General features: G+C 68.2%; 50 protein-coding genes and 1 pseudogene (1 of these 51 running past the window's edge). 29 read left to right on the plus strand and 22 right to left on the minus strand.

What is annotated here, in order from left to right; all coding sequences use genetic code 11:
- Positions 1 to 50 precede the first annotated feature (50 nt).
- The 6 genes from ACOMD9_RS16100 to ACOMD9_RS16125 all read left to right on the plus strand — a co-directional run bounded on the left by ACOMD9_RS16100 (position 51) and on the right by ACOMD9_RS16125 (position 5402).
- Entirely contained in the window at positions 51 to 1265 is a 1215-nt protein-coding gene (locus ACOMD9_RS16100) for an amino acid deaminase (protein ID WP_421416924.1), read from the plus strand.
- A 131-nt stretch (positions 1266 to 1396) separates the two neighbouring features.
- Positions 1397 to 2131, plus strand: a complete 735-nt coding sequence (locus tag ACOMD9_RS16105) for a GntR family transcriptional regulator (protein ID WP_421416927.1) — start codon at positions 1397 to 1399, stop codon at positions 2129 to 2131.
- Positions 2132 to 2256: 125 nt separating this feature from the next.
- Positions 2257 to 3060 (plus strand): molybdate ABC transporter substrate-binding protein, encoded by an 804-nt coding sequence (gene modA, locus ACOMD9_RS16110; protein WP_421416929.1) that lies wholly within the window; start codon positions 2257 to 2259, stop codon positions 3058 to 3060.
- A complete protein-coding gene (gene modB / locus ACOMD9_RS16115) occupies positions 3060 to 3728 on the plus strand; it encodes a molybdate ABC transporter permease subunit (protein ID WP_421416932.1) in 669 nt (222 codons plus the stop codon). Before modA ends, modB begins: the two co-directional genes overlap by 1 nt.
- Positions 3721 to 4872, plus strand: a complete 1152-nt coding sequence (locus ACOMD9_RS16120) for an ABC transporter ATP-binding protein (protein WP_421416935.1) — start codon at positions 3721 to 3723, stop codon at positions 4870 to 4872. The genes modB and ACOMD9_RS16120 overlap by 8 nt, the downstream gene beginning before the upstream one ends.
- A complete protein-coding gene (locus tag ACOMD9_RS16125) occupies positions 4869 to 5402 on the plus strand; it encodes a DUF192 domain-containing protein (RefSeq protein WP_421416937.1) in 534 nt (177 codons plus the stop codon). The genes ACOMD9_RS16120 and ACOMD9_RS16125 overlap by 4 nt, the downstream gene beginning before the upstream one ends.
- Positions 5403 to 5406: 4 nt before the next feature.
- On the opposite strand, the gene ACOMD9_RS16130 is transcribed toward ACOMD9_RS16125, so the two are convergent.
- A complete protein-coding gene (locus tag ACOMD9_RS16130; protein WP_421416939.1) occupies positions 5407 to 6267 on the minus strand; it encodes a DMT family transporter in 861 nt (286 codons plus the stop codon).
- A gap of 234 nt (positions 6268 to 6501) precedes the next feature.
- Between ACOMD9_RS16130 and ACOMD9_RS16135 the strand changes: the two genes are divergently transcribed.
- The 3 genes from ACOMD9_RS16135 to ACOMD9_RS16145 all read left to right on the plus strand — a co-directional run bounded on the left by ACOMD9_RS16135 (position 6502) and on the right by ACOMD9_RS16145 (position 9353).
- Positions 6502 to 7512: a DctP family TRAP transporter solute-binding subunit gene (locus ACOMD9_RS16135; RefSeq protein WP_421416941.1), complete on the plus strand. Its 1011-nt coding sequence runs from the start codon at positions 6502 to 6504 to the stop codon at positions 7510 to 7512.
- A gap of 64 nt (positions 7513 to 7576) precedes the next feature.
- Positions 7577 to 8056: a TRAP transporter small permease gene (locus ACOMD9_RS16140; RefSeq protein WP_421416942.1), complete on the plus strand. Its 480-nt coding sequence runs from the start codon at positions 7577 to 7579 to the stop codon at positions 8054 to 8056.
- The gene (locus ACOMD9_RS16145; RefSeq protein ID WP_421416943.1) at positions 8046 to 9353 is read left to right on the plus strand and encodes a TRAP transporter large permease; all 1308 of its coding nucleotides are present in this window, start codon (positions 8046 to 8048) and stop codon (positions 9351 to 9353) included. Before ACOMD9_RS16140 ends, ACOMD9_RS16145 begins: the two co-directional genes overlap by 11 nt.
- 66 nt (positions 9354 to 9419) lie before the next feature.
- Here ACOMD9_RS16145 and ACOMD9_RS16150 read toward each other — a convergent pair whose 3' ends face one another.
- On the minus strand, positions 9420 to 9947 hold the full coding sequence (locus ACOMD9_RS16150) for a macro domain-containing protein (RefSeq protein WP_421416945.1): 528 nt from the start codon (positions 9945 to 9947) through the stop codon (positions 9420 to 9422).
- 174 nt (positions 9948 to 10121) lie between these two features.
- On the opposite strand from ACOMD9_RS16150, the gene ACOMD9_RS16155 reads away from it, so the two are divergent.
- The 11 genes from ACOMD9_RS16155 (at position 10122) to ACOMD9_RS16205 (ending at position 23704) form a co-directional block, all read left to right on the plus strand.
- Positions 10122 to 10358: a DUF2798 domain-containing protein gene (locus ACOMD9_RS16155; RefSeq protein ID WP_421416947.1), complete on the plus strand. Its 237-nt coding sequence runs from the start codon at positions 10122 to 10124 to the stop codon at positions 10356 to 10358.
- 223 nt (positions 10359 to 10581) lie between these two features.
- A complete protein-coding gene (locus ACOMD9_RS16160; protein WP_421416948.1) occupies positions 10582 to 11970 on the plus strand; it encodes a KamA family radical SAM protein in 1389 nt (462 codons plus the stop codon).
- Positions 11971 to 12241: 271 nt separating this feature from the next.
- Positions 12242 to 13222 carry a TAXI family TRAP transporter solute-binding subunit gene (locus ACOMD9_RS16165; RefSeq protein ID WP_421416950.1) on the plus strand — a complete coding sequence of 327 codons (981 nt, stop codon included), beginning with the start codon at positions 12242 to 12244 and terminating at the stop codon, positions 13220 to 13222.
- A 147-nt stretch (positions 13223 to 13369) separates the two neighbouring features.
- Positions 13370 to 15967 carry a TRAP transporter permease gene (locus ACOMD9_RS16170; RefSeq protein WP_421416952.1) on the plus strand — a complete coding sequence of 866 codons (2598 nt, stop codon included), beginning with the start codon at positions 13370 to 13372 and terminating at the stop codon, positions 15965 to 15967.
- Between the two features lie 14 nt (positions 15968 to 15981).
- A complete protein-coding gene (locus ACOMD9_RS16175; protein WP_421416954.1) occupies positions 15982 to 16410 on the plus strand; it encodes a universal stress protein in 429 nt (142 codons plus the stop codon).
- A gap of 294 nt (positions 16411 to 16704) precedes the next feature.
- A complete protein-coding gene (locus ACOMD9_RS16180) occupies positions 16705 to 17532 on the plus strand; it encodes a DUF2189 domain-containing protein (protein WP_421416956.1) in 828 nt (275 codons plus the stop codon).
- A gap of 104 nt (positions 17533 to 17636) precedes the next feature.
- Positions 17637 to 18146 (plus strand): lysozyme inhibitor LprI family protein, encoded by a 510-nt coding sequence (locus ACOMD9_RS16185; RefSeq protein WP_421416958.1) that lies wholly within the window; start codon positions 17637 to 17639, stop codon positions 18144 to 18146.
- Positions 18147 to 18236: 90 nt separating this feature from the next.
- A complete protein-coding gene (locus tag ACOMD9_RS16190; RefSeq protein WP_421416960.1) occupies positions 18237 to 18755 on the plus strand; it encodes a putative pterin-binding protein in 519 nt (172 codons plus the stop codon).
- A 34-nt stretch (positions 18756 to 18789) separates the two neighbouring features.
- Positions 18790 to 20958, plus strand: a complete 2169-nt coding sequence (locus ACOMD9_RS16195; RefSeq protein WP_421416962.1) for an ATP-binding protein — start codon at positions 18790 to 18792, stop codon at positions 20956 to 20958.
- A gap of 216 nt (positions 20959 to 21174) precedes the next feature.
- Positions 21175 to 22371, plus strand: coding sequence for a nitric oxide-sensing protein NosP (gene nosP, locus ACOMD9_RS16200; protein ID WP_421416964.1), 1197 nt, complete (start codon positions 21175 to 21177; stop codon positions 22369 to 22371).
- The gene (locus ACOMD9_RS16205; RefSeq protein WP_421416966.1) at positions 22340 to 23704 is read left to right on the plus strand and encodes a hybrid sensor histidine kinase/response regulator; all 1365 of its coding nucleotides are present in this window, start codon (positions 22340 to 22342) and stop codon (positions 23702 to 23704) included. Before nosP ends, ACOMD9_RS16205 begins: the two co-directional genes overlap by 32 nt.
- On the opposite strand, the gene ACOMD9_RS16210 is transcribed toward ACOMD9_RS16205, so the two are convergent.
- A complete protein-coding gene (locus ACOMD9_RS16210; protein ID WP_421416968.1) occupies positions 23696 to 24379 on the minus strand; it encodes a response regulator in 684 nt (227 codons plus the stop codon). The genes ACOMD9_RS16205 and ACOMD9_RS16210 overlap by 9 nt on opposite strands.
- A 135-nt stretch (positions 24380 to 24514) precedes the next feature.
- On the opposite strand from ACOMD9_RS16210, the gene exaC reads away from it, so the two are divergent.
- A complete protein-coding gene (exaC, locus tag ACOMD9_RS16215; RefSeq protein ID WP_421416970.1) occupies positions 24515 to 26035 on the plus strand; it encodes an acetaldehyde dehydrogenase ExaC in 1521 nt (506 codons plus the stop codon).
- Positions 26036 to 26163: 128 nt separating this feature from the next.
- Entirely contained in the window at positions 26164 to 26793 is a 630-nt protein-coding gene (locus ACOMD9_RS16220; protein WP_421416971.1) for a methyltransferase, read from the plus strand.
- Between the two features lie 26 nt (positions 26794 to 26819).
- On the opposite strand, the gene ACOMD9_RS16225 is transcribed toward ACOMD9_RS16220, so the two are convergent.
- Genes ACOMD9_RS16225 through ACOMD9_RS16235 form a run of 3 tightly spaced genes read right to left on the minus strand, consistent with a single transcriptional unit; the run spans position 26820 to position 29028 of the window.
- A complete protein-coding gene (locus ACOMD9_RS16225) occupies positions 26820 to 28046 on the minus strand; it encodes a MerC family mercury resistance protein (RefSeq protein WP_421416972.1) in 1227 nt (408 codons plus the stop codon).
- A 29-nt stretch (positions 28047 to 28075) separates the two neighbouring features.
- Positions 28076 to 28321, minus strand: a complete 246-nt coding sequence (locus ACOMD9_RS16230; protein ID WP_421416974.1) for an anti-sigma factor family protein — start codon at positions 28319 to 28321, stop codon at positions 28076 to 28078.
- Positions 28318 to 29028, minus strand: a complete 711-nt coding sequence (locus tag ACOMD9_RS16235; protein WP_421416975.1) for an RNA polymerase sigma factor — start codon at positions 29026 to 29028, stop codon at positions 28318 to 28320. The genes ACOMD9_RS16230 and ACOMD9_RS16235 overlap by 4 nt, the downstream gene beginning before the upstream one ends.
- A 183-nt stretch (positions 29029 to 29211) precedes the next feature.
- Here ACOMD9_RS16235 and ACOMD9_RS16240 point away from each other — a divergent pair, with 183 nt between their 5' ends.
- The 3 genes and pseudogenes from ACOMD9_RS16240 (at position 29212) to ACOMD9_RS16250 (ending at position 31232) form a co-directional block, all read left to right on the plus strand.
- Positions 29212 to 30021 carry a methyltransferase domain-containing protein gene (locus ACOMD9_RS16240; protein WP_421416977.1) on the plus strand — a complete coding sequence of 270 codons (810 nt, stop codon included), beginning with the start codon at positions 29212 to 29214 and terminating at the stop codon, positions 30019 to 30021.
- A 37-nt stretch (positions 30022 to 30058) separates the two neighbouring features.
- Entirely contained in the window at positions 30059 to 30541 is a 483-nt protein-coding gene (locus tag ACOMD9_RS16245; protein ID WP_421416979.1) for a cupin domain-containing protein, read from the plus strand.
- Between the two features lie 270 nt (positions 30542 to 30811).
- A pseudogene (locus ACOMD9_RS16250) lies at positions 30812 to 31232 on the plus strand (secondary thiamine-phosphate synthase enzyme YjbQ).
- Positions 31233 to 31249: 17 nt separating this feature from the next.
- On the opposite strand, the gene dauA reads toward ACOMD9_RS16250, so the two are convergent.
- Positions 31250 to 32995, minus strand: a complete 1746-nt coding sequence (gene dauA / locus ACOMD9_RS16255; RefSeq protein WP_421416980.1) for a C4-dicarboxylic acid transporter DauA — start codon at positions 32993 to 32995, stop codon at positions 31250 to 31252.
- Between the two features lie 132 nt (positions 32996 to 33127).
- The gene (gene betT, locus ACOMD9_RS16260) at positions 33128 to 35176 is read right to left on the minus strand and encodes a choline BCCT transporter BetT (RefSeq protein WP_421416982.1); all 2049 of its coding nucleotides are present in this window, start codon (positions 35174 to 35176) and stop codon (positions 33128 to 33130) included.
- A 569-nt stretch (positions 35177 to 35745) separates the two neighbouring features.
- On the opposite strand from betT, the gene ACOMD9_RS16265 reads away from it, so the two are divergent.
- The 3 genes from ACOMD9_RS16265 to ACOMD9_RS16275 all read left to right on the plus strand — a co-directional run bounded on the left by ACOMD9_RS16265 (position 35746) and on the right by ACOMD9_RS16275 (position 38968).
- A complete protein-coding gene (locus ACOMD9_RS16265; RefSeq protein ID WP_421416984.1) occupies positions 35746 to 36939 on the plus strand; it encodes a TRAP transporter substrate-binding protein in 1194 nt (397 codons plus the stop codon).
- 116 nt (positions 36940 to 37055) lie between these two features.
- Positions 37056 to 37652, plus strand: coding sequence for a TRAP transporter small permease subunit (locus ACOMD9_RS16270; protein WP_421416985.1), 597 nt, complete (start codon positions 37056 to 37058; stop codon positions 37650 to 37652).
- Positions 37649 to 38968 (plus strand): TRAP transporter large permease, encoded by a 1320-nt coding sequence (locus ACOMD9_RS16275; protein WP_421416987.1) that lies wholly within the window; start codon positions 37649 to 37651, stop codon positions 38966 to 38968. Before ACOMD9_RS16270 ends, ACOMD9_RS16275 begins: the two co-directional genes overlap by 4 nt.
- A gap of 112 nt (positions 38969 to 39080) precedes the next feature.
- Here ACOMD9_RS16275 and ACOMD9_RS16280 read toward each other — a convergent pair whose 3' ends face one another.
- The 13 genes from ACOMD9_RS16280 to ACOMD9_RS16340 all read right to left on the minus strand — a co-directional run bounded on the left by ACOMD9_RS16280 (position 39081) and on the right by ACOMD9_RS16340 (position 54334).
- Complete coding sequence (locus ACOMD9_RS16280; RefSeq protein ID WP_421416989.1) at positions 39081 to 39752, minus strand: hypothetical protein; 672 nt, start codon at positions 39750 to 39752, stop codon at positions 39081 to 39083.
- A gap of 100 nt (positions 39753 to 39852) precedes the next feature.
- On the minus strand, positions 39853 to 40563 hold the full coding sequence (locus ACOMD9_RS16285; protein WP_421416990.1) for a response regulator: 711 nt from the start codon (positions 40561 to 40563) through the stop codon (positions 39853 to 39855).
- Positions 40560 to 42005 carry an ATP-binding protein gene (locus tag ACOMD9_RS16290; protein WP_421416991.1) on the minus strand — a complete coding sequence of 482 codons (1446 nt, stop codon included), beginning with the start codon at positions 42003 to 42005 and terminating at the stop codon, positions 40560 to 40562. The genes ACOMD9_RS16285 and ACOMD9_RS16290 overlap by 4 nt, the downstream gene beginning before the upstream one ends.
- Positions 42006 to 42119: 114 nt before the next feature.
- On the minus strand, positions 42120 to 43169 hold the full coding sequence (locus ACOMD9_RS16295; RefSeq protein ID WP_421416993.1) for a LacI family DNA-binding transcriptional regulator: 1050 nt from the start codon (positions 43167 to 43169) through the stop codon (positions 42120 to 42122).
- Positions 43170 to 43283: 114 nt separating this feature from the next.
- Positions 43284 to 44927, minus strand: a complete 1644-nt coding sequence (locus tag ACOMD9_RS16300) for an alpha-amylase family glycosyl hydrolase (protein ID WP_421416994.1) — start codon at positions 44925 to 44927, stop codon at positions 43284 to 43286.
- 73 nt (positions 44928 to 45000) lie between these two features.
- Positions 45001 to 46290 carry an ABC transporter substrate-binding protein gene (locus ACOMD9_RS16305; protein WP_421416996.1) on the minus strand — a complete coding sequence of 430 codons (1290 nt, stop codon included), beginning with the start codon at positions 46288 to 46290 and terminating at the stop codon, positions 45001 to 45003.
- 87 nt (positions 46291 to 46377) lie between these two features.
- Positions 46378 to 47484 (minus strand): ABC transporter ATP-binding protein, encoded by a 1107-nt coding sequence (locus ACOMD9_RS16310; RefSeq protein ID WP_421416997.1) that lies wholly within the window; start codon positions 47482 to 47484, stop codon positions 46378 to 46380.
- A gap of 83 nt (positions 47485 to 47567) precedes the next feature.
- The gene (locus tag ACOMD9_RS16315; RefSeq protein WP_421417073.1) at positions 47568 to 49187 is read right to left on the minus strand and encodes an alpha-glucosidase family protein; all 1620 of its coding nucleotides are present in this window, start codon (positions 49185 to 49187) and stop codon (positions 47568 to 47570) included.
- A 27-nt stretch (positions 49188 to 49214) separates the two neighbouring features.
- The gene (locus tag ACOMD9_RS16320; RefSeq protein WP_421416998.1) at positions 49215 to 50057 is read right to left on the minus strand and encodes a carbohydrate ABC transporter permease; all 843 of its coding nucleotides are present in this window, start codon (positions 50055 to 50057) and stop codon (positions 49215 to 49217) included.
- Complete coding sequence (locus ACOMD9_RS16325; protein ID WP_421416999.1) at positions 50054 to 51034, minus strand: carbohydrate ABC transporter permease; 981 nt, start codon at positions 51032 to 51034, stop codon at positions 50054 to 50056. The genes ACOMD9_RS16320 and ACOMD9_RS16325 overlap by 4 nt, the downstream gene beginning before the upstream one ends.
- Positions 51035 to 51049: 15 nt before the next feature.
- Positions 51050 to 52381: an ABC transporter substrate-binding protein gene (locus ACOMD9_RS16330; protein WP_421417002.1), complete on the minus strand. Its 1332-nt coding sequence runs from the start codon at positions 52379 to 52381 to the stop codon at positions 51050 to 51052.
- Positions 52382 to 52636: 255 nt separating this feature from the next.
- Complete coding sequence (locus ACOMD9_RS16335; RefSeq protein WP_421417004.1) at positions 52637 to 53563, minus strand: LysO family transporter; 927 nt, start codon at positions 53561 to 53563, stop codon at positions 52637 to 52639.
- Positions 53564 to 53668: 105 nt separating this feature from the next.
- Positions 53669 to 54334, minus strand: a complete 666-nt coding sequence (locus ACOMD9_RS16340; protein WP_421417006.1) for a hypothetical protein — start codon at positions 54332 to 54334, stop codon at positions 53669 to 53671.
- Positions 54335 to 54504: 170 nt separating this feature from the next.
- Between ACOMD9_RS16340 and ACOMD9_RS16345 the strand changes: the two genes are divergently transcribed.
- A complete protein-coding gene (locus ACOMD9_RS16345) occupies positions 54505 to 55062 on the plus strand; it encodes a DJ-1/PfpI family protein (RefSeq protein WP_421417007.1) in 558 nt (185 codons plus the stop codon).
- Positions 55063 to 55194: 132 nt separating this feature from the next.
- Here the strand turns inward: ACOMD9_RS16345 and ACOMD9_RS16350 are convergent, their stop codons facing one another.
- Positions 55195 to 55913 carry the 3' portion of a nicotinate phosphoribosyltransferase gene (locus ACOMD9_RS16350; protein WP_421417009.1) on the minus strand. 628 nt of this gene lie beyond the right edge of the window, so the window shows 719 of its 1347 coding nt (coding positions 629-1347); the start codon falls outside the window, past its right edge; the stop codon is at positions 55195 to 55197.

Here is a 55913-nt window from a genome sequence, read left to right on the forward strand (position 1 = left end):
TCTGAAGATCCTCGACATCAACGAGCATCACGTCGGCTGAGGGGGCAAATATGGACGTCATGCCATGCGACAAGGGCACCGTCGAGACGCTGCCCGACCTGCTCTCCGGGGTCAGCCTGCCGGCGGCGGTGGTGCTCGAGGCCCCCCTGGCGCACAACCTGGCGTGGATGCAGCGCTTCGCCGCCGAGCACGGGGCGCGGCTGGCGCCGCACGGCAAGACCACCATGACGCCGGCACTGTTCCGGCGCCAGCTGGAGGCCGGTGCCTGGGGGATCACACTGGCCACGGCGCCCCAGAGCCGGGCCGCCTTCGTGCATGGCGTGGAGCGCCTGCTGATGGCCAACCAGCTGGTCGGCGAGGCCAACATGGCGATCGTCGCCGACCTGATCGAGGCGGGAGCCGACTTCTATTGCGTCGTCGACAGTGCCGCCAATGTTCGCCAGCTGGGACGCTACTTCGCGGCCCGGGAGCTGCGCCTGCAGGTACTGATCGAGCTGGGCGTGGGCGGGGGGCGCTGCGGCTGCCGGGATCACGATCAGGTGATGGCGCTGGGCGAACTGGTCGATGCCGAGCCGGCGCTGGTCCTGGCCGGGCTGGAGGGCTACGAGGGCGTGGTGCATGGAGCAGACCCCGCGGCAGGCATTCGTGCCTACGCCTGGCAACTGGTCGAGGTGGCCCAGGCGCTTGACCACGATGGCCTGATCGAGGCCCGCGAGCCATTGATCACCGCCTCCGGTTCGGCCTGGTATGACCTGATTGCCGAAGTCTTCCACGAGGCGCGCCTCGGGGACCATTTCATCCCCGTCCTGCGCCCGGGCTGTTATGTGGTTCATGACCACGGGGTATACCGCCAGGCCCAGCGGGACGTGCTGCGCCGGCGACCCGACCTGGAGCGTGGCCTGGAGCCGGCGCTGGAGGTGTTCGCCCAGGTGCAGTCGCTGCCCGAACCCGGCCTGGCCATCGTCGCCCTGGGAAAACGCGACATCGGCTGCGACCAGCTGCCCGAACCGCTGCGTCGCTACCGAGAGGGAGGAAGCCCCGAAAGGCCGCTCTCCGTTGCGGGCTGGGAGGTCACCCGACTGATGGATCAGCACGCCTTCGTTCGCCTGCCGGAGGCGGTGGAACCGGGCGCAGGAGACGTGCGTGTGGGCGATATCGTCGCCTTCGGGACCTCGCATCCCTGCCTGACCTTCGACAAGTGGCGCCGCATCTGCCTGGCCGACGACCGCCTGGCAGTGACCGAGGAGATGGTCACCTGTTTCTGAGCCCGGCCGGATGATTCCCGCCGGGGGAACCGGGAATCGGCTTCTTGTATACAATGATCTGCCAGACTGTAGCCAGCCGGAAGGAAACGTGCGAAGGTGCTTTCGAGGGCAAGTCGAGAAATGAGGGCATCATGAGCAACGCCTGGCAGGAAGACGTGCAGGCCGCCATCAAGGCCGGCGTGCGTATCAGCGACCAGCATATCGTCGACAAGGTCCGCCGGGCGGTGCTGACCCAGCGTCTGCCGCCGGGCACTCGCCTGCCCGAGGTGACCCTGGGGGAGGTCTTCGGCGTGAGCCGTTCGGTGGTGCGCAAGGCACTGACCCGGCTCGCCGCCGACCATGTGGTCGACCAGCGCCCGAACCAGGTGGCCCGGGTGCGTGCCCCCAGCATCGAGGAAACCCGGGAGACCTTCGCCGCCCGGCGCCTGGTGGAGGGCGAAGTGGTGGCACTGCTCGCCGGCCAGGTGGATGCCGAGGCGCTGGAAGGGCTGGTCCGCGAGGCAGAGTGCGAGGCCGAGGCCCATGCCCGCGGGGACGAGCCGGCGCGCATCGAGCACTCCCTGGCGCTTCACCATCGCCTGGCCGAGCTGTCGCCGAATCGCGTGCTGGGTGTCATGCTCACCGACCTGATCCTGCGCACCTCCATCGTCATCGCCCTCTACAAGCGCCCCTCGCTGGCTTCCTGTTACCTGGAAGGTGACCATGGCCGGCTGCTGGCTCGACTGCGCGAGGACGACCCCGAGGCGGCGCGACAGGTGATCGACGACCACCTGCGGGGGCTGGAGAACCTGCTCGACCTCGGCCCCCGGGAGACCGAGGCCGACCTGATGGCGATCCTCGGCCGGGGCCTGCACGCCGAGGCCTGATGCCGGCCGCTTGACCGGGGTCAGGCGCGTCACCTGCGTTGGCGTTCCCGTCTTGTCCGTGCGCTCACCCTGGCCGACAATGCCGCAACGGCGGCGGTACCGCCGTCTTCGGACCAGGAGGCGTGATGAGATCAAGATTCCGACCCCTGCTGCTCGGGCTGCTGTCGCTGCTGCCGCTGGCGGTCAAGGCGGACGTGCCGACCGTGGCGGCGGCCTCGGATCTGCAGTTCGCCCTCAGCGAGGCGGCCGAGCGCTTCCGCGAAGCGAGCGGGCATGACTTGCGTCTCAACTTCGGCTCCTCGGGCAACTTCCGCCGCCAGATCGCCCAGGGCGCTCCCTTCGAGCTCTACCTCTCTGCCGACGAGGCCTATGTGCACGCCCTGCACGAGGAGGGGCGCACCGAGGACGCGGGCGTGGTCTACGCCATCGGTCGCCTCGCCTGGCTGCAGCGGGCCGGTCGTGACGACCTGCCGGAGGCTACTGCCCCCCTGGAGGGCGTGCGCGAGGCGATCGCCACCCACCGGGTCGGTGAGGGCCGGCCGCGCATCGCCCTGGCCAACCCGGAACATGCGCCCTACGGCGTGGCTGCCAGGCAGGCGCTGGAGCACGCCGGCCTGTGGGAGGACACGGCACCGCTGCGCATCCTCGGCGAGAACGTTTCCCAGGCCGCCCAGTTCGCACTCTCCGGCGATGCCCGTGGCGGCCTGGTGGCCTGGTCGCTGGCCCTGGCGCCGACGCTGGCCGAGCGCAGCGAGCATGTGCTGATTCCCGAGGCGTGGCACGCTCCGCTGGTGCAGCGCATGGCGCTGGTTGCCGGGGCCGGGGAGGTGGCTCGCTCCTTCTATGACTGGCTGCAGCAGGAGGAGGCTCGCGAGATCCTCGAGCGCTACGGTTTCCGGCTGCCCGACGGTGAGGGTGCATCTTCCTGATGGATTGGACGGCGCTCTCGGTCTCGCTGCAACTGGCGTTCGGCACCTGTCTGCTCCTGCTTCCCTTCGGCCTTTGGCTGGGGCGGGTCCTGGCCACCACCCGGGTTCGCGGCAAGCCGCTGTTCGAGGCCCTGGTTGCCTTGCCGCTGGTGATGCCGCCGACGGTGCTGGGCTTCTACCTGATGCAGTCGTTCGGTGCCGATGCCCCGTTCGGTGCCCTCTGGCAGCGGCTGTTCGGGCAGGGCCTCAACTTCACCTTCGGCGGCATCCTGCTCGCCTCGCTGGTGGCCAACCTGCCGTTCGCCGTGCAGCCGATCCAGCGCGCCTTCGAGACCATTCCCGCCAACCTGCGCGAGGCGGCCTGGTGCAGTGGCCTCTCGCCCTGGCAGACCTTCCGGCGCATCGAGCTGCCGCTGGTCTGGCCGGGCCTGGTCTCGGCGCTGGCACTGACCTTCGCGCATACCCTGGGCGAATTCGGCGTGATCCTGATGGTGGGCGGCTCCATCGACGGCGAGACCCGCACCCTGGCCATCGCCATCTACGACCGGGTACAGGCCTTCGACGAGGCCGGGGCCGGCATCATGTCGGCGATGCTGCTGCTGGTCTCCTTCCTGACCATCGGCGTGGTCTACGGCCTCGCCGGACGACGGAGGTGGCGCCGTGCCTGAGCCGTCACGCCCTCTGGACGAGGCGAGCCTGGAGGTCAGCCTGCACCAGGCCGGACCGATTCCCCTGGCCACGGACTTCCACTGTCGGCCCGGGGAGCTGCTGGCCCTGGTGGGGCCCTCCGGCAGCGGCAAGACCACCCTGCTGCGGGCCATCGCCGGGCTCTACCGGCCGGCGGGTGGGCGGGTACGCTGTGCCGGCGAGACCTGGTTCGATGCCGCCAACCGCCTCTCGCTGCGTCCCCAGCAGCGCCGGGTGGGGCTGGTCTTCCAGGACTATGCCCTCTTCCCGCACCTGAGTGCCCTGGCCAACGTCATGGTGGCGCTGGATCACCTCTCGGGTGCCGAGCGGCGCGAGCAGGCACTGGCCTGGCTCGCCAGGGTGCGTCTGGAGGGGCTGGCCGAGCGTCACCCCTCCGAGCTTTCCGGGGGGCAGCGCCAACGGGTCGCCCTGGCCCGGGCCCTGGCCAGGCAGCCCCGGGTGCTGCTGCTCGACGAGCCCTTCTCGGCGGTGGACCAGGTCACCCGGCGCCGCCTGCAGCGGGAGCTGGCTTTGCTGCGCGAGCAGATTCGCATTCCCATCGTGCTGGTCACCCATGACCTGGACGAGGCCTCCGCCCTGGCCGACCGGCTCTGCGTGCTGCATGCGGGACGCAGCCTGCAGGAGGATGTCCCGGAGGCACTGTTCCGTCGCCCGGCCAGTGCCGAGGTGGCCCGGTTGCTGGACCGCCACAACGTCTTCGATGGCGAGGTGGTGGAGGCCGGCGGCCAGCGCTGCCTGCAGTGGGGCCCCTGGCGCCTCGAGGTGGCCCGTGGCCTGGAGGGACTGTCAGCGGGACAGCGGGTCGCCTGGTACCTGCCGCACTCCGACGTGGTGATGCACCGCCGTGGTCGCCCCTCCCAGGGGGAGCGGGAGAACCCGGTATCCGGGCGGGTGGTCGAGATGGTGGTGCTGGGAGGCATCACCTCGGTATCGCTTGCCTTCGCGCACGGGCCCGAGACCCTGCGCTTCGAGATATCCACCCATGCCGCGCGCCGCAACGCCCTGGCACGCGGCGAGACCGTCCAGGTATCGTTGCTGGCGTCGGGAATCCACCTGATGCCCCGCGGCGACACCGTCGATGCCAATGCGAGGATGCCCACATGACCCCCACCCGCCGCCAACTGCTGCTGGGCCTCGCCGCCCTGCTGCCGGCCGCCGCCCTCTATCCGCGCTCCCTGCTGGCCGAGACCCGCGAGCGACTCGAGACCGTGACCCTGGCGCTGCACAGCGACCAGGGTCCTCACCGTCTGCGGGTCGAGGTCGCCCGTACCCTGCCCCAGCGTGGCCAGGGGCTGATGGACCGCGATCACCTTGCCGATGACGCCGGCATGCTGTTCCTCTATCGCAACGAGCAGTCGCCCCGCAACGGTTTCTGGATGTACCGCACGCGGATTCCCCTCGACATCGCCTTCATCGATGCGGACGGGAGAATCGTGGCGATCCGCCAGATGCAACCCTGCGCCTCGGAGCGTCCCGGGGAGTGCCCGGTCACCTACCCCGGGGTGCTCTATCGGGCGGCGCTGGAGGTCAACGCCGGCTACTTCGCCGAGAAGGGCGTCGAGGAGGGCGACTGCGTCAGCTGGCCGGGAAGCGGCAGCCAGTGCCTGGTCGACGTGACCGACGATTCCGCCTAGGGATTCACGCCTCGACGCGCCTCGGCCGGAAGCGCAGCAGGATCAGGGCGATGCCCGCCACCACCAGGCCGCCGCCGGCGAGCTTGTGGATGCCCAGGGTATCGTCCAGCAGCAGCACCCCCAGCAGCACCGCCAGCACCGGCACCAGCAGGGTCAAGGGGACCACCCGGTTGACCGGGTGGCGGCGCAGCAGGCCGTACCAGAGCCCGTAGGCGACGATCGATGACATCACCGCGGTGTAGCCCACCGCCCCCCACCCGGCCCAGCCGGCCCGGCGCATGGCCTCGAGGTGGTCACCCTCGAAGAACAGCGAGCCCAGGGCCACCTGGGGCACCGCGAACAGCGCCACCCAGCCGGCCAGCGCCATGGGGGTGATGTTCGGCCCGCGCTTGATCAGGAGCTGCGAGACCGCCCAGCCCAGTGCGCTGAGCAGCAGCAAGGCCAAGGGCAGCGGCGACGGCAGGGTGGGGCCGCCGGCCAGGACCACGACGCCCGCGAACGACAGCGCCAATCCGGCCAGGCGCCTGGGTCCCAGGCGTTCCCCGAGGAAGATCACCGCCAGCAGCGTGGCGAAGGGCGTGCCCATCTGTACCAGCAGCGCTCCCGTGCCGGCCTCGGCCTGGGCCAGGCCGATGAACAGCAGGGCGAAGTGCAGCGTGCCGAAGGTCGCCGAGAGCACCAGCAGGAACGGCAACTGGTGCCGGGCGACGGGGTGGAAGGGCACCAGCAGGGCAGCCACCAGCATGAAGCGCAGGGTGGTCATCAGCAGCGGCGGCATCTCCGCCACCCCCACCTTGATCACGATGATGTTGAGTGCCCAGATGGTGACGACGGCGAGGCCCAGCAACAGATCCCGGAGTGGCACGTTTCGTCCTTGAAGTTGGTTGGCGGCATTCGGGACATCAGGATATCAGTTCGGCGGGGTGGCTTCGCGAGGCATCGCCGGCCCGGGAGCCCGTTCGCGCCCACGGGGCGGACCCTGGCCTTCCCTTCAACGCTTATCGCTCTACAATGCGATGGGAATCCATCCGATTCTCCCGATACCAAGAATTAGCCGACTCCCCGCGGGGAAGTGCGGCAAACCACTCAAGGACACGCCATGAAGTCGTCACGCCATTTCGCCAAGTTCGCCGCGGCCCTGGCCGGCGCCGCCGTGCTCAGCGCCTCGCTCTCCGCCCAGGCCCGCGAGCTCTCCGTCTCCACCGTGCTCTCCGATGCCTTTCCCTGGGGCCAGGCGGCCGAGAAGTGGGCCGAGCTGGTGGAGGAGCGCACCGAGGGGCGCATCACCCTGCGCGTCTATCCCAATTCCCAGCTGGTGGCCGGCGATCAGACCCGCGAGTTCTCCGCCATGCGCTCCGGACTGATCGATGCCGCGGTGGGCTCCACCATCAACTGGTCGCCCCAGGTGCAGGAACTCAACCTCTTCTCGCTGCCCTTCTTCCTGCCCGACGAGGCGGCGGTGGACGCGGTGACCGGCGGCGAGGCCGGCGAGATGATCTTCGAGGCCATCGAGTCCCGCGACGTGGTTCCCCTGGCCTGGGGCGAGAACGGCTTCCGCCAGCTCTCCAACTCCCGCGGCCCGATCAGTGAGCCCGGCGACCTGGACGGCCTGAAGATCCGCGTGGTGGGCTCGCCGCTGTTCCAGGACACCTTCAACGCCCTGGGCGCCGACCCGACCCAGATGAGCTGGACCGACGCCCAGCCGGCACTGACCACCGGCGCGGTGGACGGCCAGGAGAACCCACTGTCGGTGTTCGACGTGGCGCGCATCGATCAGGTGGGCCAGCAGTACCTGACCCTGTGGAACTACATGAACGATCCGCTGATCTTCGCCGTGAACCGCCAGGTCTGGGACTCCCTGGAGGAGGGCGACCGCGAGATCCTGCGCGAGGCGGCCGTGGAGGCCGGCCAGTGGGAGATCGCCATGACCCGCGAGGAGGAGGGCGAGCGCCTGGCCGATATCCAGGAGCGCGGCGTCAACGTCACCGAGCTGACCGACGCACAGTACCAGGCCTTCGTCGAGGCCACCGCCGAGGTCCACGACAAGTGGGTGCCACGCATCGGCGAGGCACTGGTCGAAGCGGCCAGCGAGGCCGTCGAGGCGCGCTGATCCGGCCATCCCAGGCACCATGCGACCGGCCCCTGTGGGGCCGGTCTTCTTTCCCGAGGTCGTCATGAAACTCACCCCCGATGCCCGGCCGGAGCGCTGGCTCGCCTCCCTGGCGCTGGTGATCATCGCACTGATCAGTCTCGGCAACGTGGTCACCCGCTACATCACCGGCGGCTCGCTGGCCTTCACCGAGGAGTTCTCGGTCTTCCTGCTGGTGGTGTTGACCTTCGCCGGCGCCGCGGTGGCCCTGCGCCGCAACGGCCATATCCGTGTGGGCCTGCTGGAGCGGGCGCTGCCGTCGGCACCGCGCAAGGCCCTGATCCTTTTCCAGTGGGCCTGCGGGATGACCGTGCTTGGCCTGATCACCTGGTTCGGCGGCAGGCTGGCCTGGCAGGAGTACCAGTGGGAGTCGCTCTCGCCGGGGCTGGGCCTGCCCCAGTGGTGGTACATCGTCTGGCTGCCGCTGCTCTCGGCGGCGATGCTGGTCCGCCAGACCCAGCAGACCCGGGACCGGCTGCGCGGGAGGCTCGCCGATGAGCCCTGACCTGTGGATGCTGCTGGCCTTCGCGGGCCTGCTCATTGCCGGGGTGCCGGTGGCCTTCTCCCTGGGGCTGGCCGGCGCCGTGGGCATCCTGGCCGGGCTGCCGCCGGCGATGCTGGCCACGCTGGGCACCAACACCTACAACAGCATCGCCAAGTACCCGCTGATCGCCATCCCGCTGTTCATCCTCACCGGGCTGATCTTCGAGCGCTCCGGGGTGGCACTGCGCCTGGTGCGTTTCGCCCAGGCGCTGATCGGCCCGCGCCACGGCGGCCTGGCCCTGGTGGCGGTGCTGGTATGCATGATCATGGGCGGCATGAGCGGCTCGGGGCCGGCGGACGCCGCGGCGGTGGCCATGGTGATGCTGCCGAGCATGACGAAGGCGGGCTACCCCAGGCCCTTCTCGGCCACCCTGATCGCCGCCTCGGCCTCCACGGCGATCCTGATTCCCCCCTCGGTGGCGCTGATCCTGTACTCCATCGTGGTACCGGGGGTGGACCTGCGCGCGCTGTTCGCCGCCGGGCTCTTTCCCGGCATCCTCGCCGGCCTGGCACTGCTGGTGCCGGTGCTGATTGTCTCGAGGCGCTTCGGTTGGGAGGGCAGCTCGCCGGCAGCGGGCGCCGAGCGCCTGCGGGTGGGGGAGACCTTCAAGCAGGCGCTGCCGGCGCTCTTCGCCCCGGTGCTGATCCTCGGCGGGCTGCGCTCCGGGCTCTTCACCCCCACCGAGGCGGCGGTGGTGGCGGTGGCCTACGGGGTGGTGATCGGGCTCTTCGTGACCCGCGAGATCGGCCTCAAGGACCTCTGGGGCCTGTTCGGCGAGGCGGCGGTGATCTCGGGGGTGGTGATGCTGATCATCGCGCTCGCCGGCATCTTCGCCTGGGCCGGCACCATGCTCGGCACCTTCCGCGACATGGCCCAGTGGATCATCGCCCTGACCGACAACGGGGTGCTGCTGCTGATCCTGATCATGCTGGCGGTGCTGGCCGCGGGCATGCTGCTCGACGCGATCTCCATCTACCTGATCCTGATGCCGATCCTGATCCCGGTGATGCAGCACTTCGAGTGGAACCCGGTGTGGTTCGGCATCCTGCTGGCCATGAACATCGCCATCGGGCAGTTCACGCCGCCCGTGGCGGTCAACCTGATGGTGACCACCGAGGTGGCGAAGATTCGCCTGGAGCAGACCATCGGCTGGGCGCTGCTCTTCGTGGTGGCCATGGCCGGCGCCCTGGCGCTCGTCGCCGTGTTCCCGGAGATCGCGCTATGGCTGCCGCGCGTTCTCGGCTACAACGTCGGGTAGGGCGCTGGCCGCTCTCCCGTCGGACTCCGCGGTCGTGCGTGGATTGCCCGGCGGGGCGTCTGGCCCTCAACCCTGCTGCAGTGCCTCCAGGGTGCGCTGGTGGAGTTCGGCGCTGGCAGAGTCGAAAAGCACGAAGCGCACGAGTTCGATCCCGGGACAGTGGGGCAGGGTCCTGATCACCGTGGAGAGGGCGATGCGTGCGGCCTCCGCCGCCGGATAGCCGAAGGCGCCGGCGGAGATCGCCGGGAAGGCGATCGATGCGATGCCGTGCTGTTGCGCCAGTTCCAGTGCATGGCGATAACAGGCGGCGAGCAGCTCGTCCGAGGGTTCGTCGACGCCGTAGACCGGCCCCAGGCAGTGAATCACGTGGCGATTGGGCAAGCCGTGGGCGCCACTGATCACCGCCTGGCCGGGCTGGATGGGGGCGAGGGGGCGGCACTCCCTGGCCAGGCCGGGTCCCGCGGCGCGATGCAGGGCACCGGCGACACCGCCGCCGCTCTCCAGTCGGGCATTGGCGGCATTGACGACGGCATCGATGTCGGGTTGATGGGCGATATCGCCTTGTTGGCACTGGATGCGGGAGGCGGTGTCCATCGGCAATCTCCTGGTCGGCGGTGACACGTCAAGTTCTTCCCCTGTGACCGGTGCCAACCCTGGAGTTCCTTGCGCGGAACGCCTGCGACCCAGCGGCGCGGCAGGATTGCTCGCAGGCGTGGGTGGCGTACAATATTCCGGTCTAACCTTATTCTCTATGGTTCTGGAGGCTGCATGCTCTTTCCCTCGCGCTACGCTCCCCTGGTGTTTGCCGTCCTGATGTCGATCTACATGGTGACACTGATGACCTTCGTCATCACCTGGGTCAACACCGGCCTGGGGGAAGGCTTCCTCGGTCGCTGGTGGCGCGCCTTCTATATCGCCTGGCCGGTGGCCTTCATGCTCATCCTCATCGGGGCCCCGCGGCTGCAGCGGGTGGCGGCGAAGCTGATACGCCGACCGGCTGGCTGATCGCTGTCTGGAAGGAGGCCGTCCGGTGCGACAGATTTGTTGCGATGTCGCGATACTTTCGCGACATTCGTTGCAAATCGACGCAGAAAGTTGCAACAAGCTCGCCAAGCCTGTACCAATAGCTGCCCCCGAAGAGAAGACGGCGGCTCCTGCCTGTACGGCGGAGCCCCGGGATGCCGCCCGGCCTCCCGGGAGAGCGCCGGACAAGTACAGAGGAGGCGACATGAACCAGCGTGTGCACATCGAGCTCGGCAGTCCCGAGGCCGAGGTCTTCGAGGCCCGACAGTTCAAGGTCTACACCCACCGCCAGCTCGACAGGATCGAAGCGATCCAGAACCTGCCTGACGATCTGCGCTTCGACATGCGGGTCGTCAGCCAGGTGCTGCCGTTCCGGGTCAACGAGTACGTGATCGACGAGCTGATCGACTGGAACAACATCCCGGCGGACCCGGTCTTCCAGCTCACCTTTCCCCAGCGCGGCATGCTGCGCCCCGAGCACTACGACGAGGTGGCCGAGCTGGTCCGCCGCGGCGCCGATGCCGCCGAGATGAAGCCGGTGATCGAGCGGGTTCGAAGCGAGCTCAACCCCCATCCGGCGGGGCAGATGGACCTCAACCTGCCGCTGCTCGACGGCGAGCCGCTGCCTGGCATGCAGCACAAGTACCGCGAGACGGTGCTGTTCTTCCCCAGCCAGGGCCAGGTGTGCCACAGCTACTGCACCTTCTGCTTCCGCTGGGCGCAGTTCGTGGGCGACAAGGAGCTGAAATTCGCCTCCAGCGAGGCGGATTCCCTGCACCGCTATCTCGCCGAGCATACCGAGGTCACCGACCTCTTGATGACCGGCGGCGACCCCATGGTGATGAAGGCCAAGCACCTGCGCATGTACCTGGAGGGGCTGATGGCGCCGGAACTGGACCATGTCCAGGACATCCGCATCGGCTCCAAGAGCCTCACCTTCTGGCCCTACCGCTTCGTCACCGATCCCGACGCCGAGGATATCCTCGACCTCTTCCGCGAGCTGACGGCGGCCGGCAAGCACGTGGCCTTCATGGCGCACTTCAACCACTGGAAGGAGATGGACACCCCCATCTGCCGCGAGGCGATCCGTCGCATCCGGGCCACCGGGGCGGAGATCCGCACCCAGGCGCCGCTCCTGAAGCACATCAACGACGACGCCGACCAGTGGGCGCGCATGTGGACCACCCAGGTGCGCCTGGGGATGATCCCGTATTACATGTTCGTGGAGCGCGACACCGGCGCCCGCCACTACTTCGAGGTGCCGCTGGTGCGGGCCTGGGAGATCTACCGCGAGGCCATGAAGCAGGTGCCGGGCCTGGCGCGTACCGCCCGGGGGCCGTCGATGTCCGCCGATCCCGGCAAGGTGGAGATCCAGGGGGTCACCGAGATCAAGGGCGAGAAGGTCTTCGTGCTGCGTTTCATCCAGGGGCGCGACAGCGACTGGGTGCAGCGGCCCTTCTTCGCGAAATATGACGAAGAAGCCACCTGGCTCAACCACCTGGAACCGGCGCTGGGAGAAAGCGAGTTCTTCTATGAGCCCGAGTTTGCCGCCATGAAGGACGAGAAGCAGGCGCTGATCATGAAGGCCTCCTGAGCTCGCCTGGACGCCTCGACGCTCACTCGGGAACCGCGCCACGGCGCGGTTTTCGTGTTGCGGTGCAGCGAAAAGTTAACGTTTCATAAACGCAGTCAAGCGCTAGACTGTCCTTAAGGACATGGAGATGTGACCCGGCTTGAGCGACGTCATGGTCGGGTGTTTTCTCTGGAGTTGTTTTTTCCGCTAAAGTAGAAATGTGTGGTAGATTCGCGGCCATCAGGCGGCGTGCTGCCCATAACATCTTCCTACAACGTCAAGAGGTGAGTTCATGAAACGCCATGCTTTCTCCGCCGCTGCCGTCTCGGGCGCGCTGCTGGGTGCCGCGATGTTCTCCGCCCCGGCCGTGGCCCAGGAGCGCTACATCACCATCGGTACCGGCGGCCAGACCGGTGTCTATTACGTGGTCGGCCAGTCCGTCTGCCGCATGGTCAATCGCGGCAGCGACGAGCACAACATCCGCTGCAACGCGCCGTCCACCGGCGGCTCCGTGGCCAACGTCAACGGCATGAAGGCCGGCGAGCTGGACATGGGCGTGGTGCAGTCCGACGTCCAGTACCGCGCCTACCACGGCGAAGAGAACTTCGCCGACGACGGCCCCTGGGAAGAGATGCGTGCCGTCTTCACCATGCACGGCGAGCCGCTGACCGTGGTCGCGCGTGCCGACTCCGGCATCGAGCACTTCAGCGACTTCCCCGGCAAGCGCGTGAACATCGGCAACCCGGGGTCCGGCCAGCGCAACACCATGAACCAGGTGATGGATGTCATGGGCTGGGATACCGACACCTTCTCGCTGGCTTCCCAGCTGGATGCCGCCGAGCAGGCCGCGGCCCTCGCCGACAACAATATCGACGCCATGGTCTATGTGGTGGGTCACCCCAATGGCTCCATCCAGGAGGCGACCACTACCGTCGATTCCAAGCTGATTCCGGTGACCGGCCCCGAGATCGAGGAGATCATCGAGTCCAACCCCTATTACACCCATGCGGTGATTCCGGGAGGCCTCTATCGCGGGAATGACGAGGATGTCGAAACCTTCGGCGTGGCGGCGACCTTCGTGACCTCCACCGACACCGACGAGGAGATCGTCTACGAGACCGTCAAGGCGGTGTTCGAGAACTTCGATCGCTTCAAGCGGTTGCACCCGGCCTTCGCCAACCTCGAGGAGGAGACCATGATCTCCGATGGCCTGACCGCTCCGCTGCATGATGGTGCGGCCCGCTATTACCGTGAGCGCGGCTGGATCGAGTGATCCAGGCCTGATCGGGGCTCACCTTTGGTGACCGGTGCGCGGACTCCCTCGAGGTGTCCGCGCATCTCGTTGGTAGCATCGAAAGTGACCACACCGGGGGCAGACAACATGGAAAGCAGGTCAATCGACTGTGGGCAGGGCTAGCACATGACTGACGACAAGAAGACTACCGGGGCCGGGGACGTCGATCTGGAGGATATGGTCGCCTCCAGTGATTCGGGGGCACGCAAGCCGCTGGGTGCGCCGGGCAAGCTGCTGGTGGGGATCGCGGCCGCCTGGTCGCTGTTCCAGCTGTGGATCGCCTCGCCGCTGCCCTTCATGCTGCGTTTCGGGGTCTTCAATGCCACCGAGGCGCGCTCGATACACCTGGCCTTTGCCCTCTTCCTGGCCTTCATGGCCTATCCAGCGCTGAAACGCTCCCCTCGTGATCGCATCCCGATCCAGGACTGGGTCTTCGCGGCGGTGGCGGCGTTCTGTGGCGCCTACATGTTCCTCTTCTACGAGCAGCTGGCCCAGCGCCCCGGTGCACCGATCCTCCAGGACGTGATCGTCGGGGTCGTCGGCATCCTGATGCTGCTCGAGGCGACGCGGCGGGCCCTGGGGCCGCCGCTGATGATCGTCGCCTCGGTATTCATCGTCTATTCGCTGTTCGGCCCCTACATGCCGGGCATCCTGGCCCACCGGGGGGTCAGCTTCTATGGTCTGGTCAACCACCAGTGGCTGACCACCCAGGGGGTGTTCGGCATTGCGCTGGGGGTCTCGACCAGCTTCGTGTTCCTGTTCGTGCTGTTCGGCGCCCTGCTCGACAAGGCCGGGGCCGGCAACTACTTCATCAAGGTGGCCTTCTCGCTGCTCGGCCACTACAAGGGCGGGCCGGCCAAGGCCGCGGTGGTGGCTTCGGGCATGACCGGCCTGATCTCGGGGTCGTCGATCGCCAACACCGTCACCACCGGCACCTTCACCATCCCGATGATGAAACGGGTCGGTTTTTCCGCCGAGAAGGCCGGGGCGGTGGAGGTCTCCTCCTCGGTCAACGGCCAGATCATGCCACCGGTGATGGGGGCGGCGGCCTTCCTGATGGTGGAGTACGTCGGCATTCCCTATGTGGAGGTGATCAAGCACGCCTTCCTGCCGGCATTGATCTCCTATATCGCCTTGATCTACATCGTCCATCTCGAGGCGCTGAAGGCCGACATGCAGGGCCTGCCCTCGAGCAACCCGGCGCGGCCGCTGCTCAACAAGCTGATCGGCTTCCTGACCGGGCTGCTGCTGCTGATGGCACTCTCGTTCGCGGTCTACTACGGCCTCGGCTGGCTCAAGCCGGTGCTCGGTGACGCCACCCCCTGGGTGGTGGCCGTGGTGCTCGCGGTGATCTATGTGTCCCTGCTCAAGGTAGGGTCGAAATACCCGGAGCTCGAGCTGGACGACCCGGCTTCCCAGGTGGTCGAGCTGCCCCAGACCCGGCCCACGGTGATGGTCGGCCTGCACTACATCCTGCCGGTGATCGTGCTGGTGTGGTGCCTGATGGTCGAACGCCTGTCGCCGGGTCTCTCAGCCTTCTGGGCCACGGTCTTCATGATCTTCATCATGATCACCCAGCGCCCGATCATCGCGCTGTTCCGCGGGCGCAGCCGCATGGCCGAGGATGTGAAGGAGGGCTTCATGGACCTGTGGGAAGGCCTGGTGGCCGGTGCCCGCAACATGATCGGCATCGGTATCGCCACCGCGGCGGCGGGCATCATCGTCGGGGCGGTCTCCCAGACCGGTGTCGGCCTGGTGCTGGCCGACGTGGTGGAGATCCTCTCCATGGGCAACCTGATGCTGATCCTGCTGCTCACCGCGGTGCTCAGCCTGATCCTCGGCATGGGCCTGCCGACCACCGCCAACTATATCGTGGTCTCGGCGCTGCTGGCACCGGTGATCGTGATGCTGGGGCAGCAGAACGGCCTGATCGTGCCGCTGATCGCGGTGCACCTGTTCGTCTTCTACTTCGGCATCATGGCCGACGTCACGCCGCCGGTTGGCCTTGCCTCGTTCGCTGCCGCCGCAGTGTCCGGAGGCGATCCCCTGCGTACCGGCTTCCAGGCCTTCTACTACAGCCTGCGTACCGCGGCACTGCCGTTCCTGTTCATCTTCAACACCGACCTGCTGCTGATCGAAGTCACCTTCCTGCAGGGGATCGTGGTCTTCGTCGTGGCGACCATCGCCATGCTCATCTTCGCCGCCGGCACCCAGGGCTTCATGATCGCCCGCAACCGCTGGTACGAGAGCATCCTGCTGCTCCTGGTGGCCTTCACCCTGTTCCGTCCCGGCTTCTGGATGGACATGATCCACGACCCCTACCAGCAGGTGGCCCCGGCACAGTTCGAGCAGGCACTGGGGGAGGTCGACGATGGCAGCCAGCTGCGGGTGCAGATTGCCGGCGAGGATGCCTTCGGCGATCCCATGTCCACCTTCGTGCTGGTGCCGGTGCCCAGTGGCGAAACGGGCCGGGAGCGCCTCGAGAACCTGGGGATGGAGTTGATCATCGATGGCGACCAGGCCTTCATCGACTTCGTCGAGTTCGGCAGCCTGGCCGAGGACCTGGGCTTCGACTTCGACCAGGAGATCATCGAGGTCTCGGCGCCGGTGGATCGCTGGGCCAAGGAGTGGATGTGGATACCGGGCTTCCTGGTGTTCGGCCTGGTGGTACTGCTCCAGCGTCGCCGTCGTGAACCCGATACCGGCACTGCCGCCACTGCCTGAAGGAGATCATGACCATGTACAGCAAGATCATGCTGCCGGTGGACCTCAACGAGGAGAGCTCCTGGAAGAAGGCGCTGCCCACGGCGGTGACCCTGTGCCGGACCTTCGGTGCCTCGCTGCACGTGGTGACGGTGCTGCCGGACTACCGCATGCCGCTGGTGGGCTCCTACTTTCCCAAGGACTTTGCCAGCAAGGCCCACGAGGCAATCACCGAGGCCCAGCACAAGTTCATCCGCGAGCACGTGCCCGAGGATATCCAGACCCAGACGGTGATCGTCGACGGCTCCCCCTGGGAGGCGATCATCAAGGCGGCCAAGAAGCTCGAGGTGGACCTGATCGTCATGGCCTCCCACAACAAGCGCAAGTTCGCCGACTACGTGCTCGGCCCCAACGCCGAGCACGTGGTGCACCACTCGAAGGTGTCGGTGATGATCGTGCGTTGAGCCCTGGGCACCGCCCGGACCTGCCAGCCCCGGTCAGTCGGCCGGGGTTTCTTCTCTTGGCGCCCTCCCACCCCCCCCTCGGCGATCACCACGCCCCGACCGGCCCCTGCGTTGATCACGTCCCCTGCAGGATTGACCGCGGTCAACTACATTAAAGCTGTGTTAAAGGATGAAGGCGGCATTAGCGCGGTAACCGGTGTCGCTGCACGAAGCCCGCTCAGGAAGGACGGCACTGCCTGGCGGAGGCTGTCTTCGGCGGAAGAAGCTGTCTTTTGCGGAAATAGGGGTGAAACCATGAATGCGGCAACAACAAGAAAGTATGACAAGGCTGCTGCGCCCAGGGTCAAGATCACCATCAACCCGGTGGGCATGGACAGGCCACGGGCTTGGCTGGCGGCAGGTTTCGAGGATTTCCGCCGGGCCACGGCTGTCAGCCTGGCCTATGGGATGTTCTGGGTGGGGTTGAGCATCGCGATCACCGCCGGTGCCCTGACGCTCGGCCTCTGGCACTGGCTGTTGCCGCTGGTGGCAGGCTTCATGTTCCTGGGGCCGCTGGTGGCCGTGGGTTCCTATGGCATCAGCAAGGCGCTGGAGGCCAATCGTGCGCCGCATCTGGGCGACGCCTTCGGGGCCTGGCGTCCCCATGCCGGCCAGCTGGCGATGATGGGCGTGATGATGATGATCTTCTTCCTCGCCTGGATTCGCCTGGCGACCCTGCTGTTCGCGCTCTTCTTCGGCTTCGAGGTGCCCAGCCCGACGACCCTGTATGCCTCCCTGCTGACCACGCCGGAAGGACTGGGCATGATCGCCGTGGGTACCGCGATAGGCGGTGTGCTGGCCTTCGGCGCCTTCACCGTCAGTGTCGTGGCGATTCCGACCCTGATGGACCAGGACCTCACCTTCATGGAGGGTATCGAGGCAAGCGTGCGCTCGGTGGCACGCAACGTCCGTCCCATGCTGCTGTGGGCGGCCATCCTCACCGGCTGCGTGCTGGTCGGGGTGATGACCTTCTATATCGGCCTGGCGCTGATCCTGCCGGTGCTCGGGCATGCCAGCTGGCATGCGTACGAGGATCTGGTGCGTATCGAGCCGGTCGAGGGAGGCGAGGAACTGCACGGCTGATCGGCCAGGGAGCGCCGCCTGGTGCTCCCTGGCGGGCAGGGTTATGCTGGGGGCGATCATCGCCCCCTGTTTTATTGTGCTGCCGCCATTAGCCGGATGCCGCCATGCTGTTGCCGTATCTCGCCCAGCTCTCCCGCCTCCGCTTCGCCGGCCCGCTGGCCCTCTGTCTGTCGGCCATGCCGGTCCAGGCCGAGCGGCCCATGGTGCCACCGGGGGCGGCCAGTCATCCCCTCGCCCATCAGATCGACGGCTGCATGGAAGAGGGCGACTGGTTGCCCGAGGCGATGCTGGCCTGTGCCGCCGACGCCGAGCCGCAGTGGCAGGAGGAGGTGGCGCGCCTCACCGCCCGCCTCGCCAGCGTGCTCGGTGCCGAGGCAAGGGAGGCCCTGGAGGCAAGCGACCTGGCCTGGCAGGCCAGTCGCGACGCGGACCTGGCCCTCGTCGGGGCCTATCATGACCAGCTCGAGGACGCCGGGCTCGGTGATCCCGACCTCATTCCGCTGGCACGCCAGCTGCACCGCAATGCCGTGTTCGAGGGTCGGGTCGGGCGCCTGCAGCGGTTCCTGGACGGGCTGGAGGCGGTCCATGATGTCGCCGAGCCACCTCCACACTGAATGCTGTGCCGTGTCGCGCGCCGTCACCTGACCTTTTCCAGCGAATCGCGTAGTCTTGGCGCCATCCTTCCGCCTGCACAGGATCGTCCCATGCGCCAGAGAGTCTCGTCGTGTGTTCTGCTCGGTTTGGTCGTCGCCGTCCTGCTGTCTTCGATACCGGTCGCTGCCTCCTCGCTTCCCGAGCCCACCGGAGAGGTCATCCTCACCGTGACCGGTGATATCGACCATCCCAACGTGGGCGACGAGGCCCGCTTCGATCGCGACATGCTCATGGCGATCTCGCCGAGGGTGGTCGAGACCCACACGCCCTGGCACGGCGAGTCGGGCCGCTATGAGGGACCGCTGTTCAGGGCGGTGCTGGCTGCCGTCGGGGCCAACGGGGACCGGATACGGGTCCGGGCGTTGAACGACTACGAGGCCGAGATCCCGGTCTCCGACCTGCACGACTACGACGTCATCCTGGCCATGACGCGCAACGGCAAGGAGATGGCGATCCGCGACTTCGGCCCGCTGTTCGTGCTTTACCCCTTCGACGACCATCCCGAGCTCCTGACCGAGACGATCCGCTTCCGTTCGGTCTGGCAGGTGGGATACCTGCATGTGCACTGACGCCTCGGTGGGCTGACCCGGAATGCTTGCGTTGATGCACCACCCGCTGCGCCTCAAGCTGGGTGCCATCGCGGCGCTGCTCTTCTTCGCCGCTGCCCTGATAGTGGTCGGCCTGGTCTCGTGGCGACAGGACAGCCTCGCCCAGAGCGTGGGGGGGGACGCGGCCTGGCATGCCTACAAGCTCGACCGGGACACGGTGCAGCTGCGCAACTACCTCGGGCAACCGGAACATAGCCTGGAGGAGCTCGAGCTGCGTTTCGAGCTGCTCTACAGTCGTCTCACCCTGCTGCGAGGGGGGGACATCACCCAGCTGCTGGACAGCATCCCCGTGGCGGCCGGCCTGATGGACGAGATCCGCGAGCGACTCGAGGTCCTGGACGCCGACATCCAGCGACTGGAGGCCCTGGACGACGGTGCCCGGCTCGTCCTGGACCGCCAGCTCGAGGCCCTGGGCGTGCGCACCGAGCGGCTGATCATCGCCATCAACGGTCACCTGGCCGAGTCGGCGACCCGCGAGCGGGAGCAGCTGCAGCGGCTCTATGCGCTGCTGCTGGTGCTGATACTGGCCATGAGCATGGCGGCCCTGCTGGTGGTCGTCTTCCTGTTCCGTGAGGCCCGCGACAATGCGGCCGCCCGGCGCACACTCGAGGCGCTGAGTCGCGAGCTGGAGGTCTCTGCACGGAGCGCGGAATCGGCCAGCCAGGCCAAGTCGGAGTTCCTCGCCACGGTCAGCCATGAGGTGCGTACGCCTCTCAACGGCGTGATCGGCATGAGCGACCTGCTTCTCGACCAGCCGCTGGAGGGGCGCGCCCGCCACTATGCCCGCACCATCCACGACAGCGCCGGCCTGCTGCTGGAGCTGATCAATGACCTGCTCGACTTCTCGAAGATCGAGGCCGGCCGCCTGGAGCTGGAGTCGCGCCCGCTGGAGCTCCCCGAGCTGGTCGATGGCGTGATCACGCTGTTCGTGCACCGTGCCGAGGCCCGCGGCGTGACGCTGGTCAGCCGCCTTGACCCGGCGCTGCCGGTGCGAGTGGTCAGTGACCCCGGCCGCCTCCGGCAGGTGCTGCTGAACCTGCTCTCCAATGCCATCAAGTTCACCGAGGCGGGCGAGGTACGCCTCGAGGTGGCGGCCGGCGGGGACAACCGGATCCGTTTCGAGGTGATCGACTCCGGCTGCGGCATCGAGGCGGACCAGCTGCCTCGGCTGTTCGAGCCCTTCCAGCAGGGCGACGCCTCCACCGCTCGCCGCTTCGGTGGTACGGGCCTGGGCCTGGCGATCTGCCGTCGCCTGGTGGAGGCCATGGGAGGACGGGTCGGTGTGGAGAGTGAACCTGGAGCGGGCAGCCGCTTCTGGTTCACGCTGCCGCTGATACCCGCCCAGGTGGAGTCCCCCCTGCTGGCGGGGGTGGAGCCTTCGCCGCAGCCGATGCACCTCGACGAGGCCCGCCTGCTGGTGGTCGAGGACAATCCGGTCAACCAGCAGGTGGCGGTGGCGATGCTGGAGCGTCTGGGTTGCCGGGTCGCCATTGCCGAGCGTGGCGTCGATGCCCTGGAGCGGGTGTCCCGGGAACGCTTCGACCTGATCTTCATGGATGTCCAGATGCCCGACATGGATGGCCTGGAGGTGACCCGGCGCCTGCGCGAGCGGGGTGGCTGGTCGGCCGAGGTCCCGATCGTGGCGATGACGGCCGGGGGCCCGGGAGGAGAGCAGGCGCGTTGCCTGGCGGCGGGCATGAGCGGTTACCTGACCAAGCCGCTGTTCCAGGACGCCCTCGACGAGATACTGCGTCGGCACCTCAAGCACGTCGGTACCATGCCCGCCAGGCCGAAGGCGCAGAACGAGCCGGTCTCGGCCGAGCAGACACTGGACCCCGCCACGCTTGCCGCCTTGCAGGAGAGCCTCGGCGAGGCGGGGCTGGCGGAGCTGGTCGCGCTCTATCGCCGCCAGGCCGTCGACCGGCTGGCGGAGCTGGAGCGGGCCGTGGCGGAGGATGACGGCGATCGGGTCAGGGAGCTGGCCCACCAGCTCAAGGGGGAGTCCTCGAGCCTGGGTGCCGTGAAGGTCTCCGGCCTGGCCCTGCGCCTGGAGCACATGGGCGCAAGCCACCGGCTGGTGGAGGCCGTCGCCGTGCTCGGCATACTGCGCGACTGCCTGGCGACCACCCTGGCCGATCTGGAGGCCTGGCCGGTTGTCGGCTGAGGGGCCGGTACCGGCCAGGGCGTCCGGATCGCCGGGTTCGGGGGCCAGGACACGACAGGACCGACGGAAAGTACGAGCCACCTCAGCCCCGCCGACATGGTCAACCTCAGCCCGGGGGAGATGGCCTTTCCGTCACCCTCCCGGTGGATGCACGGGTCATTTGTGCCGGCGTCGTCGGCCGACTTACACTGCGAGGACGTCACCCAGGAGCCCGCCATGCTCGATTCTCCCGCCGTGGCACCTGCCGTCGCGGTGCCTGCCAGCCAGCCATCGTTGCGAACGGCGGTGAGCCGGCGCCGGGACCCCCGGGGGGCCGCCCTGGACCTGGCCGCCGGGCTTCACCATGCCGACCTCGGCTTCGTGCTGTTCTTCTGCAGCGCCGAGTATCCGCTGGAACGGCTCTCCACCGAGCTGAATGCGGCCTTCGCCGGGGTGCCGGTCTCCGGCTGTACCACGGCTGGCGAGATCACGCCCGAGGGCTATGGCCGTGGCTGCATCGTGGCCATCGGTTTCGACCGCCGTCATTTCGCCGTCTCCAGTGCCCTGGTGGAGGACCTCGATGCCTTCGACCTGGTCCGTGCCCAGCGCCTGGTCGATGGCCTGCTCGACGAGTGCCGCGAACGGGCCCTGGCTCCGGTGGGCGAGCACAGCTTCGCCCTGACCCTGCTCGATGGCCTCTCCAGCAGCGAGGAGCAGGTCCTGGCGACCCTCGACGCCGCCCTGGGGCGCATTCCCAGCTTCGGGGGCTCCGCCGGCGACGACAATCGCCTGGCCCATACCCATGTGCATGCCCGGGGACGCTTCCACAGCCAGGCGGCGGTGGTGGTGCTGATCAACACCCGCCTGCCCTTCGAGGTCTTCACCACCCATCACCTGCGTCCCCTGACGGCGAAACTGGTGGTCACCCGGGCCGACCGAGAACGACGCCGGGTGCTGGAGCTCAATGCCGTGCCTGCCGCCGAGGAGTATGCCCGCCTGGTGGGGCTGCCGGTGGATGCCCTGGATGCCTCGGTGTTTGCCCGTCATCCGCTGGCGGTGCGCCTGGGCGAACAGCACTTCGTGCGCTCCATCCAGAGCGTCAATGTCGACGGCAGCCTGAGCTTCTACTGTGCGGTGGAGAACGGCATCGTGCTCACCGCCATGGAGCCGGCACCGCTGCTGGCCGATCTCGAGGCGGTCTTCGCGGGGCTCACCGAGCGGCTGGGTGAACCTGCGCTGATCATCGGCTGCGACTGTTTCCTGCGCCGCCTCGAACTGGAGGCACTGGACCAGGTGGCGGCTGCCTCCCGACTACTGGGACGCTCGCGGGTGATCGGCTTCAATACCTACGGGGAGCAGCACCATGGCATGCACATCAACCAGACCTTCACCGGGGTCGCCATTGGATCTCTGCCCGGCGCGGGAAGCGCCTGACCAGGCCTCCGCCGGGGAACGGGAACTGCTGGAGGAGAACGCCCGGCTGCGGCGGATCGTGTCGGCGCTGATGGAGCGGGTCGAGTCGGCGGGGGTGGCCGGCGGTGCCCCCTATGCCGCCTTCGAGCATGCGGTGCTGCTGGCCGAGCAGGTCCGCGAGCGCACCGAGGCCCTGCAGCAGACCCTGGCCGAGCTGCATGCCGCCAAGGCTGAAGCCGAGGCGGCCAACCTCTCCAAGACCCGCTTCCTGGCCGCGGTGAGTCATGATCTGCTGCAGCCCCTCAACGCCGCCCGACTCTTCGCCAGCGCGCTGGAGGATCATGCGCTGCCCGAGGCATCGAGCCGGCTGGTGGGGCATATCGGCCGCTCGCTCAAGGACGTGGAGGCGCTGCTGGGTACCCTGGTGGATATCTCGCGGCTCGACGCCGGGGTGCTCGAGCCGGACGTGTCGCCGTTCCGTGCCGCCTCCCTGCTCGATGTGCTGGCCGAGGAGTACCGCCAGATGGCGGCGGCCCGAGGACTCGTCCTGCACTACGTGCCTTCGAGCGTGACAGTCGAGTCGGACCTGGCGCTGCTGGCCAGGGTGGTGCGCAACTTCCTGACCAATGCCATCCGCTACACCGAATCGGGCCATGTGCTGCTGGGCTGCCGGCGTCGTCCTGAGGGGCTGCAGATCCTGGTGGGAGATACCGGACCCGGCATTCCCGAGGCCCTGCGCGAGGAGATCTTTCTCGAGTTCCGGCGTGCGGAGGCGCATCGCGACCGGCAGGATCGCGGCCTGGGGCTGGGACTGGCCATCGTCGATCGTATCAGTGGCATGCTCGGGCATCCGCTGCAACTGGACTCCCGCCCGGGACGGGGCTCCGCCTTCTCGGTACTGGTGCCCTATGCCAGCCAGCCGTCCTCGTCGCCGAGCCCGGCGGCCGAGGCCTCCTCGCCCGGCGAGGCCGACATGCTCGTGGGGGCACGGGTCTGGGTGATCGACAATGACCCGGGCATCTGCGATGGCATGCTGGCCCTGCTGGAGGGGTGGGGCTGCCGGGCCCGGGTGGCCACCTCGCTGGCGGCCCTGGAGGCCCAGGCCGCCGGTGAGTCCGCCGACGTGCTGCTGGTCGACTACCACCTGGACGAGAGGGGGCCCGATGGGCTGGCGGTAGCGGCCTGCCTGCGTGAACGGCAGCCGTCTCTGCCGGTGGTGGTGATCACCGCCAACCATGATGCGGCCATCAAGAGTCGCACCCGTGAGCTCGGCTTCGGCTGCCTGCTCAAGCCCTTGAAGCCGCTGCGTCTGCGCATGCAACTGCTGGCACTGCTGGATGGGGGGTCAGGATGAACCACCGCGGCGGGCTTCCAGCAGGGTCTCCAGGTCGGCCTCGCCGGCGGCGAGGATCGCCTGGACCCGGCCGGGCACGCCGAGCTTGCGCAGGATCGCCGAGACATGGGTCTTGACCGTGGTCTCGGCGATGTCGAGTTCCCGGGCGATCACCTTGTTGGAGGCGCCGCGCATCAGGCGGACCAGCACCTCCAGCTGCTTGTCGGTCAGCTGTGCCAGGCGCTGGCCGAGGGCATCGTCCGGAGGGGCCACGCCTGGCGGCGGGGGCGAGGGAGGCCGGCGCATGATGTCGGGTGGCAGGTAGACATGTCCTTCCAGGATGCGTGTCAGTGCTGCAAGCAGGTCCTGGCGCGGGGTGGACTTGGGGATGTAGCCCACCGCACCCAGGGCGATGGCATCGAGGATGGTGCCCCGCTCCTGGTCGGCGGAGATGATGGCCACCGGCAACCAGGGCAGGGCCTCGCGCAGCGCCGAGAGCCCCGAGAGCCCTTCCGCATCGGGGAGGCCCAGGTCGAGCAGCAGCAGGTCGAGTTCCTCGTGGCATGCCGCCTGCTGCAGGGCACGCTCCAGGCTCTCCGCCTCCAGCAGGCGGCTGCCGGGCAGTCCGGCGGCGATGACGGCACCGATGGCCTCGCGGAACAGCGGATGGTCGTCGGCGACCATCAGGGTATGCATTGGCGATTCCTCGTGACGTGGTCCTCCTACCGAAGTAGGAGGCCGACTCCTGCCATCGGAGTATGTCGCAGATGGCCGGAGTGACCAAGACTGGGTGTTGCACCTTGCATAACGACAACATTCAGGAGCAACGCCATGATCTATGCCAATCCCGGCCTTCCCGGCGCGGTCGTCTCCTTCGACAAGCGCTACGGCAACTACATTGGCGGCGAATTCGTCGCCCCGGTCAAGGGCCAGTACTTCGACAACGTCAGCCCCGTCAACGGGGAGGTGATCTGCGAGATACCCCGCTCCACCGCCGAGGACATCGACAAGGCCTTGGACGCCGCCCACGCCGCCGCACCCGCCTGGGGCAAGACCTCCGCCGCGGAACGCTCCAACATCCTGCTCAAGATCGCCGATCGCATCGAGCAGAACCTCGAGATGCTGGCCGTGGCCGAGACCTGGGACAACGGCAAGGCGGTACGCGAGACGCTCAACGCCGATATCCCGCTGGCGGTCGACCACTTCCGCTACTTCGCCGGCTGCATTCGCGCCCAGGAGGGCACCACCGCCGATATCGACGCCCACACCGTGGCCTACCACTTCCATGAGCCGCTGGGTGTGGTGGGACAGATCATTCCCTGGAACTTTCCGCTGCTGATGGCCACCTGGAAGCTGGCGCCGGCGCTGGCGGCCGGCAACTGCGTGGTGCTCAAGCCCGCCGAACAGACCCCGGTGTCGATCCTCAAGCTGCTGGAACTGGTCGGTGACCTGCTGCCGCCCGGGGTGGTCAACATCGTCAACGGCTATGGCGCCGAGGCCGGCCAGGCCCTGGCCACCAGCAAGCGCATCGCCAAGATCGCCTTCACCGGCTCCACTCCGGTGGGCGCGCACATCCTCAAGTGTGCCGCCGAGAACATCATTCCCTCCACCGTGGAGCTCGGCGGCAAGTCGCCGAACATCTACTTCGCCGACATCATGAACGCCGAGCCCGAGTTCATCGACAAGGCGGTGGAAGGCCTGGTGCTGGCCTTCTTCAACCAGGGCGAGGTGTGCACCTGCCCGTCCCGGGCGCTGATCCAGGAGTCCATGTACGACGCCTTCATGGCCAAGGTCATGGAGCGCACCCTGGCGATCCAGCGTGGCAACCCGCTGGATACCGACGTCCAGGTCGGCGCCCAGGCCTCCCAGGAGCAGTTCGACAAGATCATGTCCTACATGGACATCGCCCGGGAGGAGGGCGCCGAGATCCTGACCGGCGGCGACAAGGCGAGCTTCGACCCGGCCTACGACAAGGGATTCTACATCCAGCCGACCCTGCTCAAGGGCAACAACAAGATGCGCGTCTTCCAGGAGGAGATCTTCGGCCCGGTGGTGGCGGTGACCACCTTCAAAGACGAGGAAGAGGCGCTGGCCATCGCCAACGACACCGAGTTCGGCCTCGGCGCCGGGGTGTGGAGCCGCGACATGAACGTCGCCTTCCGCATGGGGCGCGGCATCCAGGCCGGCCGCGTCTGGACCAACTGCTACCACCAGTACCCGGCCCACGCCGCCTTCGGTGGCTACAAGAAGTCCGGCGTCGGCCGCGAGACCCACAAGGTGGCCCTCGAGCACTACCAGCAGACCAAGAACCTGCTGGTGAGCTACGACACCAACCCGCTGGGCTTCTTCTGAGGTCCCGAGGGGAATCGAGCAGGTGAGCGACCGGGGGTGCGACGCGAGTCGCACCCCCTTCGCGTGAGGGCTGCCGAAACGCGCCCCGATGAGGCATCATCGGTGATATGCCGACCATCGGGACTCCCATGAGCCATTGCGAACCACTCGACCTTCACCAGCAGCGCCTGCAGCACGTGGCCGCACAGCTGCGCGCCAGCGGCGCGCGCCGGGTGCTGGACCTGGGATGCGGTACCGGCACCCTGTTGCAGTACCTGCTGCACGAGCCGCAGTTCGAGACGCTGGTGGGGCTGGAACAGTCCGGCGAACTGCTGGCCCAGGCCCAGCTCAGGCTCGGTGAACGGTCCGGGGCGGGCAACGGTCGCCTGGGGCTGGTGTGTGGCTCCTACGCCGATCCCCAGCCGGGGCTGGCGGGATTCGATGCCGCCGCCATGGTGGAGACCATCGAACACGTGCCACCGGCCACCCTCTCCCGGGTCGAGCGGGTCGTGTTCGGACAGATGCGCCCACCCCTGCTGCTGCTGACCACGCCCAACCACGACTTCAATCCACTCTACGGGATGGCGCCCGGGGAATTTCGCGATGCCGACCACCGCTTCGAGTGGACGCGCGCCCGCTTCAGCGACTGGGCCCGGGGGGTGGCACGCCGCAACGGCTACCGGGTGCGGCTTTCCGGCATCGGGGAATGGCATCCCGAACTCGGCCAGCCGACGCAACTGGCCCGGTTCACCATGAGCGAAGCACGGGCGGGGGGCTGACCGATGCCGTTCGGTGTCGGACGCCACTAGCCGCCGGAGGCCAGCCCCAGCACCCTGGCCTCCTGCCGTCGTCGCTGCCTGAGGTCCCACAGGGTGGCGATGGCCAGCAGCACGAAGCCGGCCAGCTCGACCAGGGCCCGGTAGTCGATGAACAGCGCATACAGGATGAGCCCGCCGCCGGCACTCGCCAGCACGAGCGGGCCAGGGGCACGGTGGCGGCGCAGGCCGGCGGCCAGTGCCGCCAGGGTCAGCACCACGAAGGCGGCGATGGTGCCGGCCCAGGCGCCTTCGTCGAGGGCCAGGCCGAGACCCAGAAGTGGCAGCAGGCCGACCAGTGCCAGGGTGCCATAGCAGCTCAGCAGCGCCAGGCACAGGGCCGCAATGCCGAATAGCCCGCGGCGCCTCAGCAGCAGCAGCCAGCGCCCGGGGGCGAACCTCAGCCACCACTGCCGCAGGCGCGAAGGCGCCGCTGCCCCGCGGCGCATGCCCACCTCGATGGCGTGGGCGCCGAAGCTCGCGGCGACCTCCCGGGTCTGGTCGCTGGGGCTCAGGGCGAAGTAGTCGTGCTCTCCTACCACCCGGACGTCCTCGAAGCCCGCCTCCTCGAACAGGGCCAGCAGCTCCTCCTTGACGGTGGCGCCCACCACGCATTCGACCCAGAGGCGCGGGTCCTCGTGACAGTCCACCGACACCGGCCGATGGATCACCACGTCGGCGAGCTGCAGGCGCCCCCCGGGCTTGAGCACCCGGAACAGCTCGGACACGGCCCGGCGCTTGTCCGGCACCAGGTTGAGGGCGCCGTTGCTGGTGATGCTGTCGACGCAGCCATCGGGCAGTGGCAGCTGCTCCGCCGAGCCCTGGACCACCCCGAGGTTGTCGATGCCGCTGCCGTCGGCGATGTGCTTGAGCTTGCGGGTCATGGGGGCGGTGAGATCCAGGGCGATGACCCGGCCATCCGGACCGGCGAGACGGCTGGCGATCAGCGAATCGTTGCCGGCCCCGGCACCCAGGTCGAGCACCCGGTCACCGGAGCGAATGGCCCCGGCACGGAAGGGATAGCCGACGCCGGCGAAGGAAGCCAGCAGGGGAGGGGGAATGTCCGCCAGCTGCTCCCCGGGGTAGCCCAGTGCCTGGCAGGCAGCACGGCCAACGGGAAAGTGGAAGTGGGACTCCGGCGCCTCGGCCACGGCACTGTACATGTCCTGGACGGCAGCGCTGATCTGTCGAGGGGAATATCCGGGTATCGCAACCATGAGGGGCTCTCCTCACGGGTCAGTGGCACCTAGTCGCCGTCGAACTGGTCGAGCAGGCTGCGGATGCGATGGTGCAGGCGCGGCGGGGCCTTCACCCTGCCGGAGGCTTCCACCCTGGCCCGTAGTCGTTTTTCGAATTCGGCTCGTGTGAAGCAGTCGCGGCACCGGTGCAGGTGTCGCTCGATATCGGCCGCCTGCTGGTGATCCAGCTCCCGGTCGAGATAGTCGAACAGTCGCTCGATGACCTGCTCGCAGCTCAGCTCGCGTGCGCTCATGGCCGTTGCCCTCCCTTTCCCTGGTGGCCGGGCGCCACGCCGGCCTCCATGGCCTGTTCCCAGAGCGTCTTCTGCAGCAGGGCACGTGCCCGGCTCAGCCGTGAACGGACGGTGCCCAGCGGGATCCCCAGCAGGTGCGATACCTCCTCGTACGTATAGCCCTGCACCTCCACCAGCACAATCGCCACCCGGAAGGGGTCGGGCAGGGCATCGAGGGCTCGCTGCAGGTCTTCCTGAAGCAGGCTGTTGAAGAACTGCTCTTCCAGGCTGCCCCACCAGAGCAGGAAGGGCTGGTGCAACTGCTGGAACAGGGTGAAGTTGCCGGCGTCGAGATCGTCCGGCGAAGGTGGCGCTTCGCCACCCGGGGCCTGGGGCCGAGACTGACGCCGGCGCCATTCGCTGATGAAGACGTTGGTAAGGATATGGAACAGCCAGGCCTCGAAGCGATTCGGGTCGCGCAGCCCGTCGAGCCGTGTCCAGGCCCTGCCCACGGCTTCGGCGACGATGTCCTCGGCATCATCCGGGTCCCGGGTCAGGCGCAGCGCCGTGCCGTAGAGCCGATCCATCAACGGCTCCAGGCGCTGCTCGAACCACTGCCGGCGGCTGGTGGCATCGCGGTCGCTCATGGGTGCCCCCGAGTCGTCCCGATGATGGCGCATGCAGGGCCATGGCGTCGGGATACTGGTGATCTGGTTGGCAAGGGACATGGCTCACCTCATCCGAGCATGGGACGCGCACCGGTGGCGGGCAAGTCCGGGTATGGCAGGGACGCAGCGACCCCCTTCCGGGTTCCTGTCCCGGGTCGGGAACAATCCAGCCGGGAGCTGCGTCCTCGATGGCACACGGCACCTCGGGTGTCGTGAATCGTCCACTCGAAGAGGAGCGAGATCATGACCATCACGGCACCATCCACGTCCAGTGCGGCCCCCACGTCACCCGCGGTGGATCGCCACGAGCTCGAGGCACGGGTCAAGGCGATGTATCGCGAGGTGGCCGAGACGCCGGAGGGCGACTTCCATTTCGAGATGGGTCGGGCGCTGGCGGAGCGGCTGGGCTATGACCCGAACGCCCTGGACCGGATCCCCACCGCGGCCATCGACTCCTTCGCCGGGGTCGGTCACTTCCTGGACCTGGCGGCCATCCAGCCCGGCGAGACGGTCCTGGACCTGGGCAGCGGCTCCGGCATGGACAGCCTGCTGGCCGCCCTGGCGACCGGGAACGCTGGCCGGGTGCTGGGGCTCGACATGACCGATGCCCAGCGCGAGAAGGCCGCTCGCCTGGCCCGCGAGGGAGGCTTTCACAACCTCGAGTTTCATGCCGGCTATATCGAGGCGCCGCCCTTCCCGGACGCCAGCATCGACGTGGTGATCAGCAACGGGGTGATCAACCTGTCGGCGGACAAGCCGCGGGTCTTCGCCGAGGCAGCGCGCGTGCTGCGCCCCGGCGGGCGGCTGGCCCTGGCCGATATCGTCACCGAGTCGCCGCTGCCCGAGAAGGTCTCCTGCAACGCCACCCTGTGGGCCGCCTGTATCGGTGGCGCCAGTCAGGTGGACGACTATCGTCGGGCCATCGAGGCGGCGGGATTCGGGGTGCAGACGCTGCGAGAGCATCCCGAGTACCACTTCCTGACCGAGTCGGCCCGGGGCGCCAGCGAGACCTACGGCGTCAAGAGCATCTCGCTGCTGGCCATCAAGCGCTGACGTTGCAACCCGTCACTCATCGAGAGGAGCCATCATCATGACCGACAAGACAGCTATCCTGACCGCTGCGGCCCTTGCCCTCGTGCTGGGTGTTGCCTCCAGCGGCCTGCAGGCCGAACCCTACCACGGCGACGGTCACCTGCTGGGTACGCCGGAGGATCTCTCCTGGGGGCCGGTGGGCTCCATGGGGGACGGGGCCGAGATCGCCATCATCGAGGGCAATCTGTCGGAAGAAGCCCCCTTCACCATTCGCATCAGGCTCGAGGACGGCTACGAGATCAGGCCTCACGTCCACCCGGCCTACGAACGGGTCACGGTGCTCGACGGTACCCTGCACTTCGCTCATGGCGAGAGCTTCGATCCCGACGCCACCCAGGCGTTGCCGGTGGGCGGCTACGCCATCATGTCGCCGGGAGATCCCATGTTCGGCTACGCCGATGGCGAGACCGTCATCCAGCTCCACGGCACGGGGCCCTGGGGCATCGAGTATCTCGATCCGCAGGACGATCCGCGCAACTGAGATGCCTGGGCTGTCCCATGGCGGGAGCAGGGCAGTCGCCGTTGCCCGAGGCGAGGGGCGTCGGGGGCAGGCCGGAGGAGGAGATCCTTCGCCATGGACGGCGAGGTGGCGCCCAGGGAGAGGGCACGGCGCCTTCCTGAAGGCCAGTCGCCGGGTCGGCCTCGAGCGATCCGGTGGTCTGCGATGACCTTGCTGGCGGAGGGCGGCCCTTGAGTCGGGGAGACAGCGCGTTAGCATGGCGGGAACACCCCTTCCCGGAGGAGCCCGACCATGTGGCGACAGCAGGAACTGCACCTGGCACCGCGCCCGCGCGGCTTTCACCTGATCACCGACGAGGTGGTCGACGGCCTGCCCTGGTTGCGGGAGGTCTCCTCGGGGCTGCTCCACCTGCAGCTGCTGCACACCTCGGCGTCGCTGACCCTCAACGAGAACGCCGACCCGGACGTTCGCCACGACATGGACGCCTTCCTGCGACGCCTGGTGCCCGGCGACCTGCCCGACTTCCGCCATACCCTGGAGGGCCCCGACGACATGCCGGCCCATGTCTGTGCCAGCCTGCTCGGCACCCAGCTCACGCTGGCGGTGCGCGACGGCGGCCTGGTATTGGGCACCTGGCAGGGCCTGTGGCTCGGCGGAACACCGCGACCACGGCGGTACCCGCCGCCTGATCGCCACCCTGCAGGGTGAATAGGGCCGGGTGGGTCGCGGTTACCCCCGCGGTGCCTCCAGCCAGCGTTCGGCCAGGCGACCGGCATGGGCCTGGCCGGCGACCATGGCCAGCCGCCCCGCCTCGCGGCGCAAGCCGGCGCGTCGGAGCTTGATGACCATCCGCGCCGGCAGGCCGACGAAGATCAGCCCGACCCGCTGGGCGCGCAGCTCCTCCACCAGCGACTGCAGGGCGACGATGGCGGTGGCATCCAGGCTCGGCACGTCGCGCATGTCCAGCATCATGACCCTCACCTCCGGATCCACCACCCGCAGCGACGAGACCGCCTTCTCGGCGGCCCCGAAGAACAGCGGGCCGTTGATGTCGTAGAAGGCCACCTCGCGTGGCAGCGCCGGCGGCGCCTCGCGCTCGCCGGCACGCAACCGCCGCGCCTCGGTGAGGCTGGCCATGCGACGGATGAACAGCGCCGCGGCCAGGCCCATGCCCACGGCCACCGCCAGCACCATGTCGAAGATCACCGTGAGGGCGAAGCAGATCACCAGCACCGCCACGTCGCTCGCCGGGGCGCTCTTCAGGGTGTGCGCGAAGTGGCGCGCCTCGCTCATGTTCCAGGCGATGATGAACAGCAGGGCCGCCAGGGCCGCCATGGGCACGAGACCCAGCACACCGGCCAGGGCCACCACGGCCAGCAGCACCACCAGGGCGTGCACCACGGCGGCCACCGGGGAGACGGCGCCGCTGCGGATATTGGTGGCGGTGCGCGCCAGGGCCGCGGTGGCGGTGATGCCGCCGAAGAAGGGCACCGCGATGTTGCCGAGCCCCTGGCCGATCAGCTCGGCGTTGGGGTCGTGGCGGGTGCGGGTCAGGCCGTCGGCCACCACGGCGCAGAGCAGTGACTCGATGGCCGCCAGCATGGCGATGGCGAGTGCCGGGCCGAGCAGCTCGCGGATCAGGGCGAAGTCCACGACCAGTGGTGTGCCATCCGCCCCCGGCAGGCGCCAGGGCACCACCAGGCTCGGCGCGAAGGGCGGGATGCCGCTGCCGCTCTGGTTCTGGAACTCCCAACTGAAGCGCGAGGCGATGGTGGCGACCTCCACGCCCAAGGGAGTGACCGCCAGCGCGGCCAGGGTGCCCACCACCAGCCCCACCAGCGGGGCCGGGACCGGTACCCTGAGCCGTGGCCAGAGGATCAGGGTGGCCAGTGTCACCAGGCCCACCCCGAGTTCGGCCGGGGCCAGGGTCGGCAAGGCCCGGGCGATGGCGGCCAGGTTGTGCGGGGTGCTGTCGCCGAGCTCGACCCCGGTCAGGCCCAGGAAGTCGGGGAGCTGCAGCAGGGCGATCACCACCGCGATGCCGGCGGTGAAGCCGAGCACCACCGGGTAGGGCACGAACTGGATGAGGCTGCCCAGCCGGGCCAGCCCCAGGGCCACCAGGATCAGCCCGGCCATCAGGGTGGCGATCAGCAGGCCGCCGACGCCGTGGCTGGCGACGATGGGAAAGAGGATCACCACGAAGGCCGCGGTGGGGCCGGAGATGTTGAAGCGGGAGCCGCCGGTCAACGCGATGATGGCCCCGGCCACGATGGCGGTGTAGAGCCCGTGCTGGGGAGGCACGCCGGTGGCGATGGCCAGCGCCATGGAGAGTGGCACCGCGACGATGCCGATGGTCAGGCCGGCCATCAGGTCGCGGCGCAGCTCGGCCAGGCCGTAGCCCTCGCGCCAGGCGGCGACCAGGGCGCTGCCGGGAAGGGGAGGGCGATAGCCGGACCGGCGGGAGGAACGGGACATGGCGACTCCTTTGCGTGCTAAAGAGCGGGGCGCCATTACGTTACGCCTCCCTGTCGCGCCGTCGCAAGGCGACCAATTGACAGCGGCGACACCCGAGGGTGTCGCCGCTGTCATGATCGGTGGGCGAGGCGATCAGCCCTGGGTGGCCTCGACGGGTGGCTCACCCACGGCGCCGGGCATCGCCTGCACGTTGCCACCCTCCCCGGCGAGTGCCAGGAAGTGCAGGTGGCGTTCATACTCCGAGAGCACGTCGCCGATCGCCTGGCCGCGAGTGTAGCCGTTGAGGTCCTGGCCGGTGCCGCCCTCGGCCAGATAGACATCCAGGCGCACATAGTAGTCGTCATCCACCGGCAGGAAGCTCGGCGTGCGCAGGCGATGGGGGCAGACCTGGTAGACGAAGCTGGCGGCGTCTTCCAGCTGCACCTGCAGGGTCAGGCGTGGCAATGGCTCGTCCTCGATCTGCTCCTCGGTCACCGTGGCCTCCTGGCCACGGCTCTCCAACTCCTGGGCGAACTGGGTCAGTGCCGGCCGGATGGCGTGCTCGATGGTGGCCGCGGCGCCGGCACGGGTCGAGGTGTCCAGGGCGCGATCGAGACGTTCGCGCCAGTCGCCGCCCGGCGCGGTGCCGGAGACCTGGCGCCGGGCATCGGCCTTGCGACCCTCGAGCTTCAGCGCCTTGACCATGCCGACCATGATCGCGAAGATCACCAGCGAGAAGGGCAGGGCGGTGATCACCACGGCACTCTGCAGGGCCGCCAGGCCCCCCGCCATCAGCAGGGCCACGGTGACCAGGCCGATCACCGCCGACCAGAAGATGCGCAGGGCCACCGGGGCGTCGTGGTTCACATCACTGAGGATCGAGGTGAAGTTGGCCAGCACCAGGGCGCCGGAGTCCGCCGAGGTGATGAAGAAGACGATCCCCAGCACGGTGACCACGGCGGCGGTCACGCCGATGTACGGGTAGTGCTCGAGCAGGGTGTAGAGGGTGGTCTGGGGCGTGCTCAGGGCTTGCTCGCCCAGCTCCGCCACCCCCTGGTTGGCCACCAGTTCGATGCCGCTGTTACCCAGCACCGACATCCACACCATCATGAAGGCGAGCGGGATGAACAGGGCGCCGGCGACGAACTCGCGAATGGTTCGCCCGCGGGAGATGCGCGCCAGGAACAGCCCCACGAAGGGGGTCCAGGCGATCCACCAGCCCCAGAAGAATATGGTCCACCACATCTTCCACTCGTTGGCCTCGTCGCCGGCGAAGGCGTAGGTGTCGAAGCTCTTGGCCACGAAGCCGGCGAAGTAGTCGCCGGCATTGTTCACCACCATGTCGAGCAGCTTCAGGGTGTGGCCCTGGAAGAGCACGAACAGCAGCAGGACCAGTGCCAGCAGCATGTTGAACTCCGACAGGCGGCGGATGCCCTTCTCCACGCCACTGACCACCGAGACGGTGGCCAGTACCACCACCAGGGCGATCAGGATGACCTGAACCGAGAGGCTCTCGGGCACGTCGAACATGTAGGCCAGCCCGTAGTTGAGCTGCATCACGCCGATGCCCAGGCTGGTGGCGATGCCGAACACCGTGGAGACCACCGCGGTGATGTCCACGGCGCTGCCGATGGGGCCGTGGATGCGCTTGCCGAGCAGCGGGTAGAGCGCGCTGCGGATCGCCAGCGGCAGGCGGTGGCGGTAGCTGAAGTAGGCCAGCGCCATGCCCATCAGCACATAGAGTCCCCAGCCGGAGAGGCCCCAGTGCAGGTAGGTCTGTACCACGGCATTGCGCATCGCCTCCTGGCTCTCGGGTGCCAGGTCGGGCGGTGCCAGGTAGTGGGCCACCGGTTCGGCGACGCTGAAGAACAGCAGGTCGATGCCGATGCCGGCGGCGAACAGCATCGCCGACCAGGAGAGCAGCGAGAATTCCGGCCGGGAGTGGTCGGGGCCGAGGCGGATGCTGCCGAAGCGCGAGGTGCCGATGGCGACCACGAAGACCAGGTAGGCCACCACGGCCAGCATGTAGTACCAGCCGAAGGTCTCGCTGACCCAGGCCAGGCCGGCATCGAAGAAGGCGCCGGCCTGCTCGGTGAAGAGCATGGTCAATACGAGGAATACCAGGATGCCTGCCACCGAGCCGTGGAACACGGCCGGGTTGAGGCGATCCCGTCGTTCGGGGGGGGCGTTGTCATGCGCCATGGAGGGACTCCCTGGATGTTGTTGATGTCCGTGTCTCGCGTCGTCGGGTGGCAGGCCCGTCGTGCGGGCGACGGAATGTGGTGCCGGTGGTTATCTTGATTGAACGATCAATCAAGATAACGCCAATCGACATGCCTTGCCACTCTCGGGCCACCGGCTGTCGCAGCTGGACACGAGACGCTGTGAGAGGTCGGTGCCCCGCAGTGCTGGCGTCGGCAACGGGCAACCGGCCTCGAACGCGCGGGATGCCGAACGGGGCGAGCCCATCGGGTGCCACGGGTCGGATCCTGCATCACGATTTTTTATTGATTGGTCGTTCAAATAAAATACGCACTTCTGACGCTGCCTGCAACCCTGCGTTGAATCCAGCGGTGTCAGCGTGGAAGAAATCGCCGGTGCCCGGTTGCATGAATGCGTTACAGGGTTATAACTGATGTAACCGACAACCCTCAGGGAAGGCGTCAGGCCGCAACACCATGTCGGCCGCAGGGAGGCGATCGGGAGTACGGGTCCCCCGCGGGCGCGCCGCCCGGCGGGAGACAGAACAACGATAATTTCCGGAGCGTCCGATGGCTCAAGACAAGACACCTGCGCCGCAGGCCGACAACCAGACCACCGTCGACACCAAGCCCGCCAGTACCTCACGCCGCCGCTTCCTGACCGGTTCCGCGGCCGCCGTGGGGGCAGGTGCTGCCGCGGCGGTAGGCTTTCCCAGTATCGCCGTGGCCCAGACCACCACGCTGCGCTTCCAGAGCACCTGGCCCAACCAGGACATCTTCCACGAATACGCGGCCGACTACGTACGTATCGTCAACGAGATGTCCGGTGGTCGCCTGCGGCTGAACCTGCTGCCGGCAGGTGCCGTGGTGGGGGCACTGCAGCTGCAGGACGCGGTGATCTCCGGGGCACTCGACGGTGGCCACGGGGTGACCGCCTACTGGTACGGCAAGCACAAGGCCTTCTCGCTGTTCGGGACGCCGCCGCCCTTCGGCTGGGATGCCCACCAGTTCCTCGCCTGGTTCTGGAACGGCGGTGGCCGGGAGCTCTACGACGAGCTGCTGGAGATGCTGGAGCTGCCCCTGGTGGGTTACCAGACCGGCCCCATGCCGACCCAGGCCCTGGGCTGGTTCAAGGAGCCGATCCGCAGCGCCGATGACCTGCGTGGCCTGAAGTATCGTACCGTGGGCCTGGGGGCCGACCTGATGGGCGAGTTCGGTGCGGCGGTGACCATCATGGGCGGCGGCGACATCGTGCCGGCCATGGACCGCGGCCTGCTCGACGGCGCCGAGTTCAACAACCCCTCGTCGGATCGCCTGCTCGGCTTCCCGGACGTCAGCAAGACCTGGATGCTGCGCAGCTATCACCAGGACTGCGAGGCCTTCGAGATCATCTTCAACAGGAACAAGCACGACAGCCTGCCCGAGGAGTTCCAGGCGATCCTGGAGTATGCCGCCAAGGCAGCCTCGTCGGAGATGTACTGGAAGGCCATGGATCGCTACCCGCGGGATCTGCAGGGCATGCGTGAGGAGCAGGGTGTCCAGACCTACATCACCCCCGACTCGGTACTGCAGGAGCAGCTGGCTGCCTGGGATGCGGTGATCGAGCGCGAGTCCAGCGATGCCTTCTTCAAGAAGGTCATCGACCACCAGCGCGAGTACTGTGAGCGGGTGGTGGGCTTCCACCTCGAGGGCAACGCGCCGAAGGATCCCGCCTACGAGCACTTCTTCGGCAAGGCGGCCACCGACACCTCCACCATCCTGTAACGGCCATGCCCCCGTGCGGGGGCGGTCAAGAAAAGCTGCCCCGGCGCCAGGAAGGCAACCGGTATGTGTCGCGACAGCCTCCCCGGACGGGAGGCTGTCGCTGGTGAGAGGCTCTCATGCGTTTCATCTTTTTCATCGATCATGTCAGTACCTGGGTGGGCAAGGTGTTCGCCTGGGCGATCCTGATCCTGACCTTCGTGGTGAGCTACGAGGTCTTCATGCGCTATGTCGTGGGGGCACCCACCACCTGGGCCTACGATACCAGCTACATGCTCTACGGCACCCTGTTCATGATGAGCGGTGCCTATGCCCTGGCCCACAACGCCCATGTGCGGGCCGACGTGGTATCCCGCTACTTCTCCGCGCGCTGGCAGGCGGGGCTGGAGCTGGCGCTCTACCTGCTGTTCTTCTACCCCGGCATCCTCGCCCTGGTATGGAGTGGCTGGGACTTCTTCGCCATCTCCTTCCGTCAGAACGAGCACAGCTCGTTCACGCCAGGCGGGCCGCCGATCTGGCCCTACAAGTTCGTCATCCCGGCGTGTGCCGCCCTCCTGGCCGTCCAGGGCATGGCCGAGGTGTCTCGCTGCGTGCTCTGCCTGAAGCACGGCAAGTGGCCGCAGCGGCTGGGTGATGTCGAGGAAATCGCCATTCCGGTCAACAAGGAGGCCGAGGTCAAGGCCGCCCAGCAGGATTCAGGGGAGACGCGTCAATGAGTGAACCGGAAATCGGCATCCTGATGCTGGGGATGCTCGTCATCCTGATCATGCTCGGCTTCCCCATCGCCTTCACGCTGATCGCCATGGGCATCGGCTTCGGCTATTTCGCCATCGGCGACATCATCTTCCCGCTGCTGGTGCAGCGTGCCTACGGCGTCATGTCCAACGACGTGCTGATCGCCGTGCCGCTGTTCCTCTTCATGGGCTACATGGTGGAACGGGCCAACATCCTCGACCGGCTGTTCTCCAGCCTGCAGCTGGCGGCCCGCGGCATGCCTGCCTCCCTGGCGGTGGCCAGCCTGATCACCTGCGCGCTGTTTGCCACGGCCACCGGCATCGTCGGTGCGGTGGTGACCCTGATGGGCCTGCTGGCGCTGCCGGCCATGCTCAACGCCGGCTACGACAAGCGGATGTCGAGTGGGGTGATCTGTGCCGGGGGCTGTCTCGGCATCCTGATCCCGCCGAGCATCATGCTGATCCTCTATGGCGCCATGGCAGGGGTCTCGGTGGTACGGCTCTACGCGGCGGCGCTGATTCCGGGGTTGCTGCTGGCGGGGCTCTACATCGCCTACGTGATGGGCCGGGCGCTGATCAACCCCAAGGTGGCGCCGAAGCTCTCCGCCGAAAAGCTCGACGTGCCGCTGGGGGAGGTCTACTGGGGCCTGCTGACTTCCTTCGTGCCGCTCTTCGTCCTGATCATGTCGGTGCTGGGGGCGATCCTGTTCGGCCTGGCCACCCCCCACGAGGCGGCGGGCATCGGGGCCCTGGGCGCGATCATCCTGGCGGCCGCCTATCGGCAGCTGACCTTCGCCCGGCTGCGCGAGGCGGTGTTCCTCACCGCGCGCACCAGCGCCATGGTCTGCTGGCTGTTCGTCGGCTCCTGGATCTTCTCCTCGGTGTTCTCCCTGCTCGACGGCCACTCGTTGATCGAGCACTGGATCAGTGGGCTGTCGCTGACGCCGCTGCAGTTCCTGCTGCTGGCCCAGTTGATGATCTTCCTGCTGGGCTGGCCGCTGGAGTGGACCGAGATCATCATCATCTTCGTGCCGATCTTCCTGCCTCTGCTGCACATGTTCGGCATCGATCCGCTGTTCTTCGGCGTGCTGGTGGCGCTGAATATCCAGACCTCCTTCCTGACGCCGCCCATGGCGATGTCGGCCTTCTACCTCAAGGGCATCGCGCCCAAGGGAATACAGCTGGGCGACATCTTCATCGGCATCGCGCCCTTCCTGTTGATGGTGTTCGTGGCCATGTTCATCCTCTACATGGTGCCGGGCATCGTCTTCTGGCTGCCGGGTGTGCTCTACGGCTGATCGCCGCATGTGACAGGGCCCGGCGTGATGCGCCGGGCCGCGGGGGAGGAACTCGGGACCCTGTCGCCGGCCTTCCAGGGCCGGCGGCGGGGTCCTCTCGATTCCGGTGTGGTCAGCCCCGCCGGTCGTCGCCTCTGGCGTCGCGACCGCCATGGTGCCCATGGGACTTGCCATGGGGCCGGTAGCCGCTGCGTCGGATGGTCGACTGTAGCTCCTCGAGCTGCTCGTCGCTCAGCAGTTCGGCCAGCGCGGCGCGGTGTTCGTCACGCATCTCGCGCAGGGCCTCGCGGCGCGCCTCGCGGGAGTCGAAGTCACGGTCGCGCAGTTCGGCCATGTCCGCGTAGATCGCCTCGCGGGTCTCGCGCAGGGCCTCGCGCTCCTCCTCGGACAGGCCCCACTCGTCCACGAGGGCCTCCAGGCGCTCCTGCATCCGCTCGCGCCGCTCGCTGCGACGCTCCTCGCGGATGTCTCGGCGTGCCGCCTCCAGCGCGGCGCGCTGGTCGTCGTCGAGGATCTCGGCCAGCCGCTCGCGATGTCGCTCGTGCAGCTCGCGCATCGCCTCGCGGTGCTCGCCGTGCGCCTCGTCCAGGGCCTCACGGGTAGCCTGGTCGAGGCCGGCGCGCTCGAAGAGCGCCTGGCGCTGCTCGACACGCGCTTCCTGCCACTGCTGGCGCTGTGCTGCGTCCCGGTGGTGGGGGCCGGCGATGGCCGACAGCGCCAGGGGCGCGATCGCGACGGCGAGCAGGGCGGGAGCCAGCAGCTTGCGAGAGAATGAAACGTTCATGAGGGCACTCCTCTGGCCTCGGGTTGACGTTGGCAGTCTCGCCGCGCCGGGTGCAAGCGGTATGCACCGACGGTGCAAAGGTGGTGCACCGTATGCTCGGTCACTCCTCGGGCTGGTACTTGTAGCCCACGCCATAGACCGAGCGGATGATCTCCCGCTCGGGCCACACCTCGCCGATCTTCTTGCGCAGCTTCTTGACGTGGCTGTCCACGGTGCGTTCGGAGACGATACGGTGATCGCGGTACATGTGATCCATCAGCTGGTCGCGGGAGAAGATCCGCCCCGGGGCGTGCATCATCACCCGCAGCAGCTGGAACTCCACCGCGGTCAGTCCCAGGTCCCGGCCGTCGGCCAGGGCCCGCCAGCCGTCGTCGTCCAGCACCAGGTCACTGCCGCCCGGTGTGGCAGGGTCCCGAGCCGCCCGACTGCGTCGCAGCACCGCCTTGACCCTGGCGACCACCTCCCGGGGGCTGAAGGGCTTGCAGATGTAGTCATCGGCGCCGAGCTCGAGGCCCAGCAGGCGGTCCACCTCCTCGACCCGGGCGGTGAGCATGATCACCGCGAGTCTCGGCCAGCGCTGGCGGATCTCGCGGCACAGGGTCAGGCCATCGGTACCCGGCAGCATCAGGTCGAGCAGCACCAGGTCGGGGGGCTCGCCGGCCTGCTCGAGCCAGGGCAGCACCGCGTCGCCATGGTCGAGGTGGTGGGTGGTGAAGCCGTTGCCCTCCAGGTAGTCGGCCACCAGCCGGGCGATCTTGGGTTCATCCTCGATGATCAGGATGGTGTCCGAGGGGCTGTCGCGGTGGTTCATGCATGTCTCTCCCTGATGCCTGGGTCCTCGAGTGCCGGAAACTCCAGTGTCCAGCATAACCCACCGAGCGACGAGGACGAGGCCGCCATCCGACCGCCATGGGCCTTGACCAGGGCGGTGGCGATGGAGAGCCCCAGCCCGCTGCCGCCGCTGGCCCGGTTGCGCGAGCCCTCGACCCGATAGAGCCTTTCGGTCAACCGTGGCAGGTCGGGGGCGTCCACGCCGGGTGCGCTGTCCTCCCAGGTCACCCGAACCCGGTCCTGAAGCGACTGCACGCTGACGCGCAGTCGCCCGGGGGCGTGGGTGTAGGCGCAGGTGTTGTCGAGCAGGTTGTTCCACAGCTGGCGCAGACGCTGGACGTCGCCGCGTATCCAGGCATTGCCGGTGATCCGGGTCTCCAGGGTGATGTCGCTGTCGGTCAGCCAGCCCTGGGCCTCCTGCAGCCGTCCGGCCAGGCTCTCGGCCAGGTCCAGCGGGGCGAGCTGGACCTCCAGGGCGCCGGCATCGCTCTGGGAGAGCAGGCGCAGGTCGGCCACCAGGCGCTCGAGCTGGCCGACCTCCTGGAAGAGGGAGTGGAGGTTGTCCTGGTCCAGGGGGCGGATGCCGTCCTGCATGGCCTCGATCTCGCCACGCAGCACGGCGAGCGGGGTGCGCAGCTCATGGGCGATGTCGGAGACCCAGCGGGAGCGTGCCGCACGGCTCGCCTCCAGGGTGCCGGCCAGGACGTTGAAGTCGCGGGCCAGCCGCGAGAGCTCGTCCCTGCCCTGCTCGGGCAGGCGGATGCTGTAGTCGCCCTCGGTGAGGCGGCGGGTGGCCAGGGCCATGCCCCGGGTACGTCGCCCCAGCCACCAGGAGAGGCCGCCGGCCAGCAGCAACGAGGCGACGCCCAGGGAGCCGACGATGATGGCCAGGTTGCGCTGCTGGCGGGCCAGGAAGATGCGGTCCATGCGTGCCATCAACTGCTCGGGGGGGCGGTACCCGAGGGTGCCGACGCGCTCCCCCTCGTACTCGATGGGCAGCCAGCGCAGCTCGGGGGGCGGGGTGTCCTCGTCGGGCGGGGCTGGCGGCAGCCCGATCACCGGCAGACCGCCGGTGTCATGGAGCACGAAGTCGTGGGCATTCCCCAGGCGGCGTTCGATGCCGTGGGGTGGCGGGCCCTCTCCCGGCCACAACTGGCGGCGCACCAGGCGCTGCCAGGCGTCGGGGGAGTCGCGCAGCCACTGCCAGTCGCCGCGGCGTGCCCACTCCTCGCCGAGCCCCTCGGCCAGGGTCTCGGCGCGGTTGGCCTGGGTGGTGTCCAGGTACTCGAGGAAGCCACGGTCGAGGCTGCGGGCCACCGCCAGGAACACCAGTGCCGAGATGGCCACATTGACCACCAGGATGATCACGAACAGCTTGATGCCCAGGCGGGACACGGCGGGACGGGGGAAGCGGGGGCTCATGGGCGACTCGAGACGGAATAACGGAGATCACAGCATGGCAGAGGGCGATGCAGTCATTGGTCATGCACTGTGCAACCAGGGTGCAAGCGTCGGCAAGCCCGGGGCCTGCCGGCCTCAGGGGGCAGTGTCGCCGACCACCAGCTGGGTCTGCAGCAGGGTCGACTCGGCGGGGGCGAGGCCGAGGATGATGCGGGCGGCGATGCGCCCCTTCTCGGTACTGTCCTGGCGAACCGTGGTAAGGCGCGGCGCGCGGTACTGGCCCTCGGCGATACCGTCGAAGCCGGTCAGGCGCAGGTCCTCGGGAACGCGCAGGCCGCGCTGCTCGGCCAGGGTGAGGGCGGTGAGGGCGATGCGGTCGGACATGCACAGCAGCAGGTCGGGTCGCTCGGTATCGGGCAGGTCGAGGATCGCCTCGATCACCGGGGCACACACCTCGAAGGTGTTCTCCTCGATATTCCACATCGGCACGCCGGCCGGGTCGATGCCGTGCTCTGCCAGGGCCTGATGGAAGCCGGTCAGGCGCGAGCGCGTGATGGTCTGCTCGGCCCCCAGCAGGGTGTGGGTCCTGGTGATGCGGCCGTTGCAGGGCTCTGCGGTGAGGCGCAGATTGATGATGGCCGGACGGCGCGTGGTTCGACTCAGCGCGTGGCGGGCGACGGTGTAGCAGGCGGGCTCGTCGTCCACATGGATCGAGGGGCGCCCCTCCACGTCGAAGTCGACTGCGACCAGGGGGGGCTGCGTCGGCAGGGTCTCCAGCAGGCTCTCGCTGGGCATCAGGCCGTAGACGATATAGCCATCCGCCATGCTGGCGGCGCCGGGCAGTTCGCTCTGCATCTGCCGGGCGGAGAGCAGCAGCAGGGTATGGCCCTGGGCATCGAGCACCTCGGCGACCCCGGAGAGCAGCTCGCTGGCCACGGCGTCGTTGAGGCTGTAGGTGAGGCTCTCGGCGAGGATCACCGCGATGATCCTCGAGCGTCCGGTGCGCAGGCTGCGCGCCTTGGCGTCGGGCCCCCGGTAGCCGAGGTGCTTGGCCTCGCCGAGGATACGCTCGCGCAGGGCCGGCGACAGCTGGTCGGGTCGATTGAAGGCGTTGGAGACGGTCGCCGTGGAGACGCCGAGCTCGCGGGCCAGGTCCTTCAAGGTGATGCGGCGGGAGGGGGGCACGGAATGCGGCTCCATTGAGCTGTAACGATTTAGTTAGCAGCCTAGCATAGCGCGTCGGGCCCTGGACTGCCAGTGTGGCCGGACGGCGCCGGGGCGCCGCCGACCGCGGGTGGCTCAGGTGATGGTCAGCCAGGTGGCCTGGCCGGGGGCGAGGCCGAGCTCGTGTCCCTCCCGCTGTGGCACGGCCATGCCGGGCAGGGCGATGCTCGACCAGCCGTTGGCGCCAGGCACCAGGGCGTCGAGCCGCAGCCGCGCCGCCCCCTGCCGGCCGAGATGGGCCAGGCACAGCAGGCGCTGATCGCCGTCATGACGCAGCACGGCGAAGACATCGTCGGGCAGGGAGGCGGGATCGATGAGGGTCTGCTCACCCCGGCGCAGCAGTTCGCTTTCGCCGCGCAGCTGCAGCAGCCGACGGACCCGATTCAGCAGGCTGTCGGCATCGGCCTCCTGACAGGCCACGGCCAGGGGACGATGCCGGGAATCAACCGGCAGCCAGGGGGCGACGCCCTCGGGGCAGAAGCCGCCGCTCGGCGCCTCCGTCCAGACCATCGGCGTGCGACAGCCGTCGCGGCCCTTGACCTCCGGCCAGAGGTTGATGCCGAAGGGGTCCTGCAGGTCCTCATAGGCCAGCTCGGCCTCGGGCAGGCCCAGCTCCTCGCCCTGGTAGAGGCACAGGCTGCCGCGCAGCGAGCAGAGCACGGTCAGCGCCAGCAGGGCGCGTGCCTCGCCCCAACTGGTGGCGCTGCGCACGACATCGTGGTTGGAGAGTGCCCAGCAGGGCCAGGTGTCCTTACCCAGCTCATGGAAGCGGGCCAGGACGCCATACAGTTCGTCGGTGTCGCCGGTGCTGTCCAGCAGGTCGAAGGTGTAGGCCATATGCAGGCGTTTGTCGCCCTGGGTATAGGCGGCCATGGTCGGCAACTGGTCGTTGCCGGCGATTTCGCCCACGGTGGTGGCCCCCGGGTACTCGTCGAGGAGGGCGCGGATGCGCTCCAGATAGGCGAGGTTCTCGGGCTGCTCGATATTGTGGCGCTGGAACTGGTAGCTCTGGGGATGGCCGGGGTGGATCCGCTCGCGGGGCATCGGCGGGTTGTCGGTCAGTGCCGGGTCGTGGAAGTAGTAGTTGACCACGTCGAAGCGGAAACCGTCGACGCCGAGCTCCAGCCAGAAGCGCAGGTTGTCGAGCTGGGCCTGCTGCACCTCGGGATTATGGAAGTTGAGGTCCGGCTGGCTGGGCAGGAAGTTGTGCAGGTAGTACTGGCGGCGCCGGGCATCGAAGGTCCAGGCGCGGCCGCTGAAGGCCGCCATCCAGTTGTTGGGGGCGGTGCCGTCGGGTCGGGGATCGGCCCAGACGTACCAGTCGGCGCGGGCGTTGGTGCGATCCCGGCGGCTCTCCTGGAACCAGGAGTGCGCATCGGAGCTGTGCGACAGCACCTGGTCGATGATCACCCGCAGCCCGAGCTCATGGGCGCGGTCGACCAGGGCGCGGAAGTCGTCCAGGGTGCCGAACATGGGATCGACATCGCAATAGTCGGCGACGTCGTAGCCGAAGTCCTTCATCGGCGAGGAGAAGAAGGGCGACAGCCAGATGGCATCGACATTCAGGCTTGCCACATGGTCGAGCCGTGCGGTGATGCCCGGAAGATCGCCGATGCCGTCGCCATTGGCGTCCATGAAGCTGCGCGGATAGATCTGGTAGAGGGTGGCGCCGCGCCACCAGTCAGTGTCTGCCTCGCGGTGTTGCTGCGAAAGCGTCATCGAAGTCTCCTGCCTGCGGAAGGGCCGGCTGGCCCTTCCGCTACGTTGGGATAAGGGAGAGGACGGTGGGGGCCTACCAGCCGCGGCGGCTCATGCGGCTGAGCTCGCGCTCCAGCTGCTCCAGGCCCTGCTCGGCGGTGAGGTCGCCGGAGAGCATGTCGTGGACGCGATTGAAGAAGGCGTTGGAGACCCGCGGGTAGGACTCGCCGGTGATACTGGCCGGGCGCGGCACGCCGCCCACCAGGGTGTCGTAGAGCTCGCCGATGAACGGCTGGGCCTCGAGCACCTCCGCGTCCTGGTAGAGCGCCTCGCGGGTGGGGTTCATGCCGAAGCGGATGGCGTGGGCCTTCTGCTGGGCCTCGCCGGTGAGGTAGGCCACCAGGTCGGCGGCCACGTCCGGGTTCTCGGAGTAGCGCGATACCGCCCAGCTCCAGCCGCCCAGGGTAGCCACCGACTCGCCCTCGGGCCCGCGCGGCAGCGGGGCGGCACCGAACCTGCCCTGGATGGCGGTACCGTCGGCCTGGCCCAGGGCCCAGACATAGGGCCAGTTGCGCATGAATACGGCATTGCCGGACTGGAAGACCCCTCGAGCCTCCTCCTCCATGTAGTTGCGCACGCCCCGCGGCGCGATGTCGCCGATCCAGGTGGCGGCCAGGGTCAGCGCCTCGGCGGCCCGGGGATTGTTCACGGTGACGTTGCCCTCGTCATCGACGAGGGTGCCGCCGCCGTAGCTGGCGATCCACTCCAGGGCGTTGGTGGTCAGGCCCTCGTAGGCGCGGCCCTGGAAGACGAAGCCGTGCATGCGCTCGTTGCCCGCCGCCCGCTCGGCATTCTGGATCTCCCGAGCGATCCCGGTCAGTTGCTCCCAGGTCTCGGGCACCGCATGGCCATACTGCTCCAGCAGGTCGCGACGGTAGTAGAGCAGGCCGGCATCGGTGAACCAGGGCAGCGCCAGCAGGCGGCCGTCCACGGTGTTGTTGTCGATCATCGCCGGGAAGAAGCCCGCGGTGGCGTCCTCGGACAGGTGTTCGGCGAGGTCCACCAGGTGCGGGGCGAGCAGGCCGGGCCAGACGGTATCGATCATCAGCACGTCGATGTCGCCGGACTGGCTGCCGAGCAGCTGCTGGTAGAGGGAGAGCGTCTCGGTGCCGGACTGGGGCGTGGTGACCACGGCCACCTCGTGGCCGGTCTCCTCGGCCCACTGTTCGGCGAGCACCGGGCAGAAGTCGGCGGCGCCGCCGTCACCGCAGGCGATGGTGAGCCTGGCGGCCTGGGCCTGGGTGCCGGCAAGGCCCAGGCCGCCGGCCAGCAGGGAGGCCAGCAGGACAGGTCGAGCGAAGGGGATAGGGGGGCGGGAGTTCATGAGGCGACATCCTCTCGTTGTAGTCATTGGCGGCAGGGTCCCGGGGGAGGCAGCGTCATCGCGACGGGGCCAGGCAAGATCCCGGGGTCAGGCCACGGCCCGGGCCGGGGCGACGCCCAGTGCCCGGTCCTGACCGTCGAACAGGTGGACGTGCTCGGGGTCGGGCGTGAGTGCCACCCGCTGGCCGACCTGCCAGGGGCTCGGCGCCTCGCTGCGGTGGATCAGCAGGGTGTCGCCGTCCCTGGGCTCCAGGTAGACGTAGACCTCGTTGCCCAGGTACTCGACGTTGACGATCTCGAAGGCGTTGTCGCCGCTGGCCTCGGCCAGGCGCAGGTGCTCGGGGCGCACGCCCAGGGTCAGCGACTCGCCGGCGGTGTGCCGGGCGGTGTCCTGGGGCAGGACCAGCTCGCCGATCCCGGCGGCGCGCACCCGGCAGCCGCGCTTGTCGCCGGTCACCAGGGAGGCCGGCAGGAAGTTCATGGTGGGTGAGCCGATGAAGCCGGCCACGAAGCGGGTGGCCGGACGCTGGTAGAGCTCATGGGGCGTGCCCACCTGCTCGACCCGGCCGGCGTTGAGCACCACGATCTTGTCGGCCAGGGTCATGGCCTCCACCTGGTCATGGGTGACGTAGATCATGGTCGATTCGAGGCGCTGGTGCAGGCGGGCGATCTCGTTGCGCATCTGCACGCGGAGCGAGGCATCCAGGTTGGAGAGCGGCTCGTCGAAGAGCAGGATGCGCGGCTCCCGAGCCATGGCGCGGCCCATGGCCACCCGCTGGCGCTGGCCGCCGGAGAGTGCCTTGGGCTTGCGGTCGAGCAGTTCCTCGAGCTGCAGGATGCGCGCCGTGGCCATGACCCGCTCGTGGACCGTCTCCTTGGCGGTCTTGGCCAGCTTGAGGCCGAAGGCCATGTTCTCGTAGACCGTCATGTGCGGATAGAGGGCGTAGGACTGGAAGACCATGCCCACGCCGCGCTCCCGGGGCGGCAGCTCGTTGACCACGGTGTCGCCGATGGAGAGCTCGCCGTCGCTGATCGACTCCAGCCCGGCGATCAGCCGCAGCAGGGTCGACTTGCCGCAGCCGGAGGGGCCGACGAAGACCACGAACTCGCCGGCGCCGATATCCAGGTCGACGTCCTTGATGATATGGGTGCTGCCGAAGACCTTGTTGACCTTGTCGAGGGTGACGCTTGCCATGGGGTGTCTCCTTGCCGGCCCGGTGATGAAGAGGCTCGCCGCGGGCTGGCCTGGTTGTTATGAGTAGCTGTTATGAGTGTGGCTCAAAGGGCGAACCAGGCGGCCTGGTAGGGTGGCAGGCGCAGGACGTCGCCATCGCGCTCATGAGTAAAGCCGTGCCCCTCGAGTGTCTCGCTGGCCGCCATCGGCAGGCGAGTCTCCCGGGCCTGACCGGTGAGGTTGAAGACGCAGAGGAGCCTCTCCTCGCCCGTCTCGCGGACGAAACCGAGCAGCTCGTCGCCCACCTCGACCAGTCGCAGGTCGCCGTCGACCAGCGCCGGATGGGTGGCGCGGAAGGCCAGCAGGCGGCGGGTGGCGTTGAGCACCGAGTCCGCATCGTCCTGCTGTCGGGCCACGGCCAGCGGCAGCTGGCGCGCCTCCACCGGCAGCCAGGGCTCGACGCCCGCGGCGGTGAAGCCGCCGTTCCCGGTGGGCTCCCAGGGCATGGGTGTGCGACAGCCGTCGCGGCCCTTGAACTCCGGCCACAGCACCTTGCCGTAGGGGTCCTGGATGCGCTCGAAGGGCACGTCCGCCTCGGGCAGGCCCAGCTCCTCGCCCTGATAGAGGCAGACACTGCCGCGCAGCGAGAAGAGCAGGGCGAGGGCCACCTTGGGATAGGCGACCGGGTCCTCGTCCGCGCCCCAGCGGGTGGCGCTGCGTACCACGTCGTGGTTGGAGAGCGCCCAGCAGGGCCAGGCGTCGCCGGCCAGGCGCTGGAAGCGCTCGATCACCTCGCGGATATAGGCCGCCGAACGAGGGGCGTTGAGCAGGTCGAAGGTATAGGCCATGTGCAGCTTGTCGCCGCCCGCGGTGTACTCGGCCATGCGCTCGAGGGGGTTGTCGTCGCCGATCTCGCCCACCGTGGTGGTGCCGGGGAACTCGTCCATCAGGGCGCGCAGCTCCTTGAGGAAGTCGAGGTTCTCCGGGCGGCTCAGGTCATGGGCGTGGCGCTGCCAGGTGTAGGGGTTGGCGTCCGGGGCGCCCAGGGTCTTGGCCTCGCCGGAGGGCACCGGCGGGTTGTCGCGAAGCGCCTGGTCATGGAAGTAGAAGTTGACGGTATCCAGGCGGAAGCCGTCGACGCCCAGCTCCAGCCAGAAGCGCATGTTGTCCAGCTGCGCCTGGCGCACCTCAGGATGGTGGAAGTTGAGGTCCGGCTGGCTGGTCAGGAAGTTGTGCAGGTAGTACTGGCGCCGGCGCGAGTCGAAGGTCCAGGCGGCGCCGCCGAAGATCGACAGCCAGTTGTTGGGCGGGGTGCCGTCGGGCCTGGGATCGGCCCAGACGTACCAGTCGGCCTTGGCATTGGTGTGGTCCTGCCGGCTCTCCTGGAACCAGGGGTGCTGATCCGAGGTGTGGCTGATCACCTGGTCGATCATCACCTTGAGGCCCAGCGCATGGGCCCGGGCCAGCAGCGCCTTGAAGTCGTCGAGGGTGCCGAACATCGGGTCCACGTCGCGGTAGTCGCTGACATCGTAGCCGAAGTCGAGCATCGGCGAGGTGAAGAAGGGCGACAGCCAGATGCCGTCGACGCCGAGGCTCGCCACATGGTCGAGCTTGTCGGTGATGCCCTTGAGGTCGCCGATGCCGTCGCCGTTGGCGTCCATGAAGCTGCGCGGGTAGATCTGGTAGATGACGCCGCCGCGCCACCAGAGGGTGTTGTCCTGCATCTTGGGTTCCATGAATGACATGAGCGGTTATCCCTTCACGGCGCCGGCGGTGAGGCCGGAGACGATGCGCCGCTGGAAGATGATCACCAGCACCACCAGGGGCACGGTGACGATCACCGAGGCGGCCATGATCGGCCCCCAGGGCAGCTCGTAGGCGCTGCCGCCGGAGAGCAGGGCGATGGCCACCGGCACGGTGCGCTGGCTGTCGGTGAGGGTGAAGGTCAGGGCGAACAGGAACTCGTTCCAGGCGGCGATGAAGGCCAGCAGCCCGGTGGTCGCCATGGCCGGCCACATCAGCGGCAGGAACACCTTGGTGATGGTCACCCAGGGGGTGGCGCCGTCCATGATCGCCGCCTCTTCCAGCTCCATGGGCAACTGACGCATGAAGGTGGTCAGCACCCAGACGGTGAAGGGCAGGGTGAAGATGGTGTAGCTCAGTATCAGGCCGCCCGGGTTGTTGTAGAGGTTCAGCGCGCGGATCACCTCGAAGAGGCCGGAGAGCACCGCCACCTGGGGAAACATCGACACGCCCAGGATCACCAGCAGCACCGTGGAACGGCCGCGGAAGCGTACCCGGCCCAGGGCGTAGGAGGCGGTGATACCCAGCAGCAGGGCGATGAACACCACGCTGGTGGCGATCAGGATGGAGTTGAAGATCGCCTGGATGAAGCTGCGCTGGGTGAACACCTGGACATAGTTGGCCAGGCTCCAGGTGCTGGGCCACAGCTCGACCCGGAAGAGGTCGCTGGAGGGCTTGAAGGAGGTGATCACGGCGTAATAGAAGGGGAACACCGCGACGACCATCACGAAGGCCACCAGGGCCCAGAAACCGAGGCGGGTGGCGAGCTTGTTGAACTGGCGCGAGGTCATGCGTCACCTCCCAGGTTGAGGCGCTTACGGCCCAGGTAGAGATAGGCGATGGTGGCCAGGGCGATGATCAGGAACAGCAGGGTCGAGGCGGCGCTGCCGTAGCCCACGTCCTGGAATTCCACCAGTTGCTGGCGGGCGTAGATCGACATCGACATGGTGCTGGTGGAGTTGGAGGTGAGCACATAGATGACGTCGAACACCCGCAGGGCATCGAGCAGACGGAAGATCACCGCCACCATCAGCGCCGGGGTGATCAGCGGCAGGGTGACCTTGAAGAACACCGTGACCGGGTGGATGCCGTCCACCTCGGCGGCCTCGTAGCAGTCCTTGGGCAGCATCTGCATGGCGGCCAGCGCCAGCAGGGCGACGAAGGGGGTGGTCTTCCAGACGTCGACCATGATCACCGCCCACATGGAGTAGCTGGCGTCGGCGGTCCAGGCGATGGGGCTGCCGATGATGCCCAGCGCCATCAGGATCTCGTTGATGATCCCGAACTGGTCGTTGAGCATCCAGGCCCACATCTGCGCCGAGACGATGGTGGGGATCGCCCAGGGGATCAGCACCGCGGCGCGCACCAGGGTACGGCCCTTGAACTCGGCGTTGAGGATCAGCGCGACGACCACCCCGAACACCACCTCCAGCGACACCGAGACGATGGCGAAGTAGAAGGTGTTCCATACCGACCGCCACCAGATGGGATCGGCGAGCACGCCGTACCAGCGGCCGTCGTCGTAGACCAGGTAGTTCTCCAGGCCGATGAAGAAGACGTTGCCGAGGTCCGACAGCGAGGCATCGGTGAAGCTGAAGTAGAAGGTGCGGATCAGCGGCCAGCCGGCTACCAGGGTCAGGGCGACGAGCATCGGCGCCAGGAAGGTCCAGGCGGCGCGCACCCGCTGGCGGCGTACCTTGGTGCTGCGGTACTGGCCGGAGACGGGGCGCGCCGCGGCGGGCGCGCTGTCGTTGACGGTAGAGGTCATGGGAAGGCTCCCGGGTTACCAGTTGCGGCGCTTGACGCGAGACAGGTCGCGCTCGAGGTCGGCCACGGCCTGCTCGCCGCTGCGGCTGCCGGAGAGCACGTCATGGGTGGCGCTGAAGAAGGCGTTGCTGACCCGGCCGTAGGCGTCGCCGGTGATCGCCGAGGGCCGGGCCACGGCGTTGACGAAGGTGTCGTAGAGCTCACCGAAGAAGGGCACTGCCTCGAGCACCGCCTCGTCCTGGTAGAGGGCCTCGAGGGTCGGATTGTAGGCACCGGCGATGGCGCGGCGCTTCTGCTCGTCCTGGCCGGTCAGGAAGGCCACTAGGTCGACGGCCAGCTCGGGGTTCTCGCTGTAGCGGGAGACCGCCAGGTTCCAGCCGCCGAGGCCCGCGGCGCTTCTGTTCTCGCCGCCCGAAGCCGCGGCGCTCTGGCTCTCGCCGCCCGAAGGCGCGGCGCCTTGGCCCTCGCCCCCCGCCGGCAGCTGGGTCACGCCCACCCTGTCGCGCACCTCGCTGCCCTCGCTCTGGGCCAGGGACCAGGCATAGGGCCAGTTGCGCATGAACACGGCATTGCCGCCCTGGAAGACCCCGCGGGCCTCCTCCTCGGTGTAGTTGAGGACCCCGTCGGGGGCGATGTCGCCGACCCAGCTGGCCGCCAGGTCAAGCGCTGCCGCGGCGCGGGGGTTGTTGATGCTGATCTCGCCGTCGGGCTCCACCAGGGCGCCGCCGCCGTGGCTGGCCACCCACTCCAGGGCGTTGACGGTCAGGCCCTCGTAGGCGCGGCCCTGGAAGACGAAACCGTGCATGCGCTCGTTGCCGGCCTCGCGCTCGGCGGCCTGGATCTCGCGGGCGATCTCGGTGAGCGCCTCCCAGGTCCGGGGCGGCTCATGGCCGTATTCCTCGAGCAGGTCCTTGCGGTAGTAGAGCACCCCGGCGTCGGTGAACCAGGGCATCGCCACCAGGCGGCCATCGACGGTGTTGTTCTCGACGATGGCGGGGAAGTGCCCCTCGCCGGCCTCGTCACCCAGCGCCTCGCGCAGGTCGAGCAGGTGGTTGGCCAGCAGGCCCGGCCACACCACGTCGATCTGCATCACGTCGATGTCGCTGGAGTTGGCGGAGAGGATCTGCTGGTAGAGCGACAGGCGCTCGGTGGAGGAGTTGGGGGTGGAGACGATATCGACCTCGTGGCCGGTCTGCTCCTCCCAGGCGCGCACGCCCTCCTCGCAGAGGGTCAGTTCGGCGCCGACGGCGCCGCAGGAGATGGTCAGGTCCGCCGCCTGGGCGTGGCCGGTGCCGGTCAGGGCCGCGGAACCCAGGGCGATGGCGGTGATGAGTGGCGTCTTGAGCATGGTGGAATCCTCGTCGGCTTGTTGTTGTGAGCTGGGAGTGTCGGTGGAGTCGGTGATTCTGTGAACTTAAACGATTAAGTTCAATGCGCTCAGTTAGCCGTTTCGTGGGGCGGAGTACAACCTAGACTTTTGGCTAACGAGCTACGAGCTACGAGCTACGAGCTACGAGCTACGAGCTACGAGCTACGAGCTACGAGCTACGGTTCGTGGGTGAAGCGCGGAGGCCACCGGCGGTGGACGGTCGGGCACGGCCGGTCACAGGGAGAGAAAGAACAGGATCAACGGCGGCGAGAGCAGCGAGAGGATGAAGCCGCTGACCACGGCGATGGGCACGCAGGCCACCCCGCCGTGCTGCTGTATGACCGGCAGGGTGAAGTCCATGGAGGTCGCGCCGCCATAGCCGATGGCCAGGGCCGCATGGCGGCGGATCACCAGCGGGATCAGCACGAAGGCGAGCAGTTCGCGTGTCAGATCATGGAAGAAGGCGACCCCGCCGAGCAAGGGGCCGAGCTGGTCGCCGATCAGGATGGCCGAAAGTGAATACCAGCCGAAGCCGGCGGCCATGGCCAGCCCCTGGTTCCAGGCCATTCCCAGCAGGGGGGCGACCAGCAGGCCGCCGGCGAGGGAGGTCAGGGCGAGTACCGTCGCGATGGCCAGGCCATGGCGGTTGAGCAGGATCTGGCGTAACGGCATGCCGGAGTTGCGCAGCTGGCAGCCGATCAGCGCCAGCAGGACATGGAGCACCCATTCGGCGAGGGTCTCGGCCTGCGTGTACAGGGCCTCGCCGGCGTACTGCCCGGCCCCCAGGCCGAGCAGTACGCCCAGCACCACCACCGCGACCAGCGACAGCGAGCCGGCCATGGCAGCGAGCTTGCTGGTGGGCGCGCCGGGCACGGTCCGGGAGGGATCGGCACGCAGGCCGAGCCGGTTCGACAGCCACCACAGGCCGGCCAGGTTGAAGATGCCGATGACACCGACCAGCAGCAGGGCCTGGCCGCCCATGCGCGACAGCTCGCGGGCCAGGTCGTCGAGGCCGGCCAGGCTGACCCCCATCAGCAGCAGGATGACATAGACCGAGGCGTTGACGCCGCGATTGATCAGGCTCATCAGGCCGGCATGGGAAACCGGCACCAGGTAGCCCAGTATCAGCGGCATCAGCACGATCAGCAGACCGGACAGCATAGAGACTCCCTTCTCCGCCGACGGCGGCCAAAAGCCCCCTACTCTAGTGAATCCCGGGGTGCCGGGGAATGGCTTTTCCCGAATGGGGGATCAGCGGGCCGAATGTCAGTCGCGCAGGGCAAGCTCGGTCAGTGACAGTCGGCTCTTGCGCTGGCCGTCACGGTGGTACTCCACTGCCAGCAGCAGGCCGGGCACCTCGGGATGGAAGCTGAACAGCAGTCGGCGCCCCGGAGCGTCGGGATCGATGGCCTCCACCCTGACGGCCTCGAACTCCCCGGCGGGCACCTCGAGCGGCTCGCGGTCGAGGATCCGGTAGTCGAGCTGTTCCCGGCGGCCGCGGTGGTCCAGATAGGTCAGCCGACAACGGCTCGGCGGCTGGCAATCGCCATTCAGCGCGCGCCGCGAAAGCTCGAAGAGGGCCGCCTGCCGGTCCGGCCGCTCGGCCAGCTCGTCACTACCGAGGCGGTAGTCGCCACCGATACCCAGCAACGAGTAGCCACTGGCATAGTTCACCGAGCGGACCCCTTCCGGCGAGATGATGAAACGGCTGCGCTCGCTGCCTCTTGCCACGGCAATGGCGGCCTGCATCCGGCTCTGCCAGTGTCCGCTTTCCCGGCTCAGGCGGTGGGCGATCATGGCATCCGGCCAACCGCGGATCTCGAGTCGATAGCTGGCCTCGAAGGGCCGGGCCGGCATCCACTCGGCCCGGGTGATCCCCGGCATCAGCAGGAGCAGGGTGAGCAGCAGGATCGCCAGGTCGGGTCGACGCATGGTGGCCTCGCGGCAAGGAAGTGAAGGAAAGGGGACGACAGGCGTGTGAGCCCCGGGACCGCGTCGGGGTTCCCCGGTGTCCCTGGCGGGCGGCATGTTCGGCGGGCTGCTACGCTTTCGTCAGCGGGTCGCGACAGCTTCGTCTCGACCGTTCATCGAGGAGATTTCCCATGGCCAGACTCTTGCTGATTGCCGGTGACTTCGTCGAGGATTACGAGATCATGGTGCCCTTCCAGGCGCTGCAGGCCATGGGCCACGATGTCGATGCGGTCTGCCCCGAGAAGCGCGAGGGGGACAAGGTCCGCACCGCCATCCATGACTTCGAGGGCGATCAGACCTACAGCGAGAAGCCGGGGCACGATTTCACGCTCAATGCCACCTTCGCCGAGGTCGAGGTCGCCGACTACGATGGTCTGGTGATACCGGGGGGACGTGCCCCGGAGTACCTGCGTCTCGACGACCGGGTGCTGGAGATGGTTCGCCACTTCTTCGAGCATGACAAGCCGATCGCCTCGATCTGTCATGGTGCCCAGCTGCTGGCGGCGGCGGTGTCGCTGGAGGGGCATCGGGTCTCGGCCTACCCCGCCTGTGCGCCGGAGGTGCGCCTGGCCGGTGGCGACTATGCCGAGATCGAGGTCGACCAGACCGTGGCCAGCGGCAAGCTGGTCACGGCCCCCGCCTGGCCGGCCCATCCGGCCTGGCTCAAGCGGTTCAATGCCATGCTGTAGTACCGCGGTCCGCCTGCCTCGCGGCGAGGCAGTGCCTTGCCGGTGGCCCCGATATCTCGCATGGTGCACGCCTTGACGGACGCATTCGCCGCCCGTCGCCTGGCGGCGCCAGGGTCGTGCTGGCCTGGCGGCTCAGGTCTCCGACTGCAGGCGCCGCAGGCCCTCGCTGAGCTCGACCGGATAGCGGGTCTCGCCCGGGGCGAGCAGTCGCAGCTCGACGGGCAGGTGCTCCAGGCAGGCCGCCACCCGTTCCCTGGCCTGGTCCGCCCTCGCCATTTCCGCGTCGTCGAGCCGTCCCGCCTGCACCAGCGGCACCAGCAGCGGTTCCCCATCGTCGATGGGCTCGTCACGCAGCGCGATCAGGTCCCCGGCGTAGCGCCCCTCGGCATCGCGGCGCCGATAGAGCTGCTTGCGACAGGGCAGGTTGATCTTGCCGGGCGAGTGCTTGACCCGGGGTGTGCCGGCATACTCCACCAGCTTGTAGGAGAGGTCGATGACCGGGGCGTCGGCGGCCACGCCCATCTGGGTGCCCACCCCGAAGGCATCGATGGGGGCGCCGTCCTCGAGCAGGGTGTCGATCTGGTGCTCGTCGAGCCCGCTGCTGGCGACGATGCTCACGTCGGGATGGCCGGCCTCGTCCAGCAGCGCCCGGGCTCCTTTCGCCAGCTCGCCCAGGTCGCCGGAGTCGAGCCGGATGGCACTGACGCTCAGCTCGGGGTCGTCGCGCATCAGTTCGATCACCTTGTTCACCCCTTCCAGGGTGTCATGGGTGTCCACCAGCAGGGTGGTGCCCGGATAGTGTCGGGCGAAGGCACGGAAGGCTTCCAGCTCGCTGTCGTGGGCGAGGATGT

It is taken from the genome of Halomonas terrestris (assembly GCF_049166755.1).
Lineage (GTDB): Bacteria > Pseudomonadota > Gammaproteobacteria > Pseudomonadales > Halomonadaceae > Halomonas.

Excerpts from the sequence above, each read along its gene's own strand:
- ACOMD9_RS16345 (WP_421417007.1), top strand. The coding sequence starts at position 54,505 with ATGGCCAGACTCTTGCTGATTGCCGGTGACTTCGTCGAGGATTACGAG.
- ACOMD9_RS16275 (WP_421416987.1), top strand. The coding sequence starts at position 37,649 with ATGAGTGAACCGGAAATCGGCATCCTGATGCTGGGGATGCTCGTCATC.
- ACOMD9_RS16135 (WP_421416941.1), top strand. The coding sequence starts at position 6,502 with ATGAAGTCGTCACGCCATTTCGCCAAGTTCGCCGCGGCCCTGGCCGGC.
- ACOMD9_RS16185 (WP_421416958.1), top strand. The coding sequence starts at position 17,637 with ATGCTGTTGCCGTATCTCGCCCAGCTCTCCCGCCTCCGCTTCGCCGGC.
- ACOMD9_RS16165 (WP_421416950.1), top strand. The coding sequence starts at position 12,242 with ATGAAACGCCATGCTTTCTCCGCCGCTGCCGTCTCGGGCGCGCTGCTG.
- ACOMD9_RS16305 (WP_421416996.1), bottom strand. The coding sequence starts at position 46,290 with ATGAACTCCCGCCCCCCTATCCCCTTCGCTCGACCTGTCCTGCTGGCC.
- ACOMD9_RS16210 (WP_421416968.1), bottom strand. The coding sequence starts at position 24,379 with ATGCATACCCTGATGGTCGCCGACGACCATCCGCTGTTCCGCGAGGCC.
- ACOMD9_RS16285 (WP_421416990.1), bottom strand. The coding sequence starts at position 40,563 with ATGAACCACCGCGACAGCCCCTCGGACACCATCCTGATCATCGAGGAT.
- ACOMD9_RS16300 (WP_421416994.1), bottom strand. The coding sequence starts at position 44,927 with ATGACGCTTTCGCAGCAACACCGCGAGGCAGACACTGACTGGTGGCGC.
- ACOMD9_RS16225 (WP_421416972.1), bottom strand. The coding sequence starts at position 28,046 with ATGGTTGCGATACCCGGATATTCCCCTCGACAGATCAGCGCTGCCGTC.
- ACOMD9_RS16270 (WP_421416985.1), top strand. The coding sequence starts at position 37,056 with ATGCGTTTCATCTTTTTCATCGATCATGTCAGTACCTGGGTGGGCAAG.
- exaC (WP_421416970.1), top strand. The coding sequence starts at position 24,515 with ATGATCTATGCCAATCCCGGCCTTCCCGGCGCGGTCGTCTCCTTCGAC.
- ACOMD9_RS16315 (WP_421417073.1), bottom strand. The coding sequence starts at position 49,187 with ATGCAGGACAACACCCTCTGGTGGCGCGGCGGCGTCATCTACCAGATC.
- ACOMD9_RS16235 (WP_421416975.1), bottom strand. The coding sequence starts at position 29,028 with ATGTCCCTTGCCAACCAGATCACCAGTATCCCGACGCCATGGCCCTGC.
- ACOMD9_RS16105 (WP_421416927.1), top strand. The coding sequence starts at position 1,397 with ATGAGCAACGCCTGGCAGGAAGACGTGCAGGCCGCCATCAAGGCCGGC.
- ACOMD9_RS16170 (WP_421416952.1), top strand. The coding sequence starts at position 13,370 with ATGACTGACGACAAGAAGACTACCGGGGCCGGGGACGTCGATCTGGAG.
- ACOMD9_RS16335 (WP_421417004.1), bottom strand. The coding sequence starts at position 53,563 with ATGCTGTCCGGTCTGCTGATCGTGCTGATGCCGCTGATACTGGGCTAC.
- ACOMD9_RS16150 (WP_421416945.1), bottom strand. The coding sequence starts at position 9,947 with ATGGACACCGCCTCCCGCATCCAGTGCCAACAAGGCGATATCGCCCAT.
- modB (WP_421416932.1), top strand. The coding sequence starts at position 3,060 with ATGGATTGGACGGCGCTCTCGGTCTCGCTGCAACTGGCGTTCGGCACC.
- ACOMD9_RS16330 (WP_421417002.1), bottom strand. The coding sequence starts at position 52,381 with ATGCTCAAGACGCCACTCATCACCGCCATCGCCCTGGGTTCCGCGGCC.
- ACOMD9_RS16290 (WP_421416991.1), bottom strand. The coding sequence starts at position 42,005 with ATGAGCCCCCGCTTCCCCCGTCCCGCCGTGTCCCGCCTGGGCATCAAG.
- ACOMD9_RS16240 (WP_421416977.1), top strand. The coding sequence starts at position 29,212 with ATGACCATCACGGCACCATCCACGTCCAGTGCGGCCCCCACGTCACCC.
- ACOMD9_RS16245 (WP_421416979.1), top strand. The coding sequence starts at position 30,059 with ATGACCGACAAGACAGCTATCCTGACCGCTGCGGCCCTTGCCCTCGTG.
- ACOMD9_RS16265 (WP_421416984.1), top strand. The coding sequence starts at position 35,746 with ATGGCTCAAGACAAGACACCTGCGCCGCAGGCCGACAACCAGACCACC.
- ACOMD9_RS16220 (WP_421416971.1), top strand. The coding sequence starts at position 26,164 with ATGAGCCATTGCGAACCACTCGACCTTCACCAGCAGCGCCTGCAGCAC.
- ACOMD9_RS16140 (WP_421416942.1), top strand. The coding sequence starts at position 7,577 with ATGAAACTCACCCCCGATGCCCGGCCGGAGCGCTGGCTCGCCTCCCTG.
- ACOMD9_RS16125 (WP_421416937.1), top strand. The coding sequence starts at position 4,869 with ATGACCCCCACCCGCCGCCAACTGCTGCTGGGCCTCGCCGCCCTGCTG.
- ACOMD9_RS16160 (WP_421416948.1), top strand. The coding sequence starts at position 10,582 with ATGAACCAGCGTGTGCACATCGAGCTCGGCAGTCCCGAGGCCGAGGTC.
- dauA (WP_421416980.1), bottom strand. The coding sequence starts at position 32,995 with ATGTCCCGTTCCTCCCGCCGGTCCGGCTATCGCCCTCCCCTTCCCGGC.
- ACOMD9_RS16155 (WP_421416947.1), top strand. The coding sequence starts at position 10,122 with ATGCTCTTTCCCTCGCGCTACGCTCCCCTGGTGTTTGCCGTCCTGATG.
- ACOMD9_RS16195 (WP_421416962.1), top strand. The coding sequence starts at position 18,790 with ATGCACCACCCGCTGCGCCTCAAGCTGGGTGCCATCGCGGCGCTGCTC.
- ACOMD9_RS16320 (WP_421416998.1), bottom strand. The coding sequence starts at position 50,057 with ATGACCTCGCGCCAGTTCAACAAGCTCGCCACCCGCCTCGGTTTCTGG.
- ACOMD9_RS16340 (WP_421417006.1), bottom strand. The coding sequence starts at position 54,334 with ATGCGTCGACCCGACCTGGCGATCCTGCTGCTCACCCTGCTCCTGCTG.
- ACOMD9_RS16280 (WP_421416989.1), bottom strand. The coding sequence starts at position 39,752 with ATGAACGTTTCATTCTCTCGCAAGCTGCTGGCTCCCGCCCTGCTCGCC.
- ACOMD9_RS16175 (WP_421416954.1), top strand. The coding sequence starts at position 15,982 with ATGTACAGCAAGATCATGCTGCCGGTGGACCTCAACGAGGAGAGCTCC.
- ACOMD9_RS16145 (WP_421416943.1), top strand. The coding sequence starts at position 8,046 with ATGAGCCCTGACCTGTGGATGCTGCTGGCCTTCGCGGGCCTGCTCATT.
- modA (WP_421416929.1), top strand. The coding sequence starts at position 2,257 with ATGAGATCAAGATTCCGACCCCTGCTGCTCGGGCTGCTGTCGCTGCTG.
- ACOMD9_RS16180 (WP_421416956.1), top strand. The coding sequence starts at position 16,705 with ATGAATGCGGCAACAACAAGAAAGTATGACAAGGCTGCTGCGCCCAGG.
- nosP (WP_421416964.1), top strand. The coding sequence starts at position 21,175 with ATGCTCGATTCTCCCGCCGTGGCACCTGCCGTCGCGGTGCCTGCCAGC.
- betT (WP_421416982.1), bottom strand. The coding sequence starts at position 35,176 with ATGGCGCATGACAACGCCCCCCCCGAACGACGGGATCGCCTCAACCCG.
- ACOMD9_RS16325 (WP_421416999.1), bottom strand. The coding sequence starts at position 51,034 with ATGACCTCTACCGTCAACGACAGCGCGCCCGCCGCGGCGCGCCCCGTC.
- ACOMD9_RS16310 (WP_421416997.1), bottom strand. The coding sequence starts at position 47,484 with ATGGCAAGCGTCACCCTCGACAAGGTCAACAAGGTCTTCGGCAGCACC.
- ACOMD9_RS16230 (WP_421416974.1), bottom strand. The coding sequence starts at position 28,321 with ATGAGCGCACGCGAGCTGAGCTGCGAGCAGGTCATCGAGCGACTGTTC.
- ACOMD9_RS16100 (WP_421416924.1), top strand. The coding sequence starts at position 51 with ATGGACGTCATGCCATGCGACAAGGGCACCGTCGAGACGCTGCCCGAC.
- ACOMD9_RS16190 (WP_421416960.1), top strand. The coding sequence starts at position 18,237 with ATGCGCCAGAGAGTCTCGTCGTGTGTTCTGCTCGGTTTGGTCGTCGCC.